Raw genomic sequence first — 57,671 nt, 5'->3', positions numbered from 1 at the left:
CGCACATATGACTTTCTGCCGGTACAGGCTCGACTTCCCATGAACCCCTATCGGCTATAGTATAATCTGCACGAAAGAGCACAGCTTCCTCACCTTGCGGCAAGTCAAGCTCGAATATACCACCGCCCAACGAACGATACTGGATGTTCGAACTTGCTGACATACGGATGTCTCCCGTCATATCTGTCTTTAAGCGGCAGGGTTGACCGGCTAAGCTTTTGACCCTAATCCACACTGTTGCTCCTTCAGCTCGACTCGCACTGACTACAAATGCGCCTTCGGCTCGCAAATCATGAAATGCGACTTCCCTCCACGTAGATGGAACGGCCGGAAATACGCGGATCTCATCTCCCCAGCTTTGAAGCAGCATATCGTGTATGGCCTCAGCGCCAGCGAGCGGTGATTCAATGACCGGTCCAGCTTCCCGATACATGGTATTCGGCTTCAAAAGATGCATCAGCGTCTTCAGATACTTGAGTGACTCATCACCCTCACCTAAAGCGGCAGCAATGGATGCGGCCCCTGTAAAAGTAAACCCACGCAGGTCTCCCTCACGCGAAAACCAATGACGAAGCGAACGCATGATGAGTTCTCTTTCCTCCGGCGTGTCTCCAGTCATCAAATGCAGCGGGAATACAGCCATTAGATGGCTGAAATGCCGATGTCCAAATTCCAAGGACTGGCCGGCGCCGATCATAAAACCAGTCTCATCAACGGGGAGCGGCACCAGTTGTTCCAGGGTAGTCTCCCATTGGGCTTTTTGAGGGTCATCCCTGTCAAGAATACGGCCAATACGCAGCAAAGTTTGGCACCCCCAGCGCAGCAAGGCCAAATCATAGTGAGTATCAGGCACGGTCAACTGTAAGAAAGAACCATATTCAGGTGAGATCATCGGAGGAAGGTGCAATTTCCCGTCTTCCCCCTCTTCGAGCAAATGCAAATAGTATTGTACGCTTCGCTTCAGCAGTGGAAATAACAGTTCCTCTAGCATCGAATGGTCCATGGAATGTCGATAATGCCGCCAAAGATTATGGCAAACCCACGTTAAATTTCCTACCTCTGTGCCTACATTTCCAGCTAAATCGTAGCTCATGCTACGGCCCAATCCTGCTGAGTCTTCCCGGTACTGTTCAGGTACGTTTCGTATCAACTGTTCCATATTGTCTCGGAAAGCACGAACAAGTGATTCGCCTAGCTCTAAGCGTCCTGATGTATACACAGGTGAGTAGCTCATCTGTACATTCATGTTGAACCACACCCCCGCCCATGGTGTCGTTGTGAGCCAAGGTCCTTGATTATCCATGATCATTCCATCGGAGCGGGTTGCAGATGCGAGTTTGTACATTTGGATCCAATAAAAGCTTTCCAACATCGTATCGGGGATGGATACAAAACTTTGCTGATAGTAGTGATGCCACCAACTTCGGTGCAACGCCTGCCAAGACTCCCGTGGCTGATTAACCGCGTGTCTAACAGCGGTTTCAATCCTTTGTTTCACCAGCTCATGACAACCATTGCCAATTGATAACCATAATTGATGTAAGTTTCCGCCTTTTTCTGGCCGTTTTTCCATCCATGCCGTGGTACATCCTCCTGCATAGTTAAACGTTTGCACAGCAACATGTAAGCCATCTTCATTTACTTCACGTACGACTTCCGCCTGTGGAATATATTGATTCAGGTTAAAGCCGTCCGCATTTTTCAATACATGATCCACTTCACTAAAAGCGTACCAAGACATACGAGCCTCTCTTTCGCCTTCGCTCGTTTCCAGCTCTACAGACAGTACCTGATCTTGGCTGTGTACAAATGCGCGCACCTTCAAGGTGCCAACTGTCGTTGTTATCTCCGCCCGCATCTCGGCATTCCATAAATCAAGCCGTATGCTTGATGGTTGATAATACCATCCGACTAGCTCCAGATGCAGCTCCCCTACTGGCACGCGTGGTGGAAAACCACCTCCAGGTTTTTGCGCCGTAACGTCCGTACACCCAAGTACAAAGCGCAGTACATTGCGTTTATCACGATGCTCTTCACTATATATCATGGCCCCGATAAACCCGTTGCCAATAAAAGCTCCCTCATTCCACGAATTCGGTTTTACGGACCAAGTCATATCATGTCTCGCCATAAAAGATGGCCAGTCCACCTTCGTCTTTATCATCCATTGCACAACCTTTCTTACATTTGAGTACGCACTTAGCGGCTAATCTGAACATTACACGGTCCATGTAAATATACGTGTGAACAGGCGAGCTATCATTGTGTTTATTTATTGCGATATGATTTTTTTTGCTTTTCAAAGTACAAAAAACCTTCTATCCGCATTTGCAGAAAGAAGGTTTATCTCTTATCAAACATATAAGATTGACTAGCGTTCAGATAAAGTTAACTTTTCTAAATAGGTCAAATAATATAATACGCCTGCTCGATCTACACTTGAAAATTGGCGGGGATCCTCGTTCATTAGTCGTCTTAATTCGTCAACGGCGATCCATCTAGGGTTCTTTGTATCATCTCCAGATTGTAATAACTCACCTTGTACGCGACATCGAAAGTACGCTCCGACGGAGTCAAAAGAGCCATTAATTGTCTGATACACGCTAAACGGCTTCATACATTCCACTTCAAAACTAGGATCGATACCTACGGTATCTATTCTCGTATCCTCACCTTCAATTTCGACAACATGGAGTCCCGTCTCTTCCTTAACTTCTCTTATAAGTGCTGTCACGAAGGATTCGAAAGGTTCTAGTCGCCCACCAGGCAATTCAAGCAATTGAGATTCACCTGCTTTGTTTCGTGTTTGAATGACGATTTCCATCGTTCCATTCACATATCTTTCAATGATTGCACGCGAATTAACGAAAAACATACGTATTCACAGCACCCTTCTTTATGCTCTTTGTGGTATATTATACCTATTTCGGGAAGTCTACTAAAGAGAATAATGGGTTTGCTACAAAATGATTAAACTTTTTACTTTACGTGATAATTTCGCTTACTTTTGTTGAGTTACATTAAAAAGTATAGTATAATACATATATCTTGAAGGGAGCGATTCATATGTCTAATCTTACAACTTCATCTATTGAAATAGGAATAAGTACTTTTCTCGAAGCTGCTCCGAGAGCAAATGGCATCACACACGCCGAACGTCTCCGCCAAGCAGTTGAGGAAATTAATCTGGCTGATCAAGTCGGTTTAGATGTCTATGCGATCGGCGAACATCATCGAGCAGATTACGCGAGCTCAGCACCTGCTGTCATTCTGGCTGCCGCCGCTGCAACGACTAAACGGATCCGGCTCTCGAGTGCCGTCACCGTGTTGTCATCCGATGATCCGGTTCGTGTCTATCAAGCTTTCTCCACACTGGATGGTATATCCAACGGTAGGGCGGAAATTATGGCCGGTAGAGGATCGTTTATTGAATCTTTCCCCTTATTCGGACATGATTTAAACGACTATGATGCACTATTCGAGGAAAATCTCGAGCTTCTGCTGAAGATTCGTGAATCGGAGAAAGTAACTTGGAGAGGCGGTCATCGAGCAGCTATCAACAATCTGGGTGTTTATCCGCGATCTGTACAAGAGCCCCTACCCGTATGGATCGGAACCGGTGGCAAGCCAGAATCAGCAGTTCGTGCCGGTATGCTAGGTTTGCCTGTCGTATTTGCGATCATTGGTGGCATGCCAGAGAGGTTCGCTCCGCTAGTCAATCTCTACAAGGAAGCAGCCGCGAAAGCAGGACACGACGTTAGCAAGCTTCAAATTGCTACGCATTCGCATGGCTTCATCTCAGATACGGTTGAGAAGGCAGCGGACATGTTCTACCCTTCTACAGCAGCTCAAATGAATACGATTGGTCGTGAACGCGGCTGGGCGCCATACACGCGTGAATCTTTCGATGCTGCGCGCAGCCTTCGTGGAGCACTGTATGTCGGTGATCCCGAGTATGTAGCGGAGAAAATCGTCCTGCTCCGCAAGAACCTAGGGTTAACACGTTTCCTCTTACATGTAGATGTCAGCACGCTGCCACATCAAGACTTGCTACGTACCATCGAGCTGCTCGGCACAAAGGTCGCTCCGATCGTTCGTAAAGAACTTGCTCGCATGGAAGCGTAAGGTAAATGTAGATATAACAAAAGGTCCGAAATCAGGTGAAAACCCTGGACTCGGACCTTTTTTTCATATTCCGACGTAAACCGAGTCTAATATCCTCTGTTTACATCAACCGATTGGCTAATTCGTTCTTGCCCACTGTCTATCTCTGCGAGCATAGCAAGCACGCCTTCAATCGCTTCCTCCACACCAGTAACAGCAGAAATATGAGGAGTAATGACCACATTCGAATTTGTCCATAATGGTGACTCTACTGGCAGAGGTTCCTCTCTGAACACATCAAGAACAGCTCTGCGCACATGACCTTGCTCAATTGCCTCAAGCAACGCATGGTCATCCACCGAAGCCCCTCTTCCTACGTTGATAAAGCCTGCGCCCTGCATAAAGGAAAACAAGCGTTTATTAAACAAACGCTCAGTTGCTAATGTTAAGGGGAGTGTATTAATTACCCAGTCGGCCTGCGATAATACGGCTTGTACATCAGAAATCGGTATCACCCTTGTAAAATGACTGTTCGCAGTAGCGCTGCGAGATATTCCGTATACGGTCACCCCGAACGTTTGAAGCATCCTAGCCACTTCCTCGCCTATCGTTCCGGTACCAAAAATGACAATGTTCATCTCCTGTAACAGTTTCTGCTTTGAAGGCATCCATACTTTCTGAGCCTGCGTATGCTGAAAATAATCATGTCGATGCATATCAGCCAGTATATAACTTAAGCAATACTCCCCTATTTTCTGCCCAAAACTACCGATCGTACGAGTTAGTAAGACCTCTTTTTTCCATTCACGGTTAAAAAGAAAGGCATCAACGCCAGCACCGAGCGCATGCACCCACTGCAAATTACCAAAATGAAACGACACCGTCGGTTTAAAAGCCACATACCCATCCGCCCACTCGAAGTGATTTGGACGAACTTCCGCCTCCGGAAGAAACAAATACTCCCTCTTCATGTCCAGTGAAGCAAGCATTTCAAGTTCTTTATACATGCGACCGGTTACGATCACTTTTTTGATATTCATCTGACCTATCCTCCTGATGATACTTACAATAAAATGATCGTAGCTTATTATGAATTCGAAAACAATGCGGTGCTTAATGGTCGCTTAAAATCGAGAAAAAGGCAACCACTGGCTGCCTCTTCAATAACTATGAATCACTATTTTTCTTGTAAATCGTTTAGAAAGTTTATCATTTGCTTTCCGTGATGAGCATCATGCTCAATAAATTCATGAATGATATAAAGTAGGGAGTAAGGTTGACCTGTATGAGGGCAATGAGTGACACCGTTTGCGGTTGTTTCAAACAATAAGTCTTCAGAGGTCATATTTCTTAGAAGATCAATCAGTTTCGTTCTATCTTCTGAGAATTCTTGTAGTAAGTCATTTTTGGATACACCTGAATTTGCGTGTTCATAGGCTTTGCTATTATAGTCGTTGAAATCGGGAAATTCAATCCCCCCGCCTTGCATAATGGAAGGAATGACGACATCAATGAGATGAAGATCCCAGTTTCTTAGATGTGCAATGATTTCAGCGATGGAACACTTACCTTCTTGAATGGGACGATGCCAAACTTGATCGCTCAAAGGCTGTAAAGTATTTTGTGTCCAATGGTTAAATTGTTCATAATCACTGATTGTGTTGTGAATATTCATTCGTCATCTCCATCATCATGATACATACATCATAGCACAATTCCAGAGACGGGAACATATGTTTCATTTGTTAATTAAATCTTTTGTTTCTTGTACCAGTTCACGCAACATGTTAATCGCTTCCCTTAAGGCGTCTTGATCTTCCGAGATTCGTGCAAAAGCGTCCTTGATTCGCTGCGCATAGTTGCTCGGCACGATTGGAAATGAATCCGCAATGGAGGAAGCACCTTTTTCATTCATTAAATAGGTTTCATTTTTTGCAAACAATACCTGATTTAAACAAGATACGGATCTGAAACAACATCCTGCAATAAAGGAAATATCATTTTTGTATATTCCTTTATACCCATTGTCTAAAGCAAAAGTTGCCTCCCACAAAAATTTCCCGATGATTGCTTCTAACAAGGTTGGGGGATACGAATTCGTTCTACTCTTCATACGACCTATGACGTCCGATGGATCCCATAATACTTGACACAATGCAATTTCTGCCATGTAAATGGCGTTAGCAAATCCATGTGGATGTCCGGGTTGATAATCCATCGTGACCTCTCCCCTAACACACTCGTCAATGACTCTCGACACTTTATGCTGATCACGATATATAAAATCGACAGCCATTTGATTAACTTTTAACCATCCGCCCCCATTAATCCAGGGTCCCCAACTACCTATTTCTGTCACCATGTCTTCTCTATGATCATCATCGAGTTCAGCCGCAACCTGACGAAGCTGAGCAATATCTAACCCTAAGGAAGAATCATAATAGATACCAATATCAATATCTGAATGGTTGTTAGCAGTTCCCCTTGCTCTTGAACCACCGAGAACTATTGCACTTATTCCGTTAACTGATTTAAGTTTGTTAACAATATTCGCAATAATGTCATTTACGCTCATCATTCACACTCCAAATCTTATTTACATCTATCATAATGAATGATGGGTAATCGCTTCAAGGGAGAAGATTTATTAAATTATGTTGTCCCCTACAGACTCCGTCATTTACCACAGCGTATCCCTTGACAGGTTCACATATTCCAGTTGTTTCATTTTCAAAAGAAAGTCAGGTTTACGATCGATCATACTCATACTGATGTTCAAAAGTCGCAGATTTTGAAGATTCTCTAACTCGTGCGGTAGCTCATGGATCGCCGAATATTGGATCGTAAGATACGCCAGACTATCTACTTCACCAATCTCAGGTGGAATGCGATCTAGGCTAATTTCTTCCTTCGGCTTAAACACAAACTCGGGAGTCGGCCGATCCGAACTTGCACAAATGATGCTAAGCTCCCTCAATTTTTTCAATTTGCCTATGGACGCCGGAATACATGCTAAATCGGCTGTCATGATTTTCAAGCTTTCAAGCTTGCTTAACTCAAATAACGCCTCGGGAAGATGATACAGATCCTGTTCAAATATTTCTAGCTCGCGCAACTCTGTCAGTTCACGGATCCGCTCTGGTAGTTCAGTCACACCATGCCTACTCAGATATAGCCAATTCGTTTGATGTTTGATCGCATCATCTAGTAGACAATCCAGATCGCGGTGAGACGCTAGTTGCAAAAAAAGCCCCGTTATTTGTTCCATTAATGCAACAGCTTCTTCCTCAGTTACATCCATACCATACCAGCGTTCATGTACTACGGAGTAAAGATAATCGCCGCCACCTTCTTTTACAAAACACAAATCTTCCGGCAGAGAAGGATAAATCCAGTCCGACAGGGCGTTGGCATTTTGCTTCAGTAAGTTCCCGCTCTCTTCACAGGATCTATATAGGTAATAGGTTCCCGCTGTATAGAAAGCACGGCAGTCATATGTCGTTCTCATTCGTTTGATTTCTTCGATATCTCCTTGGAGCACAATTGTCTGCAGCAGGAATGGCTCTAATGACTCCAACACGTGAGCATACTTCCCTCTTCCTTCGACAGCTGCCAGTTTCTCTCCAAGCACAAAATAGGCCGAATTTCGGATCGCTAAATCGATGACTTGGTTGTAAGCTTCCCCTTTGGGGTCTGTATACATTCTTTTCATAGAAGTCGCCCTTTCTCCTTAACGGAGAGGATTTTCATTTGGATCTGGATAGGTTAATCTCACCGAATTCGCAATGTCCACCAAAACGTGCTCCGTTATTTTCGCTTTTACACGATAGCCGACAATTAAGTCATATTGATAGTTATTCTTTTCAAAAGAAAGCATGTAAAATCGGCCAGATGACACCTTTCCGTATTGTGCGATAGTTCCATCACTGAGTTCGTAGGTACCAAGTAAATTACTCTTATTCTGAAATAAGTTACTACGATATGCAGACGGTCTTATCCGTATCATATAGTGATAGACATTCTCACGTTCGTTCAGATACTCAATCTCGAGTTCATCATTCGCGGGACTGCCCGAAGTGGTCGAACATCTCCCAAGTTGATGCGTAAATGCCACTGGTGGCACCTTAATGGGTAATTTGATGTCACGCGAGAAATACTTCTCACATGCCGCCACTGCATCATCAACCGTTGTATACCCCATCTTAAGATGCATCTCTTCAAAAGGCTCTTTCGCCTCCACATCATTGGGTGCATGACTAGTACAAACGATTAGTAAACCAAACACCACTAGCATTCTCCACATGGTGTACACCTTCCCTAATTTTTGGATATAGGCTCTCCATATTAGTAAGGGAACATACACCTTATTCGAAGTTATTTCTTGAGCCAAATATTTTTATATAAATCAGTAATCGTTACTTCGACAATCCCCGCGTCTTTTATAGGCTCACCTTTTGGTCCCGTGCTTAAGTAGATATTAAATGAGAAACAATCGCCATCCTTAAAATTCAAACCACATTGACCTGAATCCGTTGCAAGGTATGTTTTATCTTCGTACTTAACCGTCATTTTGGCAGACATGGAATAAGTAAAGGCATGATCATTAATAGTCTCATGATGAATCCCCGAAATGAGAGAAGCACCCGATAATGAATACGTTCCGATTGATCGAAATCCAATATCATACTCGCCAACACGTCTACTCTGAAGCCAAGATAAGTAAATCTTATGTTCGTCATCCTTATAGATCTCTTTTCCGATGTTACTTTCTAGGTCAGACAAATCCACCTGTAGCGTGTACTTCCCATCGATGACCTGACTATTTCTACTCGTAAATTCAGTTGTGTTGTTTGCAATAAATGCGATACCTTCAGTCCATAAACTTATCAATCCAGTTGACCAGAGGACGACAATCGTAACGAAGGTAACCATAAGTAGCGAGGTCATATAAATCAGTTTTTTTACACGCATTTCACCGATCCTACCTCCCTCGCTTTCCTATGTTCATGTATATGAGACTTCAGGTATGCTCATTTGTTATTGCATAGCTTTTTGTGCATGCCGACTGGGCATACGCATGGTCAAAGCGAACATTAACACACCAAGTCCTGCACATGTCCACGCCATGCTATGCAGGTGCGAGGTCGTTATGTTTTTGCCGAATAATGCCGCAAGTAAACTTGAAGACAGAATGGTTCCAATGAACCGGGAAGTCATGAATAATCCGGAAGCAATGCCTGTCTCTTCTTTAGTAACGAAATCGTACAGTGCTGTCTGCATGGATAAATTGTTAAATCCGTTGGCGATCCCAAGTACGCAGAGGACAAGGAAAATGGTCACTGCGTTTGCATTGTCCTGGATGAGCATGAGCAGCAAGCTGCCGACTGCAACCAGAGCCGTTCCGGCAATTAGTGGCGGCCTGGATCCGCTCTGGTCAATCCAGCGACCGACTAGTGGCGTGACCAACACACTGAAACCGGCAATAGACAGCATAACTAGTCCTGTCTTCTGCGGGTCCATCCCTTGTACGCTCTGCAAGTAAGACGGAATGCCAAACATGATGGAATAGAAGGCAATATTGGTCAAAATAAACTGCGCATAAATACGAGTCACGTTCATATTGTTACGTAAAAAAGCAACATTGATGAACGGCTTACTTTGCCCGAGCTCATATCGGTATAGCCAGAACGTCAGTCCTACGCTGACTATCAGCTTCCACAGGCTTAGCCCATCTGCTAGTGCTAAGAAAAACAGCAGCCACATGAATATGGTCGATGAAAATAAAGCTACCCCCCGCCAATCCATCTCGGCAGCGCGGCCAACCATTTTTGGATCTTTCGGGAACAGTTTCCATGCGAGAACAAAGGAAGCAATAATAAATGGAAAATTGCAAAGGAAAATCAATGGCCAATCTCCGTAATGTAATAACAAGCCACCAAGTGAGGGGCCAAAGGCAGCTGAAGTACTGGAAAATATGGATATGATGCCAAGAGCCTTTGCTTGATTAGACGTAATTTGACTGCGGATCATCCCCATGCCTGAAGGAAACAAGGCAGAGCTGCCCAAAGCCTGAATAATCCGAAACCCGATAAGCCACCCGAAGGTAGGTGACAGCGGCGCTAGGCTCGATGACAACGTGACGAGCAACAGCCCCAGGATGAACACTTTTTTACGACCAAATAAATCGCTCCACTTGCCCATTAACGGCTGTCCAATTGCACTGACTAAGTAGTAAGTAGAGATTAACCACGATACATCAGCAAATGTAAGCTGGAAATCCTCCTGTAGCCGAGCTAAAGCGACTGAAATCATTGTCGTATTGAGCGGGTTAAGCAATGTGCCAAGTGCAACGGCGGTAATAAGCAGCATTTCTTTTCGTTTGATTGCTGGCTGAATGAGTGCCATGCTATCACCTCATTTTTAATTTGTTCTTGGAATAACCTGCATAAAAAACCGCGGCAGCTTAAAGACTAGCAAAAAGTCCTAAGCTCACGCGGCTTTCTTTTAATTAAGTAAAATAAATGAATCGCTCGCCAGCTGACATCATATGAAACTTTTGTGCTGGATAGTTGTGAAACAAATAATCAACAAAGTAGGACGGGTTATCACGATTTTTTGAAAACATATCAAAATGGATAGGAATAAGTAAATCTGAACCGATTTCCACACCGAAATCAGCCGCTTCACGGAAGTTCATATTCCCCACAATGCCTCTGGAAGTTCTCGCATAATCTCCTCCATTTATTGGCAAGAGCGTGACATGTGGTTGAAACTTCTTCGCTTGCTCGATTAATTGGGGCGTGACAACCGTATCTCCCGTATGAAAAATACGTACACCATTCATTTCGATAAAAAAGCCTAGATAATATTGATTGCCATCTGGATCCGACTCATATGCCGTATGCGCTCCTGCTACAGGTGTTATGGTCATGCTTTGGTCAGAGATGACTTGTTCCTGCCTCGCTGGCAGAATACGACTTCGGTCAATCTCACTATCATGCAGCAGATACACATGGGAAGCAGGCGCAACAAATTTCGTTGCTGGATGTGCTTGAGCAACTCCTTTGATGGTAGTCAAATCCATGTGATCATTATGAAAATGTGTAAGCAATACCGAGTTTACATGCAGCTCTTGCGGAGAAAGCGGAGGAGGAATTTCACGCTTAAATTCCGTATCGGGATCCTCCATTTCAATTGAATAGCTTAAATAGGGATCTACACAAATCAGTTCATCTGAACTGCTGCCTTTTATCAGCACACCTGCTTGACCCAAACTCCATATAGCTACCCCATCATTAGGGATTTGTGTTCTTTGAATTTCCTTCACTAGCGATTCACCAGCGTTATATATGGGTCTTAATTGGTTGGTTCCCATTTGGCTACACTCCCATTATCATCCGTATAATTCGTGTTGCAGATATGACATTAGTTCACAGTATGAACGCCGTGACGACGCAGCACTTCCTTCACTTCTTCGCTTCCTGATAAGACCTTTGGTAAAGGCGAACCCCCCTGAATGAGATGCTCAAGCACCGATGGATAGTCCCTTGTTGAATCCCGCATATGAACGGATCCCCACAAACAACTGTCCAAAGCATTTCCTCCGTAACCCTGAGTTAGTTGAACGGACGCTCCATACTCAAGCAGCAACTGTACGATTTCTTCATTCCCACGGATTGCCGCGTTATGAAGCGCTGTACACTCCTTGTTACTGCGCCGAGAATCAGCTGGAAAGCCGGCTTCGAGCATCGTTCGAACGGCCTGTACTTCATTCTTCCAGGCTGCATCCGCAATCGAGCTTAGCTCTTCCGTCGAAAGCAACTTTACCAAATTGGCATTCTGCGTAAGCAGATCTTGCACAGCCGATTGATTTCCCTGTAGACATGCCAGCAGTAGACGCTGATTTGGAGGGCTATACCCCGAAATCAGATCCACGATCTCCGGTTGATTTCGGCGTGCCGCAACATGCAACGGCCGCGCATGAATGCCTATTTTATACTCATAAATATGCCCGCCGTTCGAATCACCGGAAGTAAAAACTCCTCTTCCTACTTGCGCTTGAAGGCACTCAGGTTCATCACGAAGAAGGTTCTGAACTAGCTCAACATCTCCGATGCCAATCGCTATAAAGATATCCACTGCCGCGCCGTGCGCAACGAGATACTTACATTTATCCGTATTATCGATCGCCCATTGTACTGGCGTGCTGCCATGATCGATATCGCGAATATGAATATCCGCTCCATGAGCAAGAAGCATATCTATGATCTCATGTTGGGTAGCAAAATGAAGCGGAACTTGCCCGTCAGGGCCTCGCTGATTGACCGCTAAGGGATCCTTCGCGATAATCTCTCGCACGGTGTCCAACATGCCTAAAAGTGAAGCTGCATGGATATCAACAGGGGCTCCACGTTCGATCAAATAGCGGGAAAGCTCAAAGTGGTCATGATGCAAAACGCCGAAGCCGCCTGCCCACCAGCTGCTTTTTGCATGTAAATCAGCGCCATAGTCTAGCAATATATCTACGACTTCTCGGTTCCCTTTTGCTGCTGCAGCGACGATTGCAGGTGTATCAAATGAAAACCAAGGTTCATTGATTTGATTCGTAAGAAAAGGATGCTCCTGTAGGAGCCTTCTCGTATCTTCAGCAGCATTGTTGATAACCTTATGCTTGAATTGTTCAATGATATTTCGCTCGTTCACGAACGGAGCCCTCCAATTTCGATTAAAGGTCTTTTATCTTCGTCATTATTTCATGAACACACTGTTCAATATCCTTATCGGTACAATCAATCGTTACATCACTATATTTCCTGTATAGCGGAAGCCGTTCCACGTAAACGTCCTCCAGACTATTTCCTTTTTTTATCACAATGCCTCTGGTTGTTATGTTGGTTAATCGCTTACTAATATCTTCATAGGAGACATGTAAATATAGGATCTGACCGCCTTGTTTGAGCATATTCATCGCAATGTCTGAGTAAATGACACTTCCACCTGTAGCGATGACACAGTTCTCCAACCGTAAGTTAGCAACAACTTTTTCTTCGATTTCGAGAAATTTTTCAGTGCCATCCATATCAAGGATATCTTGTAACAGTCTACCTTCCTGTTGTTGGATTACAATATCTGTATCTACATAATCCATACCCATGGCTTTTGCTAAAAGCACGCCTAATGTGCTTTTTCCAGCTCCCGACATGCCGATCAGTACGATATTCATTAGCTGCATCACCTGAGTTCTATTGAAATTGGTTTCGTTAACTTCTTACTTATAAGAGACGTTTCCAAATTCACCGCAAATATCAAGAAATACCCCATTCATATCGAATATCTCTTTCTCTTCTTCTAAATAAGTAAGGACTTTTCTCCTTAAGGAAGTGTCCGGTTTGGCATCCTTCACCTCGGTTAATTCATTAAATACAAAATTCCATAAAAACCGCACAGAACCCGCTGTCGGATAGAGATAGAACTGCTCTTGGAACTTCACGATATTGCTTGTCTGCGGTAACATCTCCCGCAATTGAGGCGTAAAGAGCCAAGTATGGCATACCATCCCTTTGTATGAGACCTCTGGAAAATATTTCGCATAAAATTCCTTAGCTTGTATGTACGTCTCTTTAATCTTTTCCATATCAAAAGCCGTATCTCTGGGGATGTGTATCTCAAGCATCGTATCATCCTTATCCAGCACTTTTGTCCATTCATTTTTATTAAGTTTAATTGGATTGTTGACACCTTTCCCAATCGGCGTGATTGGATGCCCAATGAAATATGCGTCGGTTTCCTCATAATCCGTCACAAAACCATCGGTTGTTTTCTCTTTATTACATACGCCTTGCATATCACCATTAGCTCTTAATTCCATCCCTTTGCTGCTTAAGAGCATGAATCTTGCTTCCTTCTCATTGTAAAAGCCTTTGACAACCCCAGAAAACTTCGTCGCAATAAATTGCATGCCTCCCACTCGAAACATTCTGGCTTCAAGATGTCGCCAAATCCAGCTGAAATTTCTAATGGCATAATATCCGACTAAATTATAGGCATTTTGCACCCATACACCGATATCTCGTAAGGTTTCTACAAATAGCTCTTCGCTCAATCCTCTTTCCGCGTACTTCTGCTCAGCTAGAGGTAATCTTTGTAAGGCAGCATGTAGATAGAATAACGAAGCTTCTTGTCCAAGGACTTCTTCCACGTAAGCATCAATCGCTAAGGGTTCCCATACCGTTGTCCAATAACCACTTTCGATCGTATTCTTATAAAAATCCATATAAATGTCCATCAGTTTGGCATCTTGATTGATTTGATCCGTGATAGCCATCAATATATCGGTTGCGCCTTCGGGCATCCGAATTTTTCGACAATAATGCTGTGTAACATCCCTTGATAATAATTGAAATTCCATTCTTAAGCTCCCCTCGATCTTGCTTCACTTTCATTCATTTGACCTTATTGTAACGTATTTGTCACGCCTATTCTTCTTAATCGTTCAATCCTTTGCCACCAAGTATGTGTTGCATATATTTTTCAACCCGTGACACGCGAGTTTTGGATTGTTTGGGTTCAGAGAAATGGAGGAGATATGCTCTTTGTCTGCCGGGTGTTAATGCCTCGAAAGCCGCTTTTAACGCTGGGTTTTCATCCAATTTCACCTGAAATTCTTCAGCAACTTTGAATTCGGTTGGCTTTTTAAACGCTACTTCTAATCCGGCTTTTTCCACCTCTATCGCTTCATAAATGTAGGTTTTAATGATGGATTCCATAGCAACAATATCACGAATATCCGTGAACCGAATTTGGCGAGCTGACTGAACATTCACCGTTTGTTGGATGAGGATCCCATTGGCATCTTTCAGCAAAGCCCCTTTGTGAAACAGAAGTGCACAGTAATCTTTAAAACCATGTATCAAAACGATATTCTTATCTTGAAATGTATAGCAGGGATGCATCCATTTAAAATCTTCAGTTAACTCACAGTCAAGAACGATACTTCTTAACTTCTCAAATTCTTCTTTCCACTTCTTTGCCTTATTTAAAAATCCATCAACCTTGCGGTTCATCGTAGTATTTGACATCAACATACGCCTCCCTACTTATCATCGATACGCCTAATAGCGTTTCTCTGCTATATCAAAAAAAAGCGACTCTTTGGTCGTATTGTAGGTCACCATTTGGTGTCATGTCAACACACTTAGACTGCACAAACAGCCCTCCGGTAGTACCGGAAGGCTGTTCACATGCTACCTATGCCATTTATGCAATCTACATTAGGCAGCTTAAGTTATTTCTGTTGTTGAAGCACTTGCAACATAGCTGCTACAACACCATTATGATTGGATAAATGTGCGGCAGTTGTAAGAATTAATTCACCGAAATTTTCGGCTTTTTTGAAGTTCTCTGGCACAGACTCGTCTAGTCTATCCTTCAACGTATTATAAATATGCTCGCGCTGTTCTTTCAATTGCTCTAACATGACATCCCACTCAGGCATCTGAGCAAGCTGTGTTTCAGTCCATTCCGTAGCTTTCGTTCCATAATGGAACAATTCTTTATAGCGTTCCGGTGTTGCCAGCGTTTGCTGCGAAAGTCCAAAAACATGGAAATCGGTTATGCGAAGCACATGTCCCAAATGCCAATAAAGGCTGGTGTTAAAACCTTGTGGAACAACTTTACGTAGATCCTCTGGGCATTTAGCAAGGTGGTTCATGAAATTATTATGCTCAACATTATATAAGTGAAATACGAAATCTTTTCTCATTTTCATTCTCCTCTACGTTATAAAATTAGATTGATGTGGGCTTACGATTGTTGCAGCTTTGAATAAAATCGATTGAATTTGGCTGAATACATGATCACGTAGATCACAATAATAGCGGCAAATAGATTAAGTAAAATCAACGAGAAATTCAAACTAAAGAATTGTGTCAGAACACCAACGCCAACTGGTGGAACAATGAATCCTGCGTACGCACTTAAATAGAAGGCTGAAATAACGCGCGGACGTTCTTCTGGCTTTGGCAATTGGCTAGCAAATCTTAGGGAAACTTGGAATGTCCATCCGGCACCAATGGCTTGAATGAATATGCCTGCCCACAGAAGGAATAGACTCGCTGATTCGCCGGAAAATACGATGACCCACGATCCTATTGCCAGACATAAAATACCCATTCGCATTCGTATAACGGGATTTCGCGGCCAAGGAAAGAACTGCATCAACGCCCCTCCACCGAGCAGCACCAGAATTAACAAGCCAGAAATAGAAAGATTGTTCGTGTGAATGACGTGTTTAACGAAAGTTGGAATTAGTGAAAATACGATACCACCTAATGTAAATACTGTAAAAATTGGAAGTCCGATAAAAGACCAGAAGTGTGCGCGAATATTGTCAGGAATACCTAGAGATAGTTTAGCTTTAGCCTGCGTCCGCACTTGACTATCTTCGAGTTTCGGCAGCATTTCCAGCACAATCCATGAACTCACTAACAAGATGAGAAGAAACCAATACGGAACACGAAGCGGCATGACATGAACATACTGTATGATTAATCCTGAGATAGCTGGTCCTAATCCAAATCCAATATTGATGATGACACCTGATAATTTTATGGCTGTGCCCACTTTCGTGGAAGCCGTTTGTTTTAACAAAAAAGCACTAGCTGTACCTGTAAAAGCACCATAAGCGATACCTTCCAATATCCTAGCCGCGTAGAGCATCGTTACATTCGTACTTAGAATAAAAAGCAGCGTCGATGCGATCGAAAACCAAATGGAGATGCGAAGCACCTTTTTTAATCCCCAAGCGTTCCCCCTAGCTCCCACGACAAGCAAGGTCGGCAGTAGAACAGCGGCATATACGGCAAACAATATCGTGATTTCAAGAGAGCTCAAATGAAAATGCTCAGCGTATAAAGGGAATAGCGAGGAAATAAACGTAGCTCCGATGGACATGATAAGTACAACCCAAAGCATTTTTTTCACACAGTTAACCTCTTTCTATATTGAATGAAAAGGAAGATTAGGCAGCATATTGGCTTTATGTTGTCCTGTTTTTATCTAGAAATACGGATCAAGAGTGCTGAACCTTTACTCTTACTTACTAGTTAGTAAGTATTCCTCAAAAAAATTTATCCCTTAATCATTCTCTCTATTTGTTCCATAATTTGAGGTGTAATATCTTTTTCTAACACCCGTTTGTATTGCAAACTACCTTTGATACATGATAAAACAGCATACGCTAAAGCTTCAATGTCAACAAAACTTTTAACTATTCCTTCTACTTGCGCTTGGCTTAACAGCTCCATCCAACTCTTCAATTCAAACTGACTAAGCTCTCGAACTCTCACTTGAACAACTTCAGGTATAGATTCAAAATCGGTTTGCAGTGACGATATTGGACATATTCCTTTACCGCTGAGCTTTAATTGTTTACTGATGAGATTTCTAATTTTCTCTTCTGTGGGTACATCTTCATTGTTTACCGAATGCATAAGGCTTTTCAAAGTCTGATGTATCCGATCAGTTACGGCAACAGCCAAATCCTCCTTCTTCTCAAAATGGTAATGTATACTTGCTTTGGTCACGCCTAATTGCTTTGAAATATCATCATAACTAAAAGCAACGTAACCTTTTTCCCGAATCAAATCCAGCGCCAATTCAATAATTTGTGTTTTTCTGTTTTCCATGCTCGTATCTTAACTTACTAGTTAGTAAGTTGTCAACTCCTATTCAATTTAATACTCATCCATTTTCTAAGACCAACCCACATGCAAAGCACTGGTATATAACCGTACAAAAGAATCCATCCCGAAATCGACATTGCGGAATTCAGCTTTTCAATGATCATCGGACCTTTCATTGGGAGCATAATCACAAAAGCAATACTACAGGTTATCCATAAGGATGTTTTAGCTTTTATTCCAAACGTTAGTTTGAGGATTCGACTGCCTCCCCATAAGCCGATGCATGACGCGGAAATGATCACGAACAACCAAATAAAAACATAAATATAATCAAACCTTTCTAGAAACGTAAAGCGTATGCTTTTGGACAAAATAAGTGTCGGCCAAATTGTGTGTTTCAGTTCTTGAATATTAAAAAATGCAAAGCTTACAAATGCGATGAGTAAAGTAATTACTGTAGAATGTATAACAGCAAGATGGGCCCATTTCTTGGACTTTTCTTGATTTTTGATAAATGGGTACAAAAGCAGTAAAAATTCAATGCCCAATAACGTACTTAATGAATGATATGCCGACTGAGCAAATTGAAAGCCATTATGATTGATCAATGGGAGAAAGTTCGTCCAATGTGCGTGTTCGAAAGCGAAATAAAGCGAAGGAATGAGCAGTGTAGGGATGATCATGCAGATCAAAGTAATGCCTGTAATGACCCTTAAGCCCCCAGAGACAATATACACGGCAGTAAGTAGTAAAACGACCGATAAGGTCCATAATTGCGTATTTTGAAAAATCCAAACATGGATGACTTCTATGTAAGATCTAAGCTCATTGACGACAAACAATAAGATATAACCATAGAAAACGAGCGACATAAGGCTGCCAACCCACTTACCAAACAACTTTTTATGTAAGGATATTAGGTCTCCTTCCGGTGCGTATTCCAATAAAAAATACATCATTATAATAATCAAATGCATGCTTAGCGCAACTGCCGTAAAGGAAAATAAGGAGTCCATTTCAGCCCCTTTTATGATAAAGTTTTGAAATATTAGCAAGGTACTTCGCATTTGAGCGCCATGTAATAAAATCCATAGGAGATATGGAGATAAGGTTAAGCTTTGTTTCATTTGTGTTTCCACCAATATCCCCCCTAACGAATTATTCTCCAACACCAGATTTGCTTAATTGGGTATGAACATGAACATCGAATTTGATTTTCCCATAGTCGTTCATAACAAATTTATTTTCCGTCCAGTTTCTTTGACGTGACCTCACCAAATCGCCGATTCCGAGCGGGTCAACTTCTTCCTTTACTAGTTTGTGCAGTAGCTCAAGGATATGTTTTTGAAGTTGCGTCTCTAGTTGCTTCTTTAAATCTTCTGCATTTGCTTCCAGATCTAGAACTAACCAATCTGGATATTCATTGACCATTCCGTTCAACGCTATCGTATAGCTAACTTCTGTTCCATTTGGATTTAGCTTAATATGCCTACTCATTTTGCCAGAAGTTGACCTATACGTGGCTCGCGATTGTTTCGAGTCTTGACTAAGAATAAATGGAATATCCCCACGCATGGCATCCCCTTTGAGCAACTTAAAATAGACCATTTCCTGTCGATTCAAGACAAGTTTAAGCTGATCATGCTTAAAGATTGCGTATCCCGATATTTCAATCTTCTTATCTGAATTTAATTTGAGATAGGGCATTGAGAAATCTCGCCCCTCTCCATAAAAATCGTACAGGATTGTCGAAACATTTGATTCAGGAATCATCTCTTCTTTTATATTTTGCTCAATTAGATGATAGGGAAAATCTTGACTATTTTTGCCTACAAGACTATCACTTACCGTTACCCAAGAGTCTTCAAATACACCCACGATCATATCGAAGCTGACTAGAGGGTTTCGGCATACTGTTTTTATAATGGATGCGATGCCTTCACTCGCAACCTCTTTGCTAAATACCAGTAATTTTAATTTTTCAAACCTGATCGGTTGCGCCGATTGGAAAGCTATGTCTTTTACTGTTTCCCTTGTTTGCTTTGCTATTCCGCGCAAAACTTTTATTTTTCCTCTATTCTCATAATCAGAGTACAATGCAGAAGCTATGACATCGGTATCTTTTTTATCGAAACCAAGTACTGTCACGCTACGGATATGGTCAACGACAATATCGTTACTACAGCTGGTAAGTAAGCATATTACGATAAAAGGATACAACAAAAGCTGTTTCAAGCTATTCATTGTTAATATCCTCCTTGTCTTCCTTTGGACGAAAGCGTTCAACTGATTTAGGCTTTAAATACTTGGCTCTACTTGTCATATATTGCAGAGAAGCACGGATGAAGCTGTCCGAGAAGTTTCCCGTACGAAATGGGAACAACGGCACCAAATAAGGGATCCCTAATGATTTCAAACGAAGTAAATGGGCTGCAAGTAATAGGAACCCGACAGCAATGCCCAACCCTCCATATAAGGATGCAAGCAAAATAAAGGGAAACCTTAATAGCCGAATCGTATTCGCCATTTTGAATATAGGTGTCGTAAATGAAGCTAATGCGGTTAAAGCAACAATAATCAATAGAATATTACTTGTTAACGCCGCATGAACCGTTGCCTGTCCAATTACAATACCACCGACGATGCCTAATGTTTGTCCAATTTTCGTAGGAAGCCTTGCACCCGCCTCCCTAAGCAGCTCTATCGTAATTTCTAAAAAAATGGCTTCCATGACAGGTGGAAACGGCACGTGACTGCGCGATATGATAAGTGGTTCGAGCAGGATTTCCGGCAGAATCGCGAAATGATAGGTTAATACGGCAACATATAAGGGAGTAGCAAGTATCGAGAAAATGACGCTCAGGATTCGAATGATTCGGAAAAACGAGCCAATAATCCAAGGTACATAATAGTCCTCAGGTGATATAAAAAAATCCAAAAAAGTAGTTGGCCCGGTAATGACATAAGGCGATCCGTCAGAGAGAACGGCAACTTGTCCAGAAATAATCGCATACGTCACACGGTCCACTCTCTCCGTTGATAGAAATAGTGGGAATGGTGTATTGGTATGATCTGCAATAATTTGGTCAAGGACTGCGCTGTCAAAAACGACATCCACATCAATCTCTTTAAGCCGCTGCCGAAACGTATTTACGTGTTGCTCATTCGTCACGTTATCGAGATAAGCGATCATTACCTTCGTATTGGACACAGAACCAACCGTTAGTTCTTCGAACACCAATTCAGGCACCGCGATTTGCTGCCGTAGAAGATGAACATTAAGGTCTATGTTTTCGACAAAGCCAACCTTTGGGCCTACGACACTAAACTCATTTTCAGTTTCATTACTTGTGCGATGACCAAGTTCAATTTGATTAACATTAACTATGATAAACTCGTGGTCTGATTCGTTCAGTTGAATAACCACGTAACCTTTAATCAACTTTTTTTCCACTTCACCTGGATCCGATGTTACTTCTAGATCCTCGAACGGTATTATGTTTTTAATATCTTCTACAAGATAAATTTGTTCGATATTTTTTTGAATTTCCGACACGAGGTAACGGTTTATTTTCAATCCATCTACAAGTGTTCGATAATAACTTAATCGAATTCGAACTGGAAAGTTGCCTACAACGGGGGAGAATTGATGGAAATCGCCAGATTTGCAGGCCAATTTATATACTTCAGCAATCGTTTTTTTATTAGGCCGTTCCATGGGGGCTCACCCTTCCCATACTTTCCTTGTAATACAACTTTTAGGAGTAAAAATAATCATGTTTTATCATGATCAAAAGCACACAAAAAAATCCATTGGAACTCCAATGGATTTTTACTTCCTTATCTCAGTCGTTGAATACTCCCACCTTAAGGTGAATTTGATTGTACTTACTTAGCCAAATAAAGGTACTACACAAGGATAGTACTTAATATATACCTCATAACATGTTACTTTGAGTGTAGAAAGCCAGCCGTTCTTACGAAGAGCTAACTGAAAGATGAGGTGATCGATTCATGGACATTCATAATCGATTTGAGGAGTTAGAGAAGCGAGTTATTGAGCTCGAGCAAGAAGTTGCACAGTTAAAACAACGCACACCATCAGCCTTTAAAAGCAGCATACCAAATCCTGTTCAGCAGATTGCCCCCATTACTCTTGCACCACCGAAGCAAGATGTAATCAAAAAAGAAACAGACTGGGAACACCTCATAACACGTGTCTGGCTGCCGCGGGTTTTCATGTTTGTTCTACTGATCGGTATTGTCTGGGGATTTAAAGGGGCAGTTGATAGTGGATGGATAACAGAGCGCTTGCGTTGTGCTCTTGGTTACTTAGTTGGTGGTGGCTTTGTATGGCTCGGATTCCAACAACACAAGGCCAATCGACCATTACTATCACAGGTGCTACTAGGCGGTTCAATTGGATTGTTTATGTTAACAACCTTTGCTAGTCATCAGTTATATCATCTCATTCAAGCACCTACAGCTTTTACACTCAATGTTATAGGGGTTGTACTGGGACTATGGTTGTCACATAAGCTACAATCACAAGCATTAGCGATTATCGCAAGTGCGGCAGGTGTGTTGACACCTTTTCTCTTGCATACTGACCATCCTTCCTCTGTGTTCTTTGTAAGTTACGAAGCCATTTTGTTCATTAGCTTTATGCTGTACGCAATTAGGGCTAAATTTGTCGGTTTACTGTATGTTTCATTTGGTTTACTACCTTTGGCCCTGTTCCTTTTTGGCATAAGCACGAACGGGGATGTGAAGATTGCAGCCATTGGCATTTCCGTGCAACAATTCGCTTTACTTGTGACTATTTGTTGAAAAAAACCCACGATGCCTCACCAACTTAGGCTGTTGATTCCGAGCTTTGCTTTAACCTCGATTTGGTTTAAAGTGTCCTACTCGGACACCGTTTTCAACTTTGTCATGATCTGTACCTGTCTGATTTATGCTGCACTTACCTATTGGTTCAATCGAAATGATAAAGAAAAAGTACCATTTACCTTGACAATAACCTCATACGCTTTATTATTCTACGCGGCGAACTTCTTCAACACAGATGCTTTAGCTGGATTCTTGTTAGTGGAGGGTATTATTGCCTTATTACTCGGATTCGTAGTGAAGTCGTTATTACAAAAGGTGAACGGAATCATCATCTATGCCCTCGCTTTTTGTATGTCAATGTCAACCGTCCTTGAAGGGATGCGTACAATCCTGTCAGTTGAAATGCTAATCTGGCTATTCGTATTAGTTACAATGATAGCTATGATCAAAATAGTAACCCGTTACGGGGATGCCCTTACGTTTAGGAACACCTTAGTTTGTCTTAAATACGCACTTGGTGTGTTGGTATTGTTTTTCATTACGGAAGTGACACGCACATTGACACACCATGTAAGCTCAAATATGCAACATCTGTTTGTTTCGATGGCATGGGTCGTTTACGCGATTAGTGTTATTTCCTATGGACTTCAGAAGCAAATCAAACAAATGAGGCTTGCTGGTGTAGCCTTATTATTCCTAACGCTAATAAAAGTCATCTATCTGGATTTACCGAATGTCTCCATGACCGTCAAAGCCATTTTATTTATTGGACTCGGGTTTATTGGTCTTCTGTTATCACGATTCTTCTACAAGAAAAACTGAGGTATTTGTGCCTATTTTTAACTTTTTTATATAAGATTTGAAACCTCTTAGACTTCAAATCGTATCAGTGAATAGGCAAATCACAAGGAGGAAATTTACACATGTCCATGTTTAAACGAATGCTCGCTAGTGTCGGAATCGGCGCTGCACAAGTAGATCTTATGCTTCATCAAGATGAAGTGAACGCTGGGGACATCATTGACGGTGTTGTTCGAATCCAAGGAGGACGCGTTGATCAAGAAGTTGATGACGTTTATGCCTTCGTGATGACGCGTTATGTGAAAGAAGAAAACAATACGAGAACGCAAATTGAAACAGCCATTGCCAAATTCCAGCTTGTCGGGAAATTTACCGTTGAAGCTGAGCAAGTTTATGAATTCCCAGTTTCCTTCGAGCTTCCTGCGATCACACCCGTAACGATGGGAAGAACGCCAGTCTGGATTCAGACCGGGCTTGATATAAAAGAAGCCGTGGATCCCAAAGATCAGGATAAGCTTCAAGTAGGCCCGCACGAACATTCTGCGATTATCCTTGAAGCCATGGACCAACTCGGATTCCGACTCCGTGAAGTGACGTGCGAATACGCGCCAGGCATAGGTCGAGAGATTGGATTGCCTTTCGTTCAAGAATTCGAATTCGTCCCTACCTCACAATTCCGAGGTCAACTGGATGAAATCGAAATTATCTTCTTCCCAGACGGAGATGGCGTGGACTTATTACTACAGATCGATCGTAAAGCTCGTGGACTATCCGGCCTATTCTCAGAAGCAGCCGGTATGGATGAAAGTTTTGTAAGAGTACGCTATGGTAGCAATGAACTAGCTTCTGGAACAAGCTACATAGCCGGAGAGCTGGCAGAGTTAATCCGCAATTATGTTTAAGATTGAAGTGTTATCCGACTAGCATGAGCAACAAGAAAGACCACGCAAGATAAGGTGATGGCATCATCTTATCTTGCGTGGTTTCTCATTTTTACTGGAAATTTAACATACACAAATCTACAATTTACTCCAGCGTAAGCAGTAACGATAATAGAATCGGCGTCGTATACTTGCCCCAGGAAGAACCTCAAGTGCAGCTTGACGAATCTCGCCTAGCGACTCTTTGGGTGCAGTAATGCGCACAGCGGGATCTTTCATCCCGCCATGAATGCGATCCATCATCCGGATGGGAAGTATAGAAAGTCCTGAAATAAGCAGATCCAAGAACGTTTTATCCTCTGCTAAACCGATGACGAGGAGCCGCCCGCCAGGTGCGAGGAATTCTCCCATATGTTGAAGTGCCTTGCGTAATTCCATATGATGCAGCGTCGCAACACAGATGATTGTAGCATATCGTTCCTCTGGAGGCGGAACTGGCATTGCGAGGAAGTCATCATTGACAAGCGACACATTTGCGGTTGCAGCAAGACGCTTTTGTGCAAGAGAAATCGCTGTCAAATCGGGGTCAATGCCAACAACCCCTTGAGCAATTGGCGCGAGACGTTGAAGTAATAATCCGTCACCACAACCAATATCGAGTACTCGCCCTCCGCGCAGCATTGCGTCTGCTACTAATTCATTATGAAATGCCGTATTATGATTCCAGTAATTTTCCACTCCTATAGTCGCTCCCCTACTGATTGTAGATTAAAGCCCCGCTTCTTCATCCAGTCCCAACATGATGTTCATACATTGAATCGCTGCTCCCGAAGACCCCTTCCCCAAATTATCGAGTCGGCAGGCAACTAACACTTGCTCGTCATTCCCTAGGACAAAAATCTCAGCATTGTTGGTTCCATTGCATAATATCGGATCTAGTGCATTTGGGGATATTGCTCTAGGATCATCAAGTGGAATGACACTTACAAACCGTTCACCTAGATAATAATCTGTGAGAATCGTATGAATTTGCTTAAGACTAGGTTGATTACGAAGCAAACGAGTGACAAGAGGAACTGTCACAACCATGCCACTATAGAAATTGCAGACAGTTGGAAGAAAAACAGGCGGGAACTCGAGATCCGTAAATTTCTTCATTTCAGGTAAATGCTTATGATCTAATTTTAAACTATATGGCTGTGTAAGTCTCAGGCTGTGACTTGTATCGTGATTATTGCTGGACTCAAATTGTTCAATTAGTGACTTTCCGCCACCACTATAGCCGGTTAAAGAGTTAAGGCTTACCGGATATTGCCGCGGCAGAATTCCCATTTGAATAAGCGGTTTCACCGCTAGGATAAAAGCAGTAGCATGGCATCCTGGCACTGACACACGTGCCGAGTTGGCGATCTTGTCCCTTTGGAAGGACGATAATTCGGGTAAGCCATATGTCCAAGCTTCCTGGGTACGAAAAGCCGTACTACTATCAATAATCCGTGAATGCGGATTCGTAATAAGAGTTACTGCCTCACGAGCAGCTTGGTCTGGTAAACATAAGAAGACAATATCTGCTTCATTCATTAACTCATTTCGGAGCTCAGGATCCTTTTTATATTCCTCCTGAATGGATAGCAGCTCCAGATCATTACGTTGGTTAAGTCTTTCATGGATTTTTAATCCTGTCGTCCCGTACTGACCATCTACAAACACCTTCATCGCGCGTACCTCCGTATATATAATGAATAATTATACAATTATATGTATTTATATACAATAAAGATTTTCATCAATGTTACTAAGAAACACGACTGCTCCGTCCTCGGAAAGTCAGAAGTTAAATAGATGCGAAGATGCATCATTTTCCACTAGAGAAGTCGCGGTCTATTAGGAAAGATGCCATTGTGCATCTTTTTCCACCGGATTTATCCCTTTTAGGGAATATCGGTAAAAAAGGATGTATTTTCGCAGCAATTCTTCGATAAACGCTCTTTTCTCCTGAAAAAGGATGTATTTTTGCAGTTCTCTGCTCAGATCGAGTTGCTTAATGGGAACAAAAAGGGATAAGGATTGCATAGTGCAAAAAAACCACTCCATGGAGTGGTCCTATATGAACGATTTCTTCCTTTTAAACTCTGACGTACTGCTTTTCCCACTCCACTACCCTGCTGCATAACCTATTCACCAGTTGATGTTCATGACTAATGACCAAAATACCGCTGTGAGTTCGCTCAGCCCATTTCAATACCGACTGCCAAATTTGCGCTTGCGTAATCGCGTCAAGCATAGTTGACATTTCATCGGCAATTACGTATCGTGTTCCGGCCCCTAATGCTCGTGCAACGCAAATTCTTTGCAGTTCCCCCCCTGATAATTCAGCTGGGTAACGGTTTAACCACTCGTCCTCAATCGCGAGGTCCGCTAGTAAATTTGCATCTATGCTGCCAGACTCCGCAAGTGTACGCCGCAGCTTCCATTTCGGGTTCACGGCTTGCTCAGGGTGCTGTAGTACGAGCTGGACGGGATTTCGCTCGCCTGCGGGAATTGGTGCACCATCTAGATGTACATGACCTTCAACAGGTTGAAGATGGCCCGCAAGCAATTTTCCCAGCGTGGATTTCCCACAGCCGCTCGGTCCAACAAGTCCGACAATCTCACCAGATGCTATGCAAATGTTCGTGTGTTGGAATAACCATGTCCCCTTCTGATACGCATATCCAAGTGTATTTCCCTCAAGTGGCATGTGAACACCTCACTTCACCGTTTCTGACCTTACGTAATTCTGGCGGACTTTCCTCACATTCTTTTGTAGCAGACGAACAACGCGGAGCGAACACACACCCCTTAGGCATAGCTTGCGGCAAAGGTTGAGAACCCGGAATAGCTGTAAACTGCTGTCCAGGAAGTGCACGCCATAGCGCCTTCGTAAACGGGTGTCTCAGCATCTCTCCATCCCCTGCAAAGTCGCTGCGATGTGCGATTTCCACTACGGTTCCCGCATAGAGTACGGCAATTTTATCGGCTACAGTAATAGCTGCCTCAATATCATGCGTGATCAGCATCACAGCACAGCCGCCTTCAGCTAATTTCCGGAACCGATCCAACGTCTCCTTCATTGCGACAACATCTAAACCTGGTGTGGGCTCATCTGCAATTAACAACTTTGCACCGCTCACCGTTGCGGTTGAGACGAGTACTTTCCTGGACATGCCTCCCGATAATTGAAAGGGAAACCATTTGGCAACATAATCAGCGAGATTGTATTTGTCAAAAGCTTTTCTTTGGAGTTCTATAGGATCTCCTTGACGAACAGACTGCTGCACTTGCTCTCCCACTCGCATCAATGGATCTAAATATTGCACGGATTGAGGGATCAGCGAAATTTCAGTTCCTCGGATCCTTTTTTGTCTCTCTGGTGTTAAGGACTCCCCTTTAAATTGAATGCCGCCAGTAACTTGAGCATTACTCGGGAGAATGCCAAGAATCGCATGCGCAAGTAGACTTTTCCCCGAACCACTGGAACCTACAACTGCCACAATTTCACCTGCAGCAATCGAGAGATGTACATCATGAAGGGTTTCCGTGCGTACCTGTCGCATGCGTCGGTCATACCGATTAAAGTAGATAGAAAGTTTAGTAATCTCTAACATACGTGATCTCCTTTCTCCAACAATCAATCTTTAACGATCATGCGCATGCCTTGGATTCACCCATTGCTTCAAGTTTTCTCCCAACATAGCAAAGGAACGAACTAGCAACAACAAGCATAAGCCAGGAAATAAGGCCAACCACCAAAGTCCTGAAGACAAGTAACGCATGGATTCGGATAAAATAATGCCAATAGCCGGTTCATGCGGCGAAAGGCCCATCCCGATAAACGTAATGGAAGCTTCATGTAAAATAGCATGCGGGACGATGAGAATAAGTCCCACTAATAACTGTGGAATCAAGTGGGGAATCATGTGCCTAGTCGCAATCCACCATCTAGATTTACCAAAATTACGTGAGATGACGACATAAGGAGCCGTTTGGATCTGCAACACCTCCGCGCAAATCACCCTTGACAAGCTTGGCCAATGTGTCAACGCGACCCCAATGATAATCCCCTTGGCACCTCCTCCTAAAACAAATGCAATTAAGAGCAGCGTCACAAGATGCGGCACACTGAGAAATAAATCCGTCAACCAGTTAATGAAACGATTCATCGTTTTACCCATAACAGAACCTAAGAGTCCCATTACACTAGCAATAATGACACTTGAAGCACCAGCAGTTAGTCCTACTTTGAGACTGAGGATTAATCCTTTGATTGTTCGGGTAAACATATCTCGGCCAAGCCAATCTGTGCCAAAGAGATGTTGCAAGGAAGGCAGCAAATTTCGCTGTGCCAGATTCGTGTCTAAACCAGTAACGTTGAGACACACGGACAGTATATAAATAGCGACTAATACCAACACAGCAACAACCGATGACAACCATAACCGATGACGATAGTGAAGTCTGGGAAGCGTCATACCGACGCGTTTCATAGCCTTCATAACCGTTTGCCTGTTTTCATTCGAGGATCAATAAGTCGGTAACTTAAATCAGCCATCGTATTTCCTGTATATACGAAGACAGCGCTAAATAACACAATACCCAGCAGCAACGGGATATCACCACGAAGCCCTGCCTCTACGGCAGCTTGACCTAACCCAGGATATGAAAATACTTGCTCTGCCAAGACAGCTCCCCCGAATAATTCGCTGAATGAAGCAAACTGCAAGGTAATTGCTGGTAAAGCTACATTACGAAGACCGTGTCTCCAAAATAGGGTGAACCCACGCTCGCCTCGAGCTCTAGCAAACAACCAATAATCGGATTCAGTCACATGGATTAGCTTTTCACGTGTATGAAGTGCGATAGCTGCAATCCCAGTAACACTTAGCGTCAGTGCAGGTAACAGCATATGACGAACACGATCAACGAAATGAACCTGATCAGATGTAACGCCAGCTGGGACAGCAAGCCCGATGGGGAGTATCCCGAGCCACACCGCAAAAACTAACATGAACAGCAAGCCAACCCAGAAAGTTGGCGTTGAAGAAAGGGTATAACAATACCACCGCACAAGTTTGTCGATCCAAGTATTTCGATTCATTGCGGCAAGAACGCCAGACACGAATCCAATCAAACCGGATAACAACCAGGCAGCGCCCATGAGTGTTAGAGATGCGGCAAAACGTTCACCGATCACCTCCAACACAGGTCTGCGGAAAATCATCGACGTTCCCAAGTCCCCTTTTACAAGTGCGCTTATCCAATTCCAATACCGTACCAATGGGGGATCGTTAAGCCCCCAGTATTGCATGATGGCTTCACGCTGTTCCGCACTCACTCGCAACATATCGGCCCCTACATAGGCTTGAATCGGATCTATAGGCGAGAAATGAACCAACATAAAAGAAATAGAACTCACAGCAAGGAGCAGAAGGAGTAGACTTCCTCCTTTGCGAAGCAGAAATGGCAGAATAACATGGGTCATGCTCGTCATAAAAGATCCTTCCTGTTTTAAGATTTCCATCGCCATTCCTCGATGTTATCGGTTACTGGCCAGCCATGGCCATGTGGATGGATTTTTTGTTGCCCGATGTCCAGACCCGTTTTGACCAAATAGAGATGATCAATATTGACCAGCCAGGCCCAAGGCGCATCTCCAACCCCACTTAAACCTGTTTCTCCATCCCATTGCGCCTTTTTCCAAAATGACCAAGCTTCTTTTTCATTTAATGCTCGTAAGGCTTGCGTCATATAATTGTCAACCTTCGGATTAGTGTAATACCCAGGGTTATAGTATTCGACCCCGCCAAATTTACTGCTGTATACGTTGTACATTTCAAGTGGATCATGACTGCCCCAACCAAATAGCACGGGATTTGCATGCATTTGCTTCTCAAGCTCATCCCAACTTTTCCCCTCGGCTTTTACCTGTATACCTACAGGTTTCAGCATGTCTGCTGCCGCGATCGCTAGAGATTGACGTGTCACATCGCTAGAAGGATAGAATAGACTTAATTGTGCTTTCAATCCCCCTTTTTCAACAACACCATCATTATCTGAGTCGATCCATCCGTTATCAGCTAACAGTTTCTTGGCAGCCTTCACGTCTGCATCCTGAAAGACTGCCTCTTGGTTGAACCACGGAAGTCCATCATTTAACGTATATGCTGGGGTACCGTGCCCTTCAAGAACACCTTGTACCAAAGCTTTTCTGTCTAACGCGATATTAATGGCTTTACGCACAGATGGGTCTGCCGTAACATCGTTACCAATGGGATAGCCTTCCTTCGTTTTGCTGCCTGATTTCATATATGGCAACATGATCCCTCGGTTATCAACCGTTTTGGCAGCAATCAATGCCATTCCGCTTACTGTTTGTTTGCTGAATGCCGCAGGAATCGCAGCCATGTCAACCGTTCCCGCCTTCGCTGCCGCAAATGCTGCATCCTCACCTAGGAACAGGAACGTGAGTTTTTGGAAAAACGGTTTATTTCCATAATAATCAGGGTTTGCTTCAACAATCAATTGCTGGCCTTTGTCCCATTGAACTAATTTGTAAGGACCAGATCCGATCGGTTTCAGCGAATAGTCTTTTCCATGTGCATGTTTCGGAACAATACCTGTTGACACCAGCATTTGTGTAAATGTAGATTGAGGTTCTTTAAGTGTAAATACGACCGTCGAATCGCCCGACACATCTACTTGCTTAAGGTTGCTCAAATCGATAGATGAGCCGCTCGCGGAAGCGGTTTGATACGTATATTGAACGTCCGCAGCTGTTAGAAGTTTACCATCACTGAACTTAACGTCTTTACGAAGTTTGACGGTCCAGATTAAGCCATCCTGACTTACCTCATAGCCTGTGGCTACATCGTTACTAATATTCAAATCCTTATCGCGTTTCAGTAACGTGCTTTGGAATAAGGGAGAACCATAACGCCCCCATCCCGTAGTTGGATCAAACCCTGTTTCAGGTTCGCCGCCGATGGCGAGAACGATCTCATTCTTCATCTTATCAACTGTCGGTTGTGGCTTTTCTTTCGTACAAGCTGCCAGTATGGCGATCACAGTCATCATCACCAAAAAAGTAAATAAACGTCGTCTCACATCTAACGCCCCCAAAACACAATGTTCACGTGTGCAGTAACACGATTTTATAAAATAGTAACACAACTTGATGTCAAATTGTACTATTTTTTGTTGTTTAAATAAACAAAGCAGGTCGCCTAAGCGCCTGCTTTGTTTGTCACTATCCATTTAAGCCAGTAATCGCAATCACGCGCTCCACTTGCTTCGTTCGTGTTGGTGAAGCGGCATGCACTTTCTATTGCATTTTATGAGTCATCAACATGTGATCAACCATCATTTTGAAAATCGTCAAATCCTGCTTATAGTCTTCCGGCGTCGTCTTCAGGCTCTTATCCTGTGTAATAGCTTCATGGAAAATTTCCATTTCGATCGTGTAGGGATCTTTAAAAGTCGGCCGATGAACCCGCTCCTCGTAAGCTTCTCCTACCGTTTCACCTACATGTAACGTCGTCGGCAAATGCCGGATATAGGGTGTGTTGTACTGCACTTTTAATTGTTTCGTAGATCCAAACACCTCGATGTGTGCATCGAAACGTCGATTTTGATCAAGACCCGTTTCATACGTCGCGTAGAAGTCATCATATTCGAACGTAGCGGCCATACACGACCCCCCTTGCCATTGCACAGCTGAAACAACTCGATTCGGAACACCAATAAGCTCGCGCATAGCTGAAATATCATGAGAACCTAGGCCAAGCAGCAACGAATACGCATTGTAAATGTCCTGCGGAACCTCACCGATCGCTTGCTTCATCAATCGTTGATGAATCGTTTTACGTTCTACCGCCGCTTCAGCCGGAATATCCGTAAAGCGATGCACCGTGCTTGTTTGATTCGTAAAAAAGTGATTCATCCCAATAATGCCTCGAATAACCGCATATTGAATGCGCCCCATTTCTCTGACATCCTGGACCGCCTGTGTAAATGCTGGTGCATAGCGACGCATATAGCCGACCATCACCTTCACGCCATACTCATCTCGTGCCGCTATGATGGCGTCAGCTTCTTGCTGGGTCATCGTCATCGGTTTCTCTATAAACACATGTTTCTTCTGCTCGATTGCGGCAATCGCACAAGCCGTATGGTACTCATTGCTATTTAGAATAAAAACAGCGTCAAGATCAGACTGCTTAACGAGCTCTTGTGCATTTGTGTATTGCTGGTGGACACCGTACCGAGTTCCTGCCCACTTCACTAAGCTAGGGGATATATCACAGATCGCAGCTATTTCATAGCATTCGCTAAGTGAGGCTAGAATTGGCAAATGAATAATTTGAGCTACCTCACCAAGCCCAATGACCCCAACTTTAAGTTTCTTCATGTCACCAACCTACCTCCGATTTACATTATAAAATTGATCGTTACTTCCCTTTTAGCAAAATTTGATTGTAGAAGAACGGTATCTACCTGAACCCCATCCTCGGTGTGGTCCTTCCTATCGGCAATTCTTATTGAACGCTCCTTACATGAACATCATCCAAATAGAAGGAATCAGTTGCTGCTGGGTTATCGGTGTAAATCAATAGAACGACATCGGTGACAGTCCCCGTTTCACTAATCGTGTAATTCCCTTGCACCTGTGTCCAAGCTGACGTGCTGAGGCCAGCACTTGTCAGCATGGTCACTTGCTTCTGCACCCCATTCAACTTATATTGGATGCCGAGTCGCAAGTATTCTCCAGGGGTTGATCCTGTTGCCAATTTGGCCCATGCTGAATAGGTATACGCCGCGCCTTTGACTACAGGCAGTGGGACTTGAAGGCTGCCATAGCCATTCGACTTCGTAATTTTGACCGACTGTGCACCGGTGTGATGCTCGGCAGTCGATAACAATTGGCTAATTTGCCAACCCGTGTAATGCGTCGCTGCGTCTTCAAAACTTGGGTCCGTGACAATATCCGGCCTCACTTCCACATCATCCAAATAAAAGGCTTCCGCAAGAGCAGGATTATCGGTGTAAATAAGCAGTCTGACATCACTGACTAATCCGGATTCATTAATCGTATACGTGGTAGCCGCTTGTGACCAAGCCGTCGTCGTCAAAGTAGCACTAGATGTGAGGATGACCTGCTTCTGCACGCCGTTCAGATTGTACTGTAGTCCGAGCTTTAACACTTGCCCCGACGTAGATCCCGTTGCCAGTTTCCCCCACGCGGAATAATAGAATGGTTGGCCATTCACCACATCGAGTGGCATGTTTAGACTGCCGTAGGCATTCGTCTTTGTAAGCTTCAAGGAATGAGTTCCTGTATGCATCTGTGCATTACTTAACTGTGGCGTAACTTCCCAACCTGAGTAATGCAGGTAAGTGTCTTCAAAGCTTGGATCCACAATTTGATTCGCGCCAACCGGAATGCCTGAGCTATCGACTGCTCGAATGCTATCAATACTAAATGTTCCCGTGGTGGTCATCATATCAAAACGAATCTGACGAATCGTCCCTGTCCAAGCCGCATTTTCAAACATCGGGACATGATAAAGCGTCTGATTGCCGCCATTGCTTCCAATGTAAAATTGCACAGATTTTGCTTCATCCCAGCTAGTGTCGCTATTGGTGATGTAATAGATGACTCCTGCCCCTTCCGCGCTGCTAATCATTCGGATATCCAAATAAGATGCATCGCTTGCAGCAAGCCCCAGCATGTCACCCGAAACGATGCCGGGATCGGTCCCGGTTGACGTTCCACTATACGAGCCGCCAGCAACCGTTAAGCCGCTAATCTGCTTCACATCTGTCCAGCCCTCACTGTTTCCAGCTGTGTTAAATTCCCATGACTTCGCGTAGTTTCCAGTGAGTTGCGGTTTATTCCACACCTCGTTCACGACTCGGTCCGTCGGATAGAGAACATTGATCCGATTCTTCTGCGTGAGCGTTGGCACTGTATCGGTATGTGCTCCCCCCGTGGTGAAGGTGCTGCGAATCGTGTCCATATAGCCAAATCCGTGCAATCCTGTTGGCATGAGGAAATGACCTTCGCCAAATTCATTCCAATTGTCGAGCATAATGATGCTTTTACCGACAGAGCCTGCAGGTAAAGAAGGAATGTACGTGTTCTTGACCCAGTTCGCTAGAGTGTTAAACTCGGTCACCGTCGTCCAATATCCGCTCTTACCGAGCCACGGGAAATCGTCACGCCCCATACTAAGTGTTGGAATTACATCGAGAATACCTGTGTTCTTCTGGTCAGTCATGACCTTCTCTTGCAGATTGATATGCGAGTTTACACCGCCATAGCTATACGCATAGATGGAATCAAACCCTGCTGTATTCAAATTAGTTAACGCAGTTGTATCCGAGGAACTAGTCGGCGTTATTAGAATAACATCCGTAAACCCAGCAGCTTGCACAGCTGTTCGTAAGTAGGAAATCTCATTCGCAGCGGCTGTTAGACTGCCGAAGTCGCGAATTAAGCCATCCAGTTTATAAATGGAGAGCACCGGTTTATTGCCAATTTTCAAATACCGAGGATCCTTGAAATAATATTCAATCCAATACGGCACGATATTGTTCTCGAAATCAGCCGCTCCTGAAGAGAACGAGCTCGTATTTTCCCACATAATTGTAAAATTCATTTGGTTGCTGTATTTGGCGTTGAAGAATCCGTCATGAAGCGCACTCCCTAAGTAAGGATCCTTAATCGGCAGGCCTTCATTGCCCCGTGGACGGAACCAGCAATAATTCTCAAAATTGACGCCATGCTCCACCTTCCACTTGATCTCCCAATCGGCCGTCTCCGGGCTTCCTTCATCATAGAAACCGAGCAGCGGCGTGCGGTCTGGATAAGGGTTTATGGCGTCCCACCCTAGATGCGTACCTTCCCGCCACATGGAGCAAGATTGCACCCCAATTTGATACGTAGGGGACGAAACTTTCACTGGCGCAGGTACATAGTCTCCTGGGAGTGGATAATCCTTGTATAGCCCAATGTCATCTACCCACATCAATTTGTTCGTACCGTTCGGTGCATAGAATCGAATTGTATCGATACTCGTAATCGCTGTTGTGAATGCAGCATTCGAGACCAGCAGCTTCCCATTGAGATAGATATCAGCTTTATCCGTTGACGGATGCACTTTCACCATGAACGCATACCAGACATTGGCTTTGTAATTGTAAAAGGGGACTGCAGTGCCTGAGCCGTTGACATAATTGAACTGTCCACTCGCCGTTGTCAACTTGACAGCGCTTGAACTGCCGCTTTTTAATTCAAATACCATGCCGTCTGCTTTCGTTGGAATTAAGACTTTGAACTGGAATATCTCATCATCACTGAGCGCAGAGACGGTTTTCGATAAGGCCACTCCACTTGTGGATGCTGATCCATCCAATTTCAGACTATATATGTCTGGGCTCGTGGCGCTTTTGTTCTGCTCGACAGATACTGTGCCGCCTGAGTTGGTCGCCGTCCAATCCGCAGGCACATTCGTCATGGTGGAAATGAATTTCTCATTCACCGAATAGCCTTTGTAAATCTGTATCGGCGTGATGTAGACATCACCCGTAGATGCTGCACCTGTTTGCATATACATGCCGTTCAGTTGACTCACGCTCTTATTGAAATTCGCAGCACTCGCCTTTAGTACACCGTTCACATAGACATCCGTTTTGTCGGTATCAATGTTCGCGACCACTTTGATGCCGTATTCTGTATTGGCGGAGTAGGTTTGTAAGTTTTGCGCGCCTGAGGAGGTATTCAATACGAACTGATTAGAGCTCGTGGAGATGCTTACGGCTGTAGTCGTATCATTGCGCAGCTGCCATTGAAGCCCATCGATAATTGCGCCAGGCTTGAAACGAAATTCCCAAACGACAATGCCTGATGTTTGCGTAACGAATTTATGGTACATGGTCACAGGAAGTGTAGAACTAGTATCGCTGAGCTTCATGTAGTTGTTGTAGGAGTAAGTCATACTTCCACCACTTTGGTTCACATCCCAACCCGACGCCGTGTAGGTCGCATCTGGTTTAGCTTGCAGGAAGGAGAAGTTCTCATCCAGCAAATAACCGACCTGAACAGGTCCACCTTCTGCTTGCGCCGTCGAAGATAGAATTGTGATTAGAAAGAATGTGCTCATTATGACTGAACAAGTGATAACCACTCTTGCTAGAATCGATCTTATTATCATCTTGAATCCCCTCTCGTAATGAAAATAACTCCTTCACTCACGTTGATCCTTGCGAGTCGATGCCATCGTAGGTGAAGGAGTGTTTGTAGGTTTTATCTCGGCCACCTTTGAGGTGATGGGGGTAATACTGGAAAAGACGCGTGAGGTTCTAGTTGGTACCAATAGGCCACCGAAGAAATATCATCCGATCGTTCAAACAGCCGTTTACTATCGTGACCGATTACTTGAATCGTCACTTTGAGATCACTTTGGAATCGGATTGGATCAGGCAAATGCCAACGATATAACCCATGCATAGGTACTTTGCTCCCATATTCGCGATCTATTTTGGTAGAATCCTTGTAGTATTTGTACCCCAGAAAAGGCGTTGAATACGACTCAGGTTCAGACTCGCCCGCAAAACACCAAGCACCTCCAACGTAATCCTCGGTGCCCGTTCCACAAATGGTCGGCCAATCGGAGTCGCCATCTAAGAAGAACTTCATCTCGCCTTCCCCCCACCAATTGCGCTCTAGCGCAGCCCAAGCCAGATAGGTGCCAATATACTGCCCGGCTCCAGCCACACCATCCAGAATTGTGTAATCCTGCCCGAGCTCTGTTTGCCGCATTCTTCGCCATTGTGCATGGAAGTATGCGGCATTCGTAGGGAGTTCATCGACCAAGGTATAGTTAAACGTGTAGAAAAATCCATGAATATCTTCCGTATGCTGATTCTCAATGGTGATCTTCGCGGATTTATGGAATGGCATCGCAAAGTAGCAATTCATGCCGCCAGTTGGATTCACGGAGATTGGTAAGGAGTTAACATTCGTACGAATACCAAACCCATTACAGAAGAAATCGCCTAAAGGCACTTCCACAGATGGCGTGTCTTCCTCATCCCAATACATGCGCAGAACCATATCCCGCAGTATATAATTGCCTTCCTGTGCACGATGGTGAAGTTTATCCGTGACTGTTATCCAAAAATGCTGCAGAACGCCAGGCCCATGTATATTAGCAATGGTGACCGTCTCACCTGCCTTAATCGCGATACATGGGCGTCCTTTCCGCCCGACCCCTAAATGATTCGAAGCTTGCCCGCCTTGCCCTTTCTCTCCGTTCGGGTTTTCGGGAGAGATGGATCGACTACGAGCGGTCGTAACGAGTGGAGCAGATGAATAATCAAACCCAATGCCAGATTGCAAATTCATAGGTAACACCTCTGTTATCGTGTAGTTTATTGAAAGATTGTGCCTTTCTTCACTTCGTCGATGATGCGAACGACTTCAAGCGCCTCTTCCATCCGAATTTGAAAAGGTTGATTCAATCTATAGGAGGCATACAACTCATCCCAAATGTTGAAGGTTTGTGCCGGTTTCACTGGTATTCGCTCCTCTATCCAAACCAACTGTTCCCCAGATTCGTACGTACCCGTTTTGCCGAATGCCTCACCAGGTGTTCCCGGATTAGCTTTCAATGGAGCAAGCGGCACACTAGGATCCAAGTAGCGAAGATGAATGTCATTGTCGGTCAGTGAAAGGGCTCCTTTAGTTCCATACACCATAAAAGTAGGCGAGTTGATCGCAATCCCGCCACTTATTTCCAAATCCACGATGCGACCGTTTTCCCCCCTCAAAATAATTTTCAAGTGATCTTCCGCATCTCCCGCGGCCACGACATGCTTCAGGTCACTCCACACATCCTTCACAGGACTATCCAACAGCTGAAGCCCGTGATCAATAATGTGCGGTCCCCAATTTAATAGCTGGCCGCCGCCAAAAGCTTTAATCGTCTGCCAATCCGCACGTCGCTGATAGTTATGCCGAGTGAGCCGAATCTGATAGACGTCACCAAGAATGCCGCTTGCGATAATTTCGCACACATGTAGGAAATCCGCATCAAATCGACGATTATGACGGATGAAAATACGTCTGCCATAAGCTTCCGCAGCCTTGCTTAACTCGAGCGCTTCTTCATAGGTTTGAGCAAATGGCTTTTCAATCTGGATATCCTTGCCAGCTGCTAACGCGAGCATCCCATGAGCGTAATGGTCGCTGGAGCGAGTCGCGATATCCACTAACTCGATATCCGGATCTCGCACCATCTCTTCAATCGTCTCATAGGCGCGGATCCCGTTATCTTCCGCGGTTTGTCGGCGTAACGCAATCGGATCTGTCACTGCTGTCACGATAAACATCTCAGGCTTGTGTTTCAATTCCCCATAATGGGCGTTCCACCCAGCCCGCCCTAGCCCAGCTATACCAACTCGAATCGGCTTCATGCCTATTTGCACTGTGGATTTCTCAACTTGCTCCATCCCTTTCCCCTCCTGAGTATGGATTTAATTCACTTTCGTAACCGTGACATCATCTAGGAAATAGGAATCAGCTTGTGCTGGTAAATCGGTATAGATGAGCACAACCACATTGTTCACGGTTCCTGTCTCATTTATGGTGTAGTTCCCTATCACTTGTTTCCAACTCGATGTATCCAAGCCAGGACTCGACATCATAATAACCTGTTTCTGCACACCGTTCAGATTGTATTGGAGCCCTAGTCGTAACACTTCGCCCGCTGTTGCCCCCGTATTCAACTTCGCCCAGGCGGAGTAATTATAGGCAACGCCTTTAACGATATTGAGCGGAATCTGAAGACTGCCGTACGCGCTTGTCTTCGTAATTTGAAGCGCCTTCACTCCGGTGTGATGCTGCGCAGTTGTCAGTACTTGCGTGATGCTCGAGCCGGGATATTGCGTCGTGCTGCCCTCAAATCCAGGATCGACAACCATGTTGGACGAATCCATCGTACGGATATAATCAATGCTGAATGATCCTACAGATTGCATCATATCTACGCGGATTTGACGAATCGTTCCCTGCCAGTTTGCATTCTGATACATTGGCACGTTATACACCGTTTGGTTCCCGCTATTATGCGCGACATAGAATTTGACCAACTTATTCTCGTCCAAGGTGGTATCTGTATTCGTTGTGAAATAAATCTGACCGACAGCTTCAACGCTGCTGCTTATTCGGATTTGAAGATAAGAGGCGTGGTCGGCAGCAATCCCTAAATTAGTTGCCGATATGATGCCAGGATCCACTCCCGTTGTGGTGCCTGAGTACAAGCCACCTGAAACTGTAAGTCCACTAATTTGTCCTGTTGCACTCCAGCCTTCGCTGTTACCGTTCGTGTTAAACTCCCATTGCTTAGAATAGATGCTCGTCAGTGGTGGCGCTGGCGGGAGCGGCGGCCAGACAGAGGTGACTGTGCGGTCTGTTGGATACAGCACATTGATTCTATTCTTTTGCGCGAGCGTAGGTTGGACATCGGTATGGGCTCCAGCGGTGGTAAAAATGTTACGGAGCCCGTCTAAATAACCAAACCCGTGCAGTCCTGTTGGCATCAGGAAATGCCCTTCTCCGTACTCGTTCCAATTATCGAGCATGATCATTTTCTTCCCTATGCTGGTGGATGGAAGTGATGGAATAAACGTATCTCGTGTCCATCCAGCAAGTGATTGAAATTCACTCGTTGATGTCCAGTATCCAGGTTTCCCACTCCAAGCCATATCATCACGACCCATACTTAACGAAGGAATGACATCGATAATACCCAAATTTTTCTGGTTCACCATATTTTGTTCTTGCAGCTCTGCGTGGGACTCGATCGTACCGTACGTATACGTGTACACCCCATCGAAACCTGCTGTATCCAAATCAGTTAATTTCTGTGTATCGGTGCTGCTGCTAACCGTAATAATGGTTATGCCGCTGAATCCAGCATTCTGTACGGCCGTTCTTAAATAGTTGATTTCTGTTTGCGCGTTAGCCAAGCTTCCGAAATCACGGATGAGCCCGCTGAGCTGGTACAAAGAAATCACAGGTTTATTATCAATTTTTAGATACCTTGGATCCTTGAAATAGTACTCAATCCAATACGGAATGATATTATTTCGAAAATCCGCGCTGTCACTTGCATAGGAGCTTGCGTTCTCCCAAGTGATGATGAACTTCATTTGATTACTGTACTTGGCATTAAAATATCCATCATGCAACGCATAACCGAGATACGGTTCTTTAATCGGCAAGCCTTCGTTGCCTCGTGGCCGGAACCAGCAATAATTCTCGAAATTAATACCGTGCTCGACCATAAACTTAATTTCCCAATCGGCTGTTTCCGGATTCCCTTCATCGTAGTAGCCAAGGTACGGTTTACGATCTGGATCCGGATTTACGGTGTCCCAACCCAAATGATTTCCCTCCCTCCACATCGTGCAGGATTGCGCACCAATTTGGTAACTTGGGGACGAAACTTTCGTTGGGGCTGGAACGTAATCTGCGGGAAGCGGATAATCTTTATACAGCATGACATCATCAATCCACATCAACTTATTCGCGCCTGGCGGGGTGTAGAAGTGAACAGTATCCACACTGGCAACCGTATGGAAGAGTGCGACATTTTGTACCATAAGCTTTCCATTCAGATAAATATCCGACTTGCCAGTAGCTCGGTGATAGTTGATCTTGAACGCATACCATAAGTTAGCTTTATAATTCGTATAAAAGGAAACCTCTTGCCCGGACGCATTGACATAATTGAAATTGCCGCTCCCTGTTGTCAGTTGCAGTGATTCGGTCGTCCCACTGTCTAAGGAGAAATGCAAACCATCCGCTTTCGTAGGAATTAACGTCTTAAATTCGAAAACAAGATCATCAGTTTGAGCGGATATGAATTTATCTATCGCGGTCGCACCGTTCGTACCATCCATTTTCAGACTGTATACGTCTGGTTTGGTTGCGCTATCATTTTCGACGACCGCAATAACACCTCCATTGGATGAAGCCACCCAATCTGCTGGCATATCCCCAGGACGGAGCGAAGTGAATTTCTCGTTGACGAAATAGCCTTTGTAGATTTTAACTGGAGCAAATAAGAAATCGCCTGTAGATGTGTTAGCTGTTTGTACCCAAAATCCATTCAACTGCGTCGCCGCATTCGTGAAGTTCGCATTACTTGCCTTTAATACACCATTGATGTAGATGTCCAGTTTATCTGTATCGATGTTAGCAATGACTTTAATACCATACTCGGTATTCGCAGCATAGGATTGCAGAATTGTGGAACCTGCTGAACTTTCCAAGACGAGATTGCTGTTGCTTGTGGCAATACTCACCACTGCCGTCGTTCCGTTACGCAACTGCCATTTCAATCCGTCGATCACCATCGATGGCTTAAAGCGATACTCTAGCGTCACAGATCCGCTCGTTGTTGTCACAATTTTATGATACATAGAGACATTCTGCGTTGTGCTTGTATCCGTAATCTTCATCCAATTGTTGTAACCGTAAGTCACTGTTCCCCCGCTTCGATTGATATCCCACCCAGAAGCAAGTGGCAGGTTATCAGGACCTTTGAACAAAAAGGAGAAGTTCTCGTCGAGCAAATAGCCGACATTGACCGGCCCGCCTTCTGCTTCCGCTTTATGGGTGCCAGCCATACACAAACATAGAAAGGTCACTAATGGAAGAATCAATAAAAGACCGAGTTTTATCGGAATTCTCATATGACTTGCCTCCTCATCCATCTGATGTTGGTGCGACCGATGCGTTTTCGACTGAAGCCTCATCGGTCGTTATGAACTAAGAATCCCTATTAGGAAACCTTTCTTACTTCCACATCATCGAGATAATACGTATCCATTTGAGCAGGTGCGTCTGTGTAAATGAACAGGGCAATATCGGTCACCGTACCGACTTCATTAATCGTATAATTCCCTGTAACTTGCTTCCAACTAGTTGTATCCAAGCCGGGACTTGACATCATAATTTGCTGCTTCAGTACGCCATTCAGCTTATACTGTATGCCTAATCGCAATAACTTCCCAGATGCAGAATCCGGATTCATTTTGGCCCAAGCTGAATAATGATACGTATCACCTTTGGCAATAGGGAGGGGAATCTGGAAGCTGCCATAGTTATTCGTTTTCGTAATTTGCAGGGCTTGAGCTCCACTATGATGCTCTGTCGTCTTCAGTAATTGCTGAATGGCGTAACCGGAATAATGTGTAGTGCTGTCTTCAAAACCAGGATCGGTGACTAAATTCGGACCTAGTGTTGGCTCAGGATCTGGCTCTGGTGGGGGCGTAATTCCCTGAACAGGATCGACGGTTCGGATATAATCGATGCTGAACGAACCAAGATCATTCAGCATATCGATCCGGATTTGGCGAATCGTTCCTTGCCATCCCGTAACCTGATACATCGGTATGTTGTACACAATCTGATTCTCACCGCTATTCTCCACATAGAATCGAGTTACTTTATTCTCGCTCCAGACACCATCTGCTTCGGTTATAAAATAAATCTGTCCTGACGCTCCTAAGTTTGTGCTCATCCCAATTTGGAGATAAGCGGCATCCGCTGCGGCTATTCCCAAATGATCCGCAGAAACAATACCTGGATCCGTTCCAGTCGTTATCCCCGAATATTTCCCTTCAGACACGGACAGATCACTCACTTGCTTCGTCGCACTCCAACCCTGACTATTTCCGTCCGTATTGAATTCCCATTGACCAGAATAGAAGGTTGTAATCGGTAGAGCTGGCGGCAATGGCGGCCACACTAACGGTATGTGCCGATCTGTTGGGAATAGCACATTGATTCTATTCGTTTGTGCTAGCGTAGGCTGACTATCTGTATGATTGTCTCCTGTCGTAAAGGTACTTCGCAGCGCATCCAAATACTCGAACCCATGCAGGCCAGATGGCATCAGAAAATGCCCTTCCCCATACTCGTTCCAATTGTCTAGCATAACTACCTTCTTACCTAAACTTGTAGCAGGCAATGAAGGAATAAATGTGTTCTTCGCCCACATGGCGAGCGATTGAAACTCGGTTGGTGTCGTCCAATACCCTGGCTTATTGCTCCATGCTGTATCGTCCCGCCCCATGCTGAGCGTTGGTACAATGTCGATAATGCCTAAATTCTTCTGCTTCACCATGTTCTGTTGCTGAAGTTCAGCATGCGACTCGAGCGCGCCAAATGAATACGTATAAGCAGCATCAAAGCCAGCTGTTTGCAGTTCGGTTAATTTCTGTACGTCCGTGCTGTTACTAACCGTGATAACAATCACATCACTAAATCCAGCGGCCTGCACAGCTGATCGTAAATAATTAATTTCGGTTTGAGCGTTTGCTACGTTACCGAAATCACGCACCATGCCGCTCAACTGATAAATAGAAATGACAGGTTTATTGTCAATTTTCAAATACCGAGGATCCTTGAAATAGTACTCAATCCAATATGGCACAACATTTGTGCGGAAATCCTCGCTGTTCTTCGAATAGGAGCTCGAATTCTCCCATGTAATGATGAATTTCATTTTATCGCTGTACTTCGCATTCAAATATCCATCATGCAGGGCATAACCTAGATACGGATCTTTGATCGGCAAACCTTCGTTGCCCCGTGGTCGGAACCAGCAGTAGTTCTCGAAAGTAATACCATGTTCGACCATCCATTTAATTTCCCAATCCGCTGTTTCAGGATTTCCTTCATCATAATAGCCGAGATAAGGCTTGCGATCTGGATAAGGTGTAATGGAATCCCAACCCAAATGACTGCCTTCTCTCCACATGGAGCAGGATTGCGCACCGACTTCATACCCTACGGATTGTGGCACAACGGGTGCTGGTACATAATCGCTAGGAAGCGGTTTGTCTTCATAAAGCTTCACATCATCCAACCACATTAGCTTCCCTGTACCTGTTGGTGAGTAGAATCGAACTTGCCCGATGCCATTAACTTTGGATGTACTCGGAATTTTATCTACAAGCAGTTTACCATTCAAATAAATGTACGCTTTATCCTTGTCCGTAATCTTAACTTTGATGGCGTACCAGATATTTGCTTGATAGTCATAGAAAGGAACCAGCTTTCCTCCACGATTGACATAGTTCAACTTTCCATTCGCCGTGACAAGCTTGAGCGCGCTTTTGCCATCACCTTGTAATTCGAAGGTTAAACCATCTGCTTTGGATGGAATGAGCATCTTGAATTCAAATACCTGATCCTCGTTTTGTATAGGAATCGATTTAGAGACACTAACGCCGTTAGTTGAACCTGACCCATCTAGTTTCAAGCTGTAAATATCGGGTCGGGTCGCGCTTTTGTTTTCTGCAACTTCAATAATGCCGCCCGTATTCAGAGTCTGCCAGTCCGTTGGCACGTTCGTCATAGTAGATATGAACGTTTCATTTACGCTGTATCCTTTATATATTTCCACTGGCGTTACTATGACTTCTCCCGTAGAAACCGCACCCGTCTGCATCCAGAATCCATTGATCTGGTTGGTGGCTTGGGTAAAATCAGCTTGACTGGCCATCAACGCGCCATTAACGTAGATATCTGCTTTATCCGTAGCGATGTTAGCAACGACCTTCACACCGTATTCGGTATTAGGTGCATAGGTCTGTAAAACTTGTATGCCTGAAGGCGTTTCCAACACAAGATTATTGTTGTAAGTTGCTATACTCACAGATGGCGTGTTATCATTTCGCAGCTGCCATTTCAATCCATCCATGATGGTTGTTGGTTTGAAGCGATATTCAAGCGTAACCGTTCCTGTCGTTTGTGTGAGTATCTTATGGAAAAATGTAACGGGAAGCGCTGAACTGGTATCACTAATTTTCATATAGTTATTGTAGCTGTAAGTAACATTGCCTTCGTTACGTTGGATATCCCATCCTGAAGGTTGATAGACGTTGTTTGGAGCCGTAAATAGGAAAGAGAAATTCTCATCCAGCAAATAGCCAACATCGACTGGTCCGCCCTCTGCCTCCACTTTATTGAGGGCAACTGTCAAACCGAGTAAACAAACGAACAACGGAAGAATGAGTTGGATAACCCATTTCATAGGCATTCTCACAATTTTTACCTCCTCATAATGCGTTCATAGATACGGCCGATGTGAGCTTCATATTGAAACCCAGACCGGCCGTTGTCTTTGTCTTCCTCACCTACTTTTTGTTGATGGTTTTCCATTCATCCAACTGTTTTTGCATTTCCACCATTACTTTTTCATAACCAGCATCGACATACTTTTTCTTCGCTTGCGCAATGAAGGCATCGAAATCATTCATCGAACCTGTGATGAGAACGGGATTTACTTCTTTAGCAACTGCGCTCACCTGTGCAATTTCCGCTTTTACCGGATCTGGGTTAAACGTGAAACCAACGATTTTGGAAGCTGTTGCGTTCGTGTTGTTATCTTGCATGACCTTTAGCGCAGCTGTGGAGTTCCAGTTGGAATCCCATTGATCCCACAGTGGTCCAAGCCAGTTGTGCCAGATTGCCCACGTTTGCTCCGCACCGGATTTGGCTGTAACGGACATCTGTGGAGTTCCTGCACCAGACTTCACCGTGTAGTTTTTACCTTCGACCCCATAAGCCAATGTGTTGGACAACGTCGGATTCTTCCAAATCTCATTGAGTAGCATAATAGCACGATCTGGATGCTCGGACGTTTTACTAATAACCGCCATCGCACTCGTAATAGCGCTCGTTGTAATTAAAGTTTGACCGTATTTCGTTTCAAGTGTTGGATAGCCGAACAGTGCTGTTGATTTGGAGCCATCCGCTGTATAACCGCCTGAATCTTCTAGGACAGCATATTTACCTGATTTGGCTTCCGCTATGAAATCTGTTTTGATTGCAGCATCTTTTGCGACATAGCCTTTTTTGTAAAAATCATTCATCGTACGATAAACCCCTACATTGTCTTCCGCCTCGAGTGGATTGACCAATTTACCTGATCTCTCGTCATAGAAGACGTTACCTCCTAGATTGGAATAGTGATACAAATTCGTACCGATTGCTGCCACATTCCCTGTTACCAGAAGCGGCGTCATGTTCGGCTCATTTTTCTTGATGAGCTCTAAGTAAGGCTCAATGCTTTGTAACGTTGTAATTTTGGTTGTGTCAAATTTGTATTTCTCTGCAATATCCTTTTTAAATACCCAACTATGTGCATCTGAGTATGGTGTTTGGCCTGGGATGGCATAAATTTTCCCATCAAACGTTACTGCTGACCATGCACGTGGATCAACTTTTTTCTTAATGTCAGGTCCGTATTTATTCAAAAGATCATCTAGTGGCAGAATTGAACCCATCTTCACATTGTTCATAAATTTATTCGATCCCGAAGTCGAGAAAGCGATATCATATTTCGTGCCCGTTGAGTTCATTAAGCTCATCTTCTGTTCCCAGCTCGCATTATCAATGAAATTAAAATGCAAGCTGGCATTTATGCTTTCTTTTAACATTTTATTCGCTACCGCTTCTACTGCTTCTTGATCCGTTTCGCTATTGATTGGGCTGCGCATATACCATGTAAGGTTAACAAATTCCTTCGTAGGTTCTGCTGCTTTCGCAGTTGCCTGTGCAGATGTTGCTGGCGCTGTCGTACCGTTTGGACTTGAAGTGGAAGTGGACGTAGAGCTGCTGCAAGCGCTTAACACAACAGGTATCGTTAAAACAAAAGGTAAGGTAGTTCCCAACACTTTAAATTTTCTAGCATTTCGTTGACTCATTTTTAAGTCCCTCCCGTATCTTCGTCCCTACTATTATCATGCTATATGAAACAGTTACTGCGCAAGAGCACATTCACAGTAACTGGGATACTACCCTTTCACCGAACCAACGGTCAAACCGCGGACGAAGAATCTTTGGAAAAAGGGAAATACCACAAGCATTGGTCCTGCTGCAAGCACACACATCGCCATGCGAGCACTGAGCGACGGGACTTCCATGCCAGGCTTCACGAGCCCATATTGAATGGCTTCTGCACTATTTAAGAATTCCATATTTTTCAAAACGCGGATAAGTAAATATTGAAGCTTCAACATATCCTTGCTGTCGACGTAGAGCAACGTTAGCCACCAGTCGTTCCAATATTGGAGAACGAAGAACAGGCCTACGGTTGCAAGTGCGGGTAAGGATAGTGGCAAAACGAGTTGAATGAAAATTCGCGTCTCGCCGGCTCCATCCATTTTGGCAGATTCGAAGAGTGCATTCGGTAGCGCTTGCAAAAAACCTTTCATGAGCAAAACAAACCATCCACTGATTAAGTACGGCACAATCAGAGCCAGAATGTTGTTCTGCAGGCCTAACCATTTGGAAATCAGAATATAGGATGGAACGAGCCCTCCCTTAAATAGCATCGTGAAAAAGATGAGAAAAGCTAGAATTCCTCGGTACGCATAGTCATGCCGTGAGATCGCAAAGGCATAGGAAGTCGTCACCCACAGACCGACAATGGTTCCAACTAAGGTGGTTATAATTGTAACGGCATACGAATTTAACAATTGCTTGGGTTCCACCAGAATCACTCGATAGGCGTCTAGATTAATTTCTTTGGGAATGATCGTGTAACCGTTCTGAACAATACCGCTCTCCGATTGAAACGAAGTTGCCACAATAACGAGAAAGGGATACAGACAAGCCACACAGACTGCGATAAAAATGGCATGAATCCATATTTGTGTGACTGTATGCGTATTTCGTAATGCCATAGGTTTGCTCATAGTTCATGCTCCTTAGAATAGCGCATTTTCCGCATTGACTCGGCGAACGATGAAGTTCGTCATTAGAACCAATACGAAGCCGACAATGGATTGGAAGAATCCCGCAGCCGATGACATGCCGATATCCCCCATATCAATCAATGATCTGTAGACGAATGTATCGATAACGTCCGTCGTCGGATAGAGTAACGTCGAGTTTAACGTCACATTGTAGAACAATCCGAAATCACTGTAGAACATGCTTCCGATATGCAAAATCGTTAACATAATGATCATCGGTTTGAGCATCGGGATTGAAATGGAGATTACCTGACGCAACCGGCTTGCGCCATCGATCTTGGCTGCTTCGAAATATTCAGCATCAATGCCCATCAGCGCTGCGTAGTAAATGACGGATCCGTAACCTAACCCCTTCCATACAGCAGCTGCCACAATGAGGACTGGCCAGTACTTGGGTTCGTTGTACCACATAATCGGTTCCTTGCCCAAGGCGGTCAGAACTTGGTTAAACACGCCATAATCCATATCGAGCAACGCTTTAAAAGCAAACCCTGCTACAACCCAGGAAATGAAGTAGGGAATAAACATAATCGTCTGATACACTTTGACAAATTTACGGTTTAGTTCAAACAGCAGCAGCGCAAAGCCAACGGCGAAAATGGTCCCTAATACGATAAATACCAAATTATAGAGGATCGTATTTCTTAATACACGAAATAGTACGTTTCCATTAAACAAGAAATCAAAGTTTCGAAATCCCACCCAAGGGCTATTCCAAATCCCTAGATCGAACTGATACTGCTTAAATGGCAACAGTAATCCATACAATGGCACATAATCCAAAATAATAATGAGTATGAGCCCCGGCAAAGCCAGTAAGGTAAGTCCGCTATTTTTCCTGAAAATCTTCAATGCTCTTTCCATTCGTTCTCACCTCCTACTTGGTTGCCATATCGAGCTTCACAACCAAATCGTAGTTAAAAACGAGGGTATTGTATATTGCAACATAGGAATAACTCTTCAAAATCGTGCAGAAAGAGCTGGAAATACGGACTGTAATTGAGGTAGAAGTCTTGTTTTTGGAACATCCCCCCTTCCACTGTCCTGAGTTCATCACTTATGAGACGAAACGCTAATATGAGCGGTCGATAATAGCCGTCTCAGTAGCGCTTCATCTACTTATTCACTCTGAGACGCAGAAAACTGCACGCTCAGCGAATCAAACTAGTCAAAGTGACGAAACGCCAACTTGAGCGGTCGATAATAGCCGTCTCAGTAGCACATCATCCACTTATCCACTCCGAGACGCTGAAAACTGCACGCTCAGCGAATCAAACTAGTCAAACAGAAGAAACGCCAACGTGAGTGGTCGAAAATTGCAGTCTCAGTAGCGCATCTTCCACTTATTCACTCTGAGACGCCGAAAAATGCACGCTCAGCTAATCTAACTAGTCAAAGTGACGAAACGCTAACGTGAGCGGTCGAAAACAGCACTCTCAGAAGCGCATCATCCCCAGATTCACTCCGAGACGCCGAAAAATGCACGCTCAGCTAATCTAACTAGTTAAAAAGACGAAACACCAACTTGAGCGGTCGATAATAGCCGTCTCAGCAGCACATCATCCACTTATCCACTCCGAGACGCTGAAAAATGCACGCTCAGCTAATCCAACTAGTCAAAGTGACGAAACGCCAACTTGAGCGGTCGATAATAGCAGTCTCGGTAGCGCATCATCCTCAACTTCACTCCTAGCCGCAAAAAAATACACGCTCAGCTAATCCAACTAGTCAAAGTGACGAAACGCCAATGTGAGCGGTCGAAAATTGTAGTCTTAGTAACGCATCCTCCTCAACTTCACTCCGAGCCGCCGAAAAATGCACGCTCGAAAGCAAATTACAATTTGTGGCTTCAAATCACATGATTATTTGCTTCCCAAATTGATAACGCATGATCATGTAATTTGTAAATACGTACACAGGACGTTCCTTTTCCTGCAGGCTGGATAAGGGATTTTATGCACATGTTTTTGAGTAAGTGACGCGACTTCCGAATACTGATATTGAGTAGTTTGCTAACGTGTAATGGTTTGATCGCCGAATCATTAGATAGAGCTGAGCGAATGATTTCTTTCTCAAAAGCATTCATCTCAATAGATGCTGCATCAACAACACCAAGAAACCGGCCCATGAATTGTTGGAGAATTTGAATACACATACGTGGGCGATCTTTAATATCGTCATAGGTGAACCGTAGTATTTTCCAACTATCAAGGATGAGGTGGTTCTGGCGGATTAACTGGTCAGCAAATTGAGAACGGCTTAACTGTACATGTGTTGTAAAGCCATCAATTTCAATGGCGAGTTTGAGGGATTGCCGTATGAATGCGAAGTCGATGAATCGTGTGCCATCGCGGAAATCCTTTATTTCATACTCAGGATGAAGAAATTCAAAATGACCAAATGCAGGAAACCAAACTTTCTCAAGAAATAGTTTCTCTGCGTGTCCAAGCCCTTCTAACAGTCGACGGTGTCATTCACCTGTGCGTAACTTAAGATGTTTTTCTACATAGGTATCAAATAAGCTGATAAACGAAGTTTTCATAAACGATGCCCCCTGGAAATAAATAAGCCGCCTCCCTAGCCAGCATGAGCTGAACTTGGAAAAGCGGCGTGTGCTTCACAACCATATGTAAGCTTTGTAATGAGTGTAAATATACCATAATTTACTAAAATAATCTACTAGCTAGTTATTCTCACTTCTGTCCTATTCAATGTAGTTGTAAAAGTGGAAATATCTCCGTGAACAACTAACAACGATCCCCTAGTCACCCTGATACAACTTAACTGTCTTCTTCTGCAGCGCGTATTCACGTGGCGTCACATGGAATCTTTTCTTAAATAGGCTGAAGAAATAGCTTTCATTCACAAAACCGACTTGTTCCACAATTTCACGAACGCTGATTTGCTGATCGACCAACAGTTCTGCCGCTTTTTCCATCCGTAATTTATTAATGTAGTCTGGAATGGAGATATCCATGGATTCACGGAATATTTTGCTTAGCTGTCGGGCGGATATTTTCATCGTTGCAGCGATCGAAGGTAAATTGAGCGAAAGATCACGATAGTGCAAGTGAATGTACTCTTTTACAGCATCGACAATGTAATAATTATGTTCATTATGCTTATCCGTACTGTCGTTCACCATGGCATCCTGCAACGCAACCTGAAGTATGTCACGTATCTCTGAGATCGTTTCCTTCTCAAGTAGACTACGACTTATAGCTGAGATCGATGATGACAAATTCGACGTTGCGGCAAACTTCGATTCCGTAAGCGCATCCTTGACAGCGTCCACAAAACGAATGACCGAAACCAGTGCATTATTATAGCTTAAAGCACCAATCTCGTTGAAAATTTGTTGCAAATGTTCCCCTGTTAATGAGGCATTACCTGCTTTCAACGCTTGCAGGAATGTCTCTTCTAAGTTGCGATCATAGCTCATTTGCTTATTTTCACTATTTCGTTTGATCATCTCGGACGTAATTATACTGGAATGCCCAAAAATAAACCTGTACATCGCTTGGTTCAACGATTGATTATACAAGTCAGCGAGTGCATTCAATGCATCAACTGTGTCACTCACCATGCAAGATAGGGTCACTTTAAAATACCGATACACATTGTCCTGAACTTCTTGCATCAAAGTATGAATGGCGTGCGAGTAAGCATGCTCCTCTTCAGATATCCGTACAATTAACACCACTTGATCATCCATCATGTCTAGCCCCTCATTAGGATAAGCCCGACCTACGATTTCAGAAGCGATGTTACTGATGGCATAACGGATGGTTTCTTGATCCTTAGCATGAATGTTTTGTTTGAAATCCTTGTATTTGTCTATTTTCATAATGATCAGAGCATACGGTCCTTCCAGTGGGAGCGAAATGCGCATTTCTGCAAAAATCGGCTTTAGTTCTTCATGGCTTAGTGTTAAACCATCACTCACGGTACGATTCAGCCAATAGTTCTTCATCACATTTTGATAACGAAATTTCTCTTGATTAAAATGTTCAAGTTTCACCATGGATTGTTTATACACAGTTCCAAGATAATTAAGTTCATCGATCGTGTCGACCTCTTCCAAATGCGAACCACGCATGCGATCTGACATAATCGTATGAACCAATTTATCGAATGGCTTATAAATTCTGCGTGAAATGCTAAATGAAAGAATTAAAGCAAGAACGACAAAAATGAGTGTTATGAGAACGATGGTTGTTTTTAACCGCTCGATGGATTGAAATACCTGATTAACAGGCTGCGTTTTGATCAGAGTTAAGCCCGTTTCTTTCTCAATCACATACGTTATGTAAAGCTTTGCCCCCTCATACTTGCTTTCGAAAAACCCGTTCTTTTGAGCACCCACATGCGATGTGGCATAATTCATATATTCATTCTTTAACCACATTTTATAGTCGATTTGCTCGTTGTTACTTTCAAGGAATTCACCAGCATCATCCAGCACATAGACCCGATCGCCCTTTTTAGGATCAATGGAGTTAATCTTTACGATATTGTTAATGAGCCATGCTGGTTTAACATTGACGACTACAACCCCGTCCGGTTTCGCGCTATTAATGGATGAACTATAAATAAAATACGAGAATACCCGCTCAGGCACTGTTTTCCCATTCACTAGATTTTGGATATTTCGAATGACGGGTTTCAACACTGGCAGCATTTGATTGGCATTATAAAAGCCATCTACAAAAGGATCTTTAAAGAATATGGAGCTTCCTACATTATAAAATTGATCTAGATTTCGATTATAAATACTGACCGAATGGATATAGGGATTCGCTGTCACTAAGGAAGTTACAATGTTATTCAATCGCGTGGCAACGTCAGCCATATTCTCTGTTTTGGCATACATAATTGAAGCGACATCACCGTTGACGAATAGAAATTTACTAAGGTTTTGAATCGATTCATCCATCACGTCCATATTGTATTCGATCTGGTACAAAATTTTCTGATTGGACGTAGACTCATTCCGAAGCAGCAACTTCTGCGTACTTATATATTCAACCAGAGAAAGAACAAGGACTAGCAGCAGCACCGCCGCGCTAATCCACAGTACCATTCTTGCAAAATACGTTTTGGTTCCAAACCATTTTCGCTTCATCAAAATGGCCTTAACCTCCTCGTGTATCCATTAGGTTGATGTCAAAATTCATCTTTGTTAAATGTCAATGCCAAGCAACTTCAATCGCTCAAAACTGATCGTCATACTATCGAATGGGTTCCGATCCCAGCAGAAATCCTGCTCCACCGCTCCCCACTCCACACCAATTTCTCGACATGCCGCTAAGATTCCAGCAAAATTCATATTCCCCTCACCGATTTCAGCAACACGCTGCTCTCGGTTATGCGTCACTAACATATCCTTCAAATGAACAACTTTCATCCGGCCATCGAATTTGCGAATCCATTCAATCGGGTCCGCACCGCCTGCTTGTGCCCAATACACATCCAACTCAAAGTGGAAAGCTTGACTATCCGAATTCTCCCTTAAGATATCCATGCCAGTTCGACCTTCAAATTTGGCAAATTCAAAATCATGATTATGATAAATAAACGTCAATCCTGCTTGTTGCAGCTTTTTCCCAATCTCAGAAGCTTCTCTGGCAAATGCCGCGTAACCTTCTCCGCTACCTTTATATTCGTTAGGCAATCCACCAATTCCTACATACTTACAATTCCAAATGTGATGTTGTTCAATGACGCTCTCGATCCGATTGACCAAGTCCGCATAGTTGATATGGGTTGCGCATATTTCCAGACCTTCACGATCGGTCATTTCCTTCAATTCTCGGTTTCCGATCGGCCCTATTCCCGAAATCTGGACGGCGTTGTACCCGATTTCCTTCACTTTTTTGAGCGTAGATGCAATATCCGTTGGTGTCTTGAGATAATCACGCAGAGTGTATAATTGTGCTGCAACTTTCAATTTCTTCACCACTTTCAATAAGTTTAGAGAATGTATGGGTTCAATCTTCGATCCAAACCATGGGTTGTTGGGTTAATCCAAAGGGGACGATCGCATACTCATCACGCCATAACTTCGCTTGGCCTTTCAACCTACAATCATACCAATCAACTTCCCCAGATCCGGGATATGTCCAACTGCTCTGGCCTGTGAAACTTTCGGGACTGACTTTGGTAAGTTCGCCCCCAACATGGTGATGAGGACCAAGCATATTTCGAAGCGAATTCGTTATCGTCAGATGTAAATGATTATCACCTTCGCGAATAGCTGCAGTCACTTCAAACCTCCAAGGACTACTGGCGATGGTGCCAAGCTTATGCCCATTCAGCTCAACTGTAAGCGTTATCACTTCTGCGCCAGGAAAAGACAGATAATATCGTTTGTTGTTCATTTTCACGGGTAACACAAAACATGTAGAGAGATTATATTCACCTGCGTAAAATGGTAATCCTTCAACAGCTAAGTCCCCTTCAACCGTTTCTCGTTCAGCTGTAATAACAAAATCAGAAAGCCAGTGACAACGAGTTTCTTGTTTAGCGGTCCCCTCAGTACACTTAGATTCAATAGCAAATTCGCCTGCGATATAGATGCTCTCGATTTCGGTACCGTATCTTGTAACTGCACTAGGGCTATCTAAAATAGGAGCAACGTAAGTGAGTTTTAATAGGATGAGATTGGTACCCACATGTAAGCTCTCCGTAATGTCTATTTTACGAAAGGATGCATCTCGATAGAAATCATTTACTTGTTCCTCAAAAGAATGACCATTTACGCTGATGATTTCGTACATGTCAGGCTGCTCTACAAGGAGAAAAGATTGTGAAGGGATGACTGCTGCCTCGCATTGATAAGCTAACAGTAGCGATCCGTTATATCCATTATTCGTCAAACGTTCATGAATCCCAATGACCGGCTCCATTTCACTATAGCTTTCACCATCGTCTAACGAATACTTGGCATAATCGAGTGTCAACAGATTGTGATCTTCACGTATTCCTTGCCAAGGCCCTGCCAACGATAGGATTGCTTTGAGTTCATCAGGGAGATGATATTCCCCCGAAATTATGGCCCCTTGCGAAGCTTCCCCGGTCGTTACGATAAAGGAATGCGCAGGCGGCAAACTCAAATGGAACTTCTTGTTCTGGTCAGGTTTGAGCGTGTAGCTATGTCCTGTTTCAGGATCCCATAATACCGCACTTTCCACGGCCTCCTTCAACGAAAAGGCAAATGCCAACTCCTTCGATTTGGATAGGTTCGTGAAGTAGACGAGACTGTCACCCTGTAGATTTCTATGTTGAGTCCAAATGGATGAGACCTCGCGTCCAAATAATTGAATCGATGGTGCGTAGGCTTGTGCAAGTGCTAACTCAAGTTCTTCTTCAAGAAGTAGAGTGGCATAGCCTCTCAACTTCTCCAGAGCAGCTGTCTGCTCCTCCCCGTCTACATACTTCGGATAGCCGCCAATGGTAAAAACTTTACCGCCATTCTTCGCAAAGGAGTCGAGCAACGCTATTGTTGATGGTCGTATTGTACACATGTATGGCAATAGAACTACCTTATAGCTCATGTGACCAACCTGCAGCTGATCCCCTTCCACCTTGGCGATGTCTTGCATGATTTGCTCATCACCTAAATCATAATCCCTATGAATGCCCATTAACTGCTCCAGAAGTGCAAGAAACTTCGTGTCTCTTTCATTAATACTCGACGTAGTAACTACATTAGAAGAGACAACGTCAGCCCCTGTTAATTCCATAACGCAGCTTTCTAAAGGGTGAAGAACCAAGAGTTCCGAGGCAAATTCACCTTGTGTTGTTAGGTAGCAGATCCGAGCCATGTAATCTTCCACTAGCTTATTATTTTTCCAATACGGTTGCTGCGGTGAAATGGTAGGCGGATAATCGCGCTTCCTACAGCCTTTCATACTATATAAAGCAAGATGTGGGCAAAAGTGATTAATCCCAAGCACAGCATGCCAGCCGGCTATCCATTTACGGTCTTCAAAGCTCATATTTTGACCGCTGATCCCAAATAATTCAGAGAGTCTTCGCGCCATACCATACTGGTTGGCAACACTTGTCAGACTTTTAGCAGCAATGAGGCCACCGTCTATTCGCAATCCCAAATGATCTATGCCAGGCTGTTGCATATGGCGATACTGGATCATCATATTACCTACATTTAAGATAATGGAGCCTAACGAATTCTCTCCGTTAAAGTGTCCTGTCCACGTCATTCCAGCCGCAGCGCAATATTGGCCAATCTGACGGCTAAAGCTGCTTTCCAGCAATGCTGACAGACTCCGGTAGTAATCTAGTCTAACTTTTTTGTACATACCACTGTTATCAAAAAGCACTTGCACATGATCCAACATGTCATAACCATGCTGGTGTTTAAAAAAATCTCTTATCCACGGCGAGTAGCTGATCTGACCTTGATGATGAAAATTGACAGCTCTTGGACTGATTTGGGGTTCATCGGTGAAAATACCTTTGGCCGTGTGACCCAAATAGCTATTATATTTCTCAGCATAAGGAGCGTATGAGCAATCGATAAATGATTTAACCATCTCCGGATTCATCAAATCCACCCAACAGGTCCCGTTGTACCACGCGTTACCAAGCGTATCCTTGCAGCTTACGTAGATATAGTTATCATCTTCTTGCAACCATTCACAGTTAGGTGGAAGTTCGGAGCCTTTTGCCAGTCTGATCAGTGATCGCGCATGGTAATCTGAGTTGCTGTTAGGCACTATCCCACCAGCAAAACCAGAGGGCCATTTCTCTTCGTCATAAAACCATGCCTCAATCCCCAACGCTTCACATTCTTCACAAGCAGCTTGGATGGCAGCCCACCAGTCGTCTCCCAAATATTCCGTCAATAGGCCAGTCCGGCTATGGAGGTAAGCTCCTCCAAATCCACCTTCAGCAAACTGCTGCAGTTGTTTTTTGATTTCGGCTGGCTCCAATAAATCATTGAGCGACCAGAACGGAATTGAACGGAAGTTGGCGGGAGGATCCTTGAACGCATCCCATTGAATGCTCGTCGAGTCTGGCATTGCTTTACCTCCTGATTCAATCCTTGTTAAGTTTAAGTTGGCTTACCGCTCTCCTGTACAGTTATTCTAGGAGCTGTATGCTGCAAAGTAAATTGCAAAATGCGTAATTCTCTTGGATTTCAGTCATGGACGTTAAAATGTCTTGTTCGTCATAGCAAAAGCCGTACACAAGATTTACCCATGTACGGCTACTGCTATTTTTTAAATTACAAAGCCACTGGCTGTCCTCGTTTAATGGATTCATATGCAAGAAGTGCGACTTCCGTTGCTCTCAAGCCATCTTCCCCCGTGACTGGCACTTGTTCATTATGGAGCAGAGCTTTAACGAAATCTCGCATCATATAGGCATCCATATCATCGCCCCAGAACGAATAAACGCCTTTACCTAAGGAGTTTCGGTATAAGTCGTTCTTCTGAGCGAAACCATCGACCGAGATAACACCTTT

Annotated in this window: 44 protein-coding genes (2 of these 44 running past the window's edge); 4 read left to right on the top strand and 40 right to left on the bottom strand. The window is 43.8% G+C overall.

Features of this window, described 5'->3' with window-relative positions:
* Positions 1-2,164: the 5' portion of a glycosyl hydrolase family 95 catalytic domain-containing protein gene (locus tag AC58QT_RS26460; protein WP_497411627.1), read on the bottom strand. The gene continues 53 nt to the left of window position 1, outside the view; the window shows 2,164 of its 2,217 coding nt (coding positions 1-2,164); the start codon lies at positions 2,162-2,164; its stop codon lies off the left edge, out of view.
* A gap of 207 nt (positions 2,165-2,371) precedes the next feature.
* Complete coding sequence (locus AC58QT_RS26455) at positions 2,372-2,875, bottom strand: NUDIX hydrolase (protein ID WP_497411626.1); 504 nt, start codon at positions 2,873-2,875, stop codon at positions 2,372-2,374.
* A 191-nt stretch (positions 2,876-3,066) separates the two neighbouring features.
* Between AC58QT_RS26455 and AC58QT_RS26450 the strand changes: the two genes are divergently transcribed.
* Entirely contained in the window at positions 3,067-4,125 is a 1,059-nt protein-coding gene (locus tag AC58QT_RS26450) for an LLM class flavin-dependent oxidoreductase (protein ID WP_497411625.1), read from the top strand.
* 86 nt (positions 4,126-4,211) lie between these two features.
* Here AC58QT_RS26450 and AC58QT_RS26445 read toward each other — a convergent pair whose 3' ends face one another.
* The 18 genes from AC58QT_RS26445 to AC58QT_RS26360 all read right to left on the bottom strand — a co-directional run bounded on the left by AC58QT_RS26445 (position 4,212) and on the right by AC58QT_RS26360 (position 21,504).
* Entirely contained in the window at positions 4,212-5,144 is a 933-nt protein-coding gene (locus AC58QT_RS26445) for a D-2-hydroxyacid dehydrogenase (protein WP_497411624.1), read from the bottom strand.
* Between the two features lie 137 nt (positions 5,145-5,281).
* Positions 5,282-5,779, bottom strand: a complete 498-nt coding sequence (locus tag AC58QT_RS26440) for a DinB family protein (protein ID WP_497411623.1) — start codon at positions 5,777-5,779, stop codon at positions 5,282-5,284.
* A gap of 63 nt (positions 5,780-5,842) precedes the next feature.
* Positions 5,843-6,679 (bottom strand): nucleotidyltransferase domain-containing protein, encoded by an 837-nt coding sequence (locus tag AC58QT_RS26435; RefSeq protein WP_497411622.1) that lies wholly within the window; start codon positions 6,677-6,679, stop codon positions 5,843-5,845.
* 105 nt (positions 6,680-6,784) lie between these two features.
* Positions 6,785-7,816: a leucine-rich repeat domain-containing protein gene (locus AC58QT_RS26430; protein ID WP_497411621.1), complete on the bottom strand. Its 1,032-nt coding sequence runs from the start codon at positions 7,814-7,816 to the stop codon at positions 6,785-6,787.
* Positions 7,817-7,834: 18 nt separating this feature from the next.
* Positions 7,835-8,407, bottom strand: a complete 573-nt coding sequence (locus AC58QT_RS26425; protein ID WP_497411620.1) for a hypothetical protein — start codon at positions 8,405-8,407, stop codon at positions 7,835-7,837.
* 71 nt (positions 8,408-8,478) lie between these two features.
* A complete protein-coding gene (locus AC58QT_RS26420; protein ID WP_497411619.1) occupies positions 8,479-9,075 on the bottom strand; it encodes a hypothetical protein in 597 nt (198 codons plus the stop codon).
* 66 nt (positions 9,076-9,141) lie between these two features.
* Positions 9,142-10,509, bottom strand: coding sequence for an MFS transporter (locus AC58QT_RS26415; RefSeq protein ID WP_497411618.1), 1,368 nt, complete (start codon positions 10,507-10,509; stop codon positions 9,142-9,144).
* Positions 10,510-10,612: 103 nt separating this feature from the next.
* Positions 10,613-11,479 (bottom strand): MBL fold metallo-hydrolase, encoded by an 867-nt coding sequence (locus tag AC58QT_RS26410; protein ID WP_497411617.1) that lies wholly within the window; start codon positions 11,477-11,479, stop codon positions 10,613-10,615.
* A 50-nt stretch (positions 11,480-11,529) separates the two neighbouring features.
* A complete protein-coding gene (locus AC58QT_RS26405; RefSeq protein WP_497411616.1) occupies positions 11,530-12,807 on the bottom strand; it encodes an ankyrin repeat domain-containing protein in 1,278 nt (425 codons plus the stop codon).
* Between the two features lie 22 nt (positions 12,808-12,829).
* Positions 12,830-13,327, bottom strand: a complete 498-nt coding sequence (locus AC58QT_RS26400) for a shikimate kinase (RefSeq protein ID WP_497411615.1) — start codon at positions 13,325-13,327, stop codon at positions 12,830-12,832.
* A 45-nt stretch (positions 13,328-13,372) separates the two neighbouring features.
* On the bottom strand, positions 13,373-14,512 hold the full coding sequence (locus AC58QT_RS26395) for an acyltransferase domain-containing protein (protein ID WP_497411614.1): 1,140 nt from the start codon (positions 14,510-14,512) through the stop codon (positions 13,373-13,375).
* Between the two features lie 76 nt (positions 14,513-14,588).
* A complete protein-coding gene (locus AC58QT_RS26390; RefSeq protein ID WP_497411613.1) occupies positions 14,589-15,182 on the bottom strand; it encodes a YdeI/OmpD-associated family protein in 594 nt (197 codons plus the stop codon).
* 206 nt (positions 15,183-15,388) lie between these two features.
* Positions 15,389-15,865, bottom strand: a complete 477-nt coding sequence (locus tag AC58QT_RS26385) for a DinB family protein (RefSeq protein WP_497411612.1) — start codon at positions 15,863-15,865, stop codon at positions 15,389-15,391.
* A 41-nt stretch (positions 15,866-15,906) separates the two neighbouring features.
* Positions 15,907-17,076, bottom strand: a complete 1,170-nt coding sequence (locus tag AC58QT_RS26380; protein ID WP_497411642.1) for an MFS transporter — start codon at positions 17,074-17,076, stop codon at positions 15,907-15,909.
* Positions 17,077-17,231: 155 nt separating this feature from the next.
* The gene (locus tag AC58QT_RS26375; RefSeq protein WP_497411611.1) at positions 17,232-17,789 is read right to left on the bottom strand and encodes a TetR/AcrR family transcriptional regulator; all 558 of its coding nucleotides are present in this window, start codon (positions 17,787-17,789) and stop codon (positions 17,232-17,234) included.
* Positions 17,790-17,821: 32 nt separating this feature from the next.
* On the bottom strand, positions 17,822-18,925 hold the full coding sequence (locus tag AC58QT_RS26370; protein ID WP_497411610.1) for a GerAB/ArcD/ProY family transporter: 1,104 nt from the start codon (positions 18,923-18,925) through the stop codon (positions 17,822-17,824).
* 19 nt (positions 18,926-18,944) lie between these two features.
* The gene (locus AC58QT_RS26365) at positions 18,945-20,030 is read right to left on the bottom strand and encodes a Ger(x)C family spore germination protein (protein WP_497411609.1); all 1,086 of its coding nucleotides are present in this window, start codon (positions 20,028-20,030) and stop codon (positions 18,945-18,947) included.
* Positions 20,023-21,504, bottom strand: coding sequence for a spore germination protein (locus tag AC58QT_RS26360; RefSeq protein ID WP_497411608.1), 1,482 nt, complete (start codon positions 21,502-21,504; stop codon positions 20,023-20,025). The genes AC58QT_RS26365 and AC58QT_RS26360 overlap by 8 nt, the downstream gene beginning before the upstream one ends.
* Before the next feature lie 296 nt (positions 21,505-21,800).
* Between AC58QT_RS26360 and AC58QT_RS26355 the strand changes: the two genes are divergently transcribed.
* From AC58QT_RS26355 to AC58QT_RS26345, 3 genes are all read left to right on the top strand, one after another.
* Positions 21,801-22,616, top strand: a complete 816-nt coding sequence (locus AC58QT_RS26355) for a DUF2339 domain-containing protein (RefSeq protein ID WP_497411607.1) — start codon at positions 21,801-21,803, stop codon at positions 22,614-22,616.
* A gap of 12 nt (positions 22,617-22,628) precedes the next feature.
* The gene (locus tag AC58QT_RS26350; protein WP_497411606.1) at positions 22,629-23,441 is read left to right on the top strand and encodes a DUF2339 domain-containing protein; all 813 of its coding nucleotides are present in this window, start codon (positions 22,629-22,631) and stop codon (positions 23,439-23,441) included.
* A gap of 101 nt (positions 23,442-23,542) precedes the next feature.
* Complete coding sequence (locus AC58QT_RS26345) at positions 23,543-24,322, top strand: sporulation protein (protein WP_497411605.1); 780 nt, start codon at positions 23,543-23,545, stop codon at positions 24,320-24,322.
* A 117-nt stretch (positions 24,323-24,439) separates the two neighbouring features.
* Here AC58QT_RS26345 and AC58QT_RS26340 read toward each other — a convergent pair whose 3' ends face one another.
* From AC58QT_RS26340 to AC58QT_RS26245, 20 genes are all read right to left on the bottom strand, one after another.
* Positions 24,440-25,039 (bottom strand): class I SAM-dependent methyltransferase, encoded by a 600-nt coding sequence (locus tag AC58QT_RS26340; protein ID WP_497411604.1) that lies wholly within the window; start codon positions 25,037-25,039, stop codon positions 24,440-24,442.
* 30 nt (positions 25,040-25,069) lie between these two features.
* On the bottom strand, positions 25,070-26,017 hold the full coding sequence (gene argC, locus AC58QT_RS26335; protein WP_497411603.1) for an N-acetyl-gamma-glutamyl-phosphate reductase: 948 nt from the start codon (positions 26,015-26,017) through the stop codon (positions 25,070-25,072).
* A gap of 409 nt (positions 26,018-26,426) precedes the next feature.
* Positions 26,427-27,041 carry an ABC transporter ATP-binding protein gene (locus tag AC58QT_RS26330; RefSeq protein WP_497411602.1) on the bottom strand — a complete coding sequence of 205 codons (615 nt, stop codon included), beginning with the start codon at positions 27,039-27,041 and terminating at the stop codon, positions 26,427-26,429.
* Positions 27,031-27,948, bottom strand: coding sequence for an ABC transporter ATP-binding protein (locus AC58QT_RS26325; protein ID WP_497411601.1), 918 nt, complete (start codon positions 27,946-27,948; stop codon positions 27,031-27,033). The genes AC58QT_RS26330 and AC58QT_RS26325 overlap by 11 nt, the downstream gene beginning before the upstream one ends.
* 30 nt (positions 27,949-27,978) lie before the next feature.
* On the bottom strand, positions 27,979-28,836 hold the full coding sequence (locus AC58QT_RS26320) for an ABC transporter permease (RefSeq protein WP_497411600.1): 858 nt from the start codon (positions 28,834-28,836) through the stop codon (positions 27,979-27,981).
* Entirely contained in the window at positions 28,833-29,822 is a 990-nt protein-coding gene (locus AC58QT_RS26315; RefSeq protein ID WP_497411641.1) for an ABC transporter permease, read from the bottom strand. The genes AC58QT_RS26320 and AC58QT_RS26315 overlap by 4 nt, the downstream gene beginning before the upstream one ends.
* Before the next feature lie 26 nt (positions 29,823-29,848).
* Complete coding sequence (locus AC58QT_RS26310; RefSeq protein WP_497411640.1) at positions 29,849-31,414, bottom strand: ABC transporter substrate-binding protein; 1,566 nt, start codon at positions 31,412-31,414, stop codon at positions 29,849-29,851.
* A 247-nt stretch (positions 31,415-31,661) separates the two neighbouring features.
* Positions 31,662-32,747 (bottom strand): Gfo/Idh/MocA family protein, encoded by a 1,086-nt coding sequence (locus tag AC58QT_RS26305; protein WP_497411599.1) that lies wholly within the window; start codon positions 32,745-32,747, stop codon positions 31,662-31,664.
* 127 nt (positions 32,748-32,874) lie between these two features.
* The gene (locus AC58QT_RS26300; protein WP_497411598.1) at positions 32,875-36,552 is read right to left on the bottom strand and encodes a carbohydrate binding domain-containing protein; all 3,678 of its coding nucleotides are present in this window, start codon (positions 36,550-36,552) and stop codon (positions 32,875-32,877) included.
* 92 nt (positions 36,553-36,644) lie between these two features.
* The gene (locus AC58QT_RS26295; protein ID WP_497411597.1) at positions 36,645-37,745 is read right to left on the bottom strand and encodes a glycoside hydrolase family 172 protein; all 1,101 of its coding nucleotides are present in this window, start codon (positions 37,743-37,745) and stop codon (positions 36,645-36,647) included.
* Positions 37,746-37,771: 26 nt separating this feature from the next.
* Entirely contained in the window at positions 37,772-38,851 is a 1,080-nt protein-coding gene (locus tag AC58QT_RS26290) for a Gfo/Idh/MocA family protein (protein ID WP_497411596.1), read from the bottom strand.
* Between the two features lie 24 nt (positions 38,852-38,875).
* Positions 38,876-42,100 carry a glycoside hydrolase family 99-like domain-containing protein gene (locus AC58QT_RS26285; protein WP_497411595.1) on the bottom strand — a complete coding sequence of 1,075 codons (3,225 nt, stop codon included), beginning with the start codon at positions 42,098-42,100 and terminating at the stop codon, positions 38,876-38,878.
* An 89-nt stretch (positions 42,101-42,189) separates the two neighbouring features.
* Positions 42,190-45,456 (bottom strand): glycoside hydrolase family 99-like domain-containing protein, encoded by a 3,267-nt coding sequence (locus AC58QT_RS26280; RefSeq protein WP_497411639.1) that lies wholly within the window; start codon positions 45,454-45,456, stop codon positions 42,190-42,192.
* Between the two features lie 97 nt (positions 45,457-45,553).
* Positions 45,554-47,125, bottom strand: a complete 1,572-nt coding sequence (locus AC58QT_RS26275) for a DUF3502 domain-containing protein (RefSeq protein WP_497411594.1) — start codon at positions 47,123-47,125, stop codon at positions 45,554-45,556.
* A gap of 90 nt (positions 47,126-47,215) precedes the next feature.
* Entirely contained in the window at positions 47,216-48,118 is a 903-nt protein-coding gene (locus AC58QT_RS26270) for a carbohydrate ABC transporter permease (protein WP_497411593.1), read from the bottom strand.
* 12 nt (positions 48,119-48,130) lie between these two features.
* The gene (locus AC58QT_RS26265) at positions 48,131-49,042 is read right to left on the bottom strand and encodes an ABC transporter permease (RefSeq protein WP_497286891.1); all 912 of its coding nucleotides are present in this window, start codon (positions 49,040-49,042) and stop codon (positions 48,131-48,133) included.
* Between the two features lie 1,897 nt (positions 49,043-50,939).
* Positions 50,940-53,303 carry an AraC family transcriptional regulator gene (locus AC58QT_RS26260; RefSeq protein ID WP_497411638.1) on the bottom strand — a complete coding sequence of 788 codons (2,364 nt, stop codon included), beginning with the start codon at positions 53,301-53,303 and terminating at the stop codon, positions 50,940-50,942.
* Positions 53,304-53,360: 57 nt separating this feature from the next.
* Entirely contained in the window at positions 53,361-54,137 is a 777-nt protein-coding gene (locus AC58QT_RS26255) for a sugar phosphate isomerase/epimerase family protein (RefSeq protein ID WP_497411592.1), read from the bottom strand.
* Positions 54,138-54,168: 31 nt separating this feature from the next.
* Positions 54,169-57,225, bottom strand: a complete 3,057-nt coding sequence (locus tag AC58QT_RS26250) for a hypothetical protein (RefSeq protein WP_497411591.1) — start codon at positions 57,223-57,225, stop codon at positions 54,169-54,171.
* Between the two features lie 206 nt (positions 57,226-57,431).
* Positions 57,432-57,671 carry the 3' portion of a Gfo/Idh/MocA family protein gene (locus AC58QT_RS26245; RefSeq protein WP_497411590.1) on the bottom strand. The gene runs 747 nt beyond the window's last position, so the window shows 240 of its 987 coding nt (coding positions 748-987); its start codon lies off the right edge, out of view — the gene reads right to left on this strand; its stop codon occupies positions 57,432-57,434.

Source organism: Paenibacillus sp. J31R109, from assembly GCF_059692055.1.
The sequence above is the reverse complement of the archived record's forward strand: the minus strand, read 5'-3'. Positions and strand labels throughout refer to the sequence as shown.

Coding starts and splice junctions, on each gene's coding strand:
- AC58QT_RS26455 (WP_497411626.1), bottom strand. CDS start 2,875: ATGTTTTTCGTTAATTCGCGTGCAATCATTGAAAGATATGTGAATGGA.
- AC58QT_RS26450 (WP_497411625.1), top strand. CDS start 3,067: ATGTCTAATCTTACAACTTCATCTATTGAAATAGGAATAAGTACTTTT.
- AC58QT_RS26445 (WP_497411624.1), bottom strand. CDS start 5,144: ATGAATATCAAAAAAGTGATCGTAACCGGTCGCATGTATAAAGAACTT.
- AC58QT_RS26440 (WP_497411623.1), bottom strand. CDS start 5,779: ATGAATATTCACAACACAATCAGTGATTATGAACAATTTAACCATTGG.
- AC58QT_RS26435 (WP_497411622.1), bottom strand. CDS start 6,679: ATGAGCGTAAATGACATTATTGCGAATATTGTTAACAAACTTAAATCA.
- AC58QT_RS26430 (WP_497411621.1), bottom strand. CDS start 7,816: ATGAAAAGAATGTATACAGACCCCAAAGGGGAAGCTTACAACCAAGTC.
- AC58QT_RS26425 (WP_497411620.1), bottom strand. CDS start 8,407: ATGTGGAGAATGCTAGTGGTGTTTGGTTTACTAATCGTTTGTACTAGT.
- AC58QT_RS26420 (WP_497411619.1), bottom strand. CDS start 9,075: ATGCGTGTAAAAAAACTGATTTATATGACCTCGCTACTTATGGTTACC.
- AC58QT_RS26415 (WP_497411618.1), bottom strand. CDS start 10,509: ATGGCACTCATTCAGCCAGCAATCAAACGAAAAGAAATGCTGCTTATT.
- AC58QT_RS26410 (WP_497411617.1), bottom strand. CDS start 11,479: ATGGGAACCAACCAATTAAGACCCATATATAACGCTGGTGAATCGCTA.
- AC58QT_RS26400 (WP_497411615.1), bottom strand. CDS start 13,327: ATGAATATCGTACTGATCGGCATGTCGGGAGCTGGAAAAAGCACATTA.
- AC58QT_RS26395 (WP_497411614.1), bottom strand. CDS start 14,512: ATGGAATTTCAATTATTATCAAGGGATGTTACACAGCATTATTGTCGA.
- AC58QT_RS26390 (WP_497411613.1), bottom strand. CDS start 15,182: ATGTCAAATACTACGATGAACCGCAAGGTTGATGGATTTTTAAATAAG.
- AC58QT_RS26385 (WP_497411612.1), bottom strand. CDS start 15,865: ATGAGAAAAGATTTCGTATTTCACTTATATAATGTTGAGCATAATAAT.
- AC58QT_RS26380 (WP_497411642.1), bottom strand. CDS start 17,076: ATGCTTTGGGTTGTACTTATCATGTCCATCGGAGCTACGTTTATTTCC.
- AC58QT_RS26375 (WP_497411611.1), bottom strand. CDS start 17,789: ATGGAAAACAGAAAAACACAAATTATTGAATTGGCGCTGGATTTGATT.
- AC58QT_RS26365 (WP_497411609.1), bottom strand. CDS start 20,030: ATGAATAGCTTGAAACAGCTTTTGTTGTATCCTTTTATCGTAATATGC.
- AC58QT_RS26360 (WP_497411608.1), bottom strand. CDS start 21,504: ATGGAACGGCCTAATAAAAAAACGATTGCTGAAGTATATAAATTGGCC.
- AC58QT_RS26355 (WP_497411607.1), top strand. CDS start 21,801: ATGGACATTCATAATCGATTTGAGGAGTTAGAGAAGCGAGTTATTGAG.
- AC58QT_RS26350 (WP_497411606.1), top strand. CDS start 22,629: ATGCCTCACCAACTTAGGCTGTTGATTCCGAGCTTTGCTTTAACCTCG.
- AC58QT_RS26345 (WP_497411605.1), top strand. CDS start 23,543: ATGTCCATGTTTAAACGAATGCTCGCTAGTGTCGGAATCGGCGCTGCA.
- argC (WP_497411603.1), bottom strand. CDS start 26,017: ATGAAGGTGTTTGTAGATGGTCAGTACGGGACGACAGGATTAAAAATC.
- AC58QT_RS26330 (WP_497411602.1), bottom strand. CDS start 27,041: ATGCCACTTGAGGGAAATACACTTGGATATGCGTATCAGAAGGGGACA.
- AC58QT_RS26325 (WP_497411601.1), bottom strand. CDS start 27,948: ATGTTAGAGATTACTAAACTTTCTATCTACTTTAATCGGTATGACCGA.
- AC58QT_RS26320 (WP_497411600.1), bottom strand. CDS start 28,836: ATGAAGGCTATGAAACGCGTCGGTATGACGCTTCCCAGACTTCACTAT.
- AC58QT_RS26315 (WP_497411641.1), bottom strand. CDS start 29,822: ATGACCCATGTTATTCTGCCATTTCTGCTTCGCAAAGGAGGAAGTCTA.
- AC58QT_RS26310 (WP_497411640.1), bottom strand. CDS start 31,414: ATGATGACTGTGATCGCCATACTGGCAGCTTGTACGAAAGAAAAGCCA.
- AC58QT_RS26305 (WP_497411599.1), bottom strand. CDS start 32,747: ATGAAGAAACTTAAAGTTGGGGTCATTGGGCTTGGTGAGGTAGCTCAA.
- AC58QT_RS26300 (WP_497411598.1), bottom strand. CDS start 36,552: ATGATAATAAGATCGATTCTAGCAAGAGTGGTTATCACTTGTTCAGTC.
- AC58QT_RS26295 (WP_497411597.1), bottom strand. CDS start 37,745: ATGAATTTGCAATCTGGCATTGGGTTTGATTATTCATCTGCTCCACTC.
- AC58QT_RS26290 (WP_497411596.1), bottom strand. CDS start 38,851: ATGGAGCAAGTTGAGAAATCCACAGTGCAAATAGGCATGAAGCCGATT.
- AC58QT_RS26285 (WP_497411595.1), bottom strand. CDS start 42,100: ATGAGAATTCCGATAAAACTCGGTCTTTTATTGATTCTTCCATTAGTG.
- AC58QT_RS26280 (WP_497411639.1), bottom strand. CDS start 45,456: ATGCCTATGAAATGGGTTATCCAACTCATTCTTCCGTTGTTCGTTTGT.
- AC58QT_RS26275 (WP_497411594.1), bottom strand. CDS start 47,125: ATGAGTCAACGAAATGCTAGAAAATTTAAAGTGTTGGGAACTACCTTA.
- AC58QT_RS26270 (WP_497411593.1), bottom strand. CDS start 48,118: ATGAGCAAACCTATGGCATTACGAAATACGCATACAGTCACACAAATA.
- AC58QT_RS26265 (WP_497286891.1), bottom strand. CDS start 49,042: ATGGAAAGAGCATTGAAGATTTTCAGGAAAAATAGCGGACTTACCTTA.
- AC58QT_RS26260 (WP_497411638.1), bottom strand. CDS start 53,303: ATGAAGCGAAAATGGTTTGGAACCAAAACGTATTTTGCAAGAATGGTA.
- AC58QT_RS26250 (WP_497411591.1), bottom strand. CDS start 57,225: ATGCCAGACTCGACGAGCATTCAATGGGATGCGTTCAAGGATCCTCCC.